Here is a 49,634-nt window from a genome sequence, read left to right on the forward strand (position 1 = left end):
GGTTAGTGCAAGTTTGTCCAACTTCTTAACATGGCGGATACCATGGGGATATGCCTTGGTGTAACCGGGTTCCAGAATGAGATCAGCAGGCTGCGATACATCACTATAGTTAGATGTTGAGGCGTTTCTGAAAATCATCATAGGATTCTCTCAGCAGACTGGGATCTATGATCTGTACTTGCTCATCTCCAAGATTTCACACTAATCCGCGATGAGTGCAAAAATTTTGTATATGAATTCTAAAAATATTATTTTAAGGTATACCTTTCAAAAAGGACAGATACTTTATGCAGATAAATACAAAACAAGACCATACCGCCGTGGTTGTTGTGGATATCCAGGCAGATTTTACCCAGGCCATGCAAGGCGGCCTGGCCGTTGAAGGCGCTGACCGGGAATACCTTGATGCGGCAGAAACCCAAACCCGCCGGCTCAAGGCACTTGGCTACCCGGTATATGCCACCCAGGACTGGCACCCGGCTAACCATATTTCCTTTTTTTCCAACCACGACAACGCCAGACCCTATGATGTCATTGAAATTGAGGGGCGCCAACAGGTATTATGGCCTCCCCATTGTACCCAGGAGAGCCCCAATGCCCGGATTTTGATGGATGAATCCCTTTTTACGGCCATTGTGAAAAAAGGCATGGATCCGACCTTTGACTCCTATTCCGGTTTTTTTGATGACGGAAAAAAAGAGACCGGCCTGGCTGATATCCTTAAAGACGCAGACATAAAAAAGCTTATCATTTACGGACTGGCAACGGATTATTGCGTCAGGGCCACGGTCATGGATGCTATAATGCTCGGGTTTGACGTGATCTTGATCAAAGACCTGTGCCGGGGCGTTGCCCCGGAAACCACGGCAGCGGCGTTGGAAGAGATGAAAGCAGCCGGTGTCGATATTTACTGAAGACCGTTTGACCGGGAAAATCATAGATAAAGTCCCGGTCAGTCCGGTTATATTTTTTCCAAAAAGCTGCTCTCCGTGTTTGGACGGCCGTTAGAGGCGCGTATGCTCAAAAAGCTGGCCAGATGCAAGGCGCAGATGAGTGACTATTCGTTCAAACACCCGCTATTTGAAACTGCGCTCAAACAGATCCTGCATGGCAACCGCAGCATCGTTGGTGAGGTTCCGGGTGCCTGTCCCTGCAAAGGTTTTATGGTGAATCATGGGGGTGGCCATCTGCCAGTCATTATTCACCCAGGAAAACCAGGCTTTCCTGTCCTGCTCATAAACATATATCGGGCGGTTGAACAGTTTGCCCAACTCCACACCCCATCCGGTGCCGCCCTTAACGGTTTTGTCCGGCAGGATCCACCCCACGGTAAAAATCTGGTATCCATTATTGACCATATGAAAAATAGACTGAATAACTTTTCTGATTCTATTGCCTTTTGAAAAGGATCTGCCCAGACGGGTCGAGACAATATCCATTGAGATATTTCCCTTTTCAAGCTCCTCCTGGTTCAGCAGCCGCATGCCTGAATCCCTGTCAAGAATATTTCCTTCAAAGGAAAAATTAACTTCCTTGACGCCGTATTTTTCTGCAAGTTTTCCAAATTCGGCTTCAGCGCCTCTGTGCCCGCCACTGTAGAGTGTAAATTGAGACGGATCATTATTCATGGTTGTTACTCCTCACATTAAATGTTCACCAAATTAAAAAACCCAGGTTAGATTTTAATTGAATGCTGTTTCGATAAATCAAGATGTTATCTTATAAAAATCGGGTAAGATAAGCAAGCTGGAACCTGCGTCAAGGCAGGGATTAAAAAAATATAAACAAATGGCACGTCTTATTTGACTGTATTCACTTGGACGGCAGACACGAATGGGCGCTAATCTAAAACCTAGGTTACAAACCAGGACGGTCATGATAAACTAAAGCGTTTTAATTTAAAAAAATTTTTCCACCTTAATAAAATAAAGAGGTCGTTTCTGTGAAATCAAAAGCCCTTGAAGTCAATCTTTCAGATACCCGGGCAGACGTCACCATTGATGAACGGTATCTTCTGCTTCTTGACTTTTTTAAAGGATATGTAGGCATTGTCAACCGCCTGGAAACTTTTTTAAAGGAATTATCCCATCCATACCGGAACTGGGCCTTCATTGTCAGCGAGTCCCGGCATTTTTCCCTTCACTATTTTCATTTGTATACCAGCGAGCCCGATGGACCAAAGGTTCTTGATCTGCTCTGTGATATTTTCAGCTCGGCATTTGAATCTGTATCTGATTCTGAAATCAAATCCAGTGCTGCAGACAATCTCATGCAGGTTCTGCATTATATCGCCAAATCCGGGGCACAAGGACTTCATGTGTTCAATCATACAATGACCCATGAACTTGAACGGATTGCGGCCCTTCAGGACCCTGATTTTTTCTTTTTTGTCTGCTCCTATTATCAGCCCGACGTCCTGGTCAAGCTGATGACGGAAAAAGATGCGCTTCCGGACGACCCCAGTTTACGAATGGCCTTAAATAAATTTTTAATTCGCTTTTTTGACGTCTCTTTTGCATTCTGGCTCTGCCAGGACGATCCCGTGGCCTGGATGAAAAACAATATCGATGAGTGGCGGGGCGGGCCGGATATCCTCATGCTTTTAGACCAGGTGTCCCGGGAGCGGATTCAAGAACAGCAACAGGCCCTGGCGCAGATAAAAGCCCTGGCGCCCGGTGACATGACAGCCTTATCCGCCTTAATGGAACTGACCGGACACAGGGACCATGTCAAACGATTCAGGGACATACCCCGGCAGATCCTTGCCCTGGCTCCGGAAAAGACCTATGGAAAATATGTTAAACTGACGTTTCTCTTTTATATTATTCATGCACCAGGGCTTTCCATCATACACAGGGAAGCGTTGGGCGATATTCACCGCACCCTGATCACCCTGATCGGAGAACGAAAGGATTATAAAAAGGACATGGTCATTGTTGACCAGACCTTTGCCCTGCTCAAAGAGCACAAAGGGCGGTATCCGGAAACCGTTCTGGAATGCATCCATAAAATCGGGGATGCCGTATACAATACCGACGAAATCGAGCTGATCAACCATTTCATTGACCGGTCCGTGGACCATGGGTTTCAATTCCCGGATATCTCGGGAACCGGAGAAGACTGGCAGATCAAATGCAATGTGGCCCACGTGAAAAATATCCGGGTATTTCTCACCCTGGTGGCCAGGCACCCGAAAAAATCCAAACGCCTGCTGTCCGCTTTGATCACCTCCCTGGCCGTGGGCGGCGTGTTTATCCGGGATACGGACCTGTTTCCCCGGGACATTACCACATTCTTAAATGCCGACATCGCACCGGTGTATAATCTGGTTAAACAACTGGCCCGGCTGCTGCCCACCTTTTTCAATGAAATCGGCGCAGAAGGGGATCTTCGGGATATTTCCACCCGCCTGGATGAATCGGTTTTCCGCAGGGACCGGCTGGTCCATTTCCTGCGCAAACAATGCCATGTGGAAAGCTCATCGAGAATCGTGGACTTTATCCGGGAAGTGATCATGTTCTGGAAAACCCTGGATAAAACACCGCTTAAGCCCTATCTGCCGCCGTCCATCTATGATGATATCCCAACCAGCGGAAAATACATTGACGGTCCCCATGCCGTTTTCCGCACCCTGGCCCTGAACAAGCTGGAAACACCGGCTGATTTTTTTGCCGTCCCCAAAGCCGACATTGAGGCCATCATTGACAAGGCAGAAGAGGTAACAGACCTGGACAGGGAACGGGTAAAACTGATGATCCGGTTCCACGCCCTGCTCAATGAAAAATACGGCATTGAAAACCTGGACCTTGCAAGCTATGTCAACACCCATATTTCCCAGGGTCTGCCTGATCCCAGGAATATCCTCCATGCCCTGGGTGAAACGGATCTGGAAAGCCGGATCGGCGGACTTCTGGCCTATATGGCGGAGCTGAAAAACATTATCCTGTCCAAGGAAAAATTTGCTGTAAACGAATCCATTTACCATAAGCGTCACATTGCCGTTGACATCCCGTCCATGTACGGGTCATACAGCGAGGCCAAATTTGATGCCCTGGGCATGACCCTGAGACTTGAAAGCATTATCAATGTCCTGTTTGAGGATCTGATCAACAGCATTGATTTGAGATTGATCACCAAACCGACCTTTGTGAAGATCTTTTCCGTTCTTAATCTTTTCCGCCAGGCCCTGGCCCTGGACGGCATTGTATCCAACAAGCTGGATACCCAGCTGGTATTCTTAAAATACGCCATCAACATCACCACCTGCTCCTTTACCCAGTACCTGGACATTTTCAAGGGGTTTACCCGGGCGGTTGCCGATGCGGTAAATGACCATTTCAACAACCTGCACTCCCGGAACCTGATCAACCTGGACAACCGCATCGGCCGGGAAAATATACTTGAAAAATACCTGCCCGAAGGGTTTGGTTCAGCGGCCAATACCCCCAACACACCGGCAGCCGCTAAAATGGCAAAAAAACTGGACCAGCGGGTGGCGGATATTTTTTTCCGGGACCGGATTGCCACATCCCTTGGGCTCCAGCAGCTGGATGTATTTTTAAACCGGATTTTAAACACCCTGTTCCGCCAGTCCGAACGGCTGACCCAGGATGAACTGTCAGCCCTTCTCAACTACGACCCAAAGGCAGCGGTCTGCCCCATTGATGCCGGGGAGCTGTTCAGCAAAAACATTATTTACCTGGGCAACAAGGGGTTGAACCTGATAGAACTGAAGCGCCTGGGGATTAAGGTGCCGGACGGGTTCATCATCACAACCGAGGTGTTCAAATGTCTGGATCTCATTGACAACTACATCCCGGCATCGGTGAATTTCCAGCAGTTGGTGGCCCATATGCTTGCCCAGCTTGAAGAGGCTGAGGGTAAGAAATTCGGGGATCCGGAAAATCCGTTGCTGCTGTCCGTTCGTTCGGGGTCGTCCATTTCCCAGCCCGGAATGCTGGATTCATTTTTAAACGTAGGCATTAATGAACAAATTGCCGAAAGTCTTGGGGAAAAATCGGGAAACCCCTGGTTTGCATGGGACTCATACCGCAGATTTATCCAGGCCTATGGCATGGTGTACGGCATCCAGAGAGACCGGTTTGATGCCATCATCCGAAGCCACAAGGAAAAGGCCGCCATCCGGTTCAAACGGTACTTTACAGGGGACCAGATGCACGAGGTGGCCCTGGCGTACAAGCAGCTTTTGCTGGACCAGGGCATAGAACTAGTGGAATCCCCCATGGACCAGTTATTTTTGTCCATTAAAAAGGTGTTTTCATCCTGGAACTCCAAACGGGCCGAAAATTACCGGAAAATCATGGGGATTTCCGATGACTGGGGCACGGCTGCGACGGTTCAGTCCATGGTATTCGGCAACCGGTCCAGGGAATCCGGGTCCGGGGTGGTGTTCACCCACAGCCCCAAACTGCCCGGAGACGCCATCCGGCTCTGGGGGGATTTTACCATTGGCAACCAGGGGGAAGATGTGGTATCCGGTCTGGTGAAAACCCTGCCCATATCCGAACTGCAAAGGGAGATGGAAGGCAGGGACGTCAAGATCAGCCTGGAAGCGCAGTTTCCCATTGTTTATGAAAAATTGAAAACCATTGTCCAGAAGTTGATTTACGAGGAAGGGTGGAATCCCCAGGAAATGGAATTTACCTTCCAGGGACAAACAGTTGAAGATGTGTTTATTCTCCAGGCCCGGGACCTGTCTTTACGGGACAGGAAAAAAGTCAAGCGGTTTGATGCCGCACCGGACAGGCTTGAAAAAATCCGGTTAGGCCAGGGAATCGGCGTGTCCGGCGGCGCCATGAGCGGCAGAATCGTATTCTCCCTGAAAGAGATCGACGGCTTCAGGCGGCAGGATCCGGATACCAGCCTGATTTTGCTTCGCAATGACACCGTGCCCGATGATATCCTGGAAATTGATGCGGCAGACGGCATTTTAACAGCCAGGGGGGGACTGACTTCCCATGCCGCCGTGGTGGCATACAATCTTGAGAAAACCTGTGTGGTGGGGTGTAAAAATCTGGTCTGCAACGAAGAGGCAGGCTTTTGCGAACTCAATGGCGTGAAAATGAATACAGGGGATTTCATCAGTCTGGACGGCCATAAGGGCATTGTCTACCAGGGGCAGATGAAAATCAGTAACCATTTAACCTCAATCTAATAACAAGGCAAAGGAAATATGAGCACAGACGCATCAAAGATCCTGGGCATTAACGGACTTGGCCGAATTGGAAAACTGACGTTATGGCACCATGCCGGCAGAAAATTTTTTGATGAAATCGTCATCAATGTGGGCAGAGAAGTCGGTACCTCTATGGATGATCTCATCCATTATATTGAACGGGATTCCACCTACGGCCGCCTGGAGGCGTTTTTACACGGCTTCAGGGGAGAACCTGTTATCACGGATGTTGATCCCGGTTCCGGCACCCTTATGGTGAATGGGGTGAAAATAAAGATACTTTTCACAGACCGCAACCCCAAAGATATCGCATGGGCGGATAATCATGTGGAGCTGGTGGTGGATACCACGGGCCAGTTTCTTGACCCCAATCTCGAATCAGACGCGCCAAAGGGCTCCATTCGGGGACACCTGGAGGCCGGTGCCAGGAAAGTCATTGCCTCTGCACCCTTTAAACTGAAACAAGGCGCCATGATTCCCGATGATGCGGTGACCACGGTCATGGGCATAAACGATAAAGACTATGATCCTGTCCGCCACTGTCTGATTTCCAATGCATCCTGCACCACGACCTGTCTTTCCCACATGGTTAAGCCGTTGCTGGATGCCTTTGGCCTGGATCGTGTGCTGTCTGCATCCATGGCCACGATTCATGCGGCCACAGGCTCACAGGAGGTGCTGGACCGGTTGCCCAAAACCGGGAAAACCGATTTGAGAAAAAACCGGTCCATCATGAATAATATCATCCTGACCACCACGGGTGCGGCCAAGGCATTGCAACAGGTTATCCCGGAAATGGCCAGTATCGGTTTCATTGCCGAATCCGTGCGCATTCCCACTGCCACCGGATCTTTGATTATTCTGGTCATCAACCTGCAGGAAGAACTGGACAAGCCGCCGGTCAGAAGGGACCTGATCAACCAGATCTATAAAGACACGGCCCAGAAACAGTCTGACGGTTATCTGATCTTCACGGACAAACAGAATGTCTCCTCGGATATCATTGGCACCCCCAGGGCCGCAGCGGTAATTGAGGGCCATGAAACCCATACCCGCACGGCGTCTATTTCCATTAACCTGAAACATATGCAGGGCATTGACAAGGACATGCTGGAAAATATCAAGGACCGTGTCGGTTCCATCCAGGTCACCCAGGCGGTCATTTACGGGTGGTATGACAATGAAATGGCGTCTTATGTGAACATGCTGGGGGACAGAACCGTGACCATCGCCGAGTCCATGGAATAAGAGGGTTTGGTTTGGGGTATCTAAAAACGCCCTATTCGCTTAATTTTTTATTTTACCATGAAGGACATGAAGATCATGAAGAATATACTTCATGCTCTTCATGGTTTAAATCTGCGCTGTTTCAGCGGGGCACCTTGAAAACCTTTTCCAGAATATTTTCCATGGGGCAGAATCCGGTAAATGCCGACTGGACAAGATTTATCCCCACAAAGGCTGTAAACAGAAGCCAATAGGGCGAAACCAGCCAGGCCAGAATCAAGGTGATAAGAATCATACTGCCGGCAATGGCGCGGATATAATGTTCCATTTTCATAAGAAATTCTCCTTTACCGATAATCTTTATAATTGATATTGTATCGACCAGCCTTATATGAAAATTTTCTGACTGTGATATTGATCAGTTTGGCAGCCTTGTTAATATTTCCCCGGGAATTTTTCAGGGCATCCATAAGAATTTCCTTTTCAAGGCTTGCCACGGCATCTTCAAGGGACAGGGGAAGGGTCTTGGACTTGGTACCGGTCTGAAGGGTTGCCGGCAGATGGTAGGAGTGAATGGCGCCTTCATTGCACAGAATGACGGCCCGTTCAAGGCAGTTTTCAAGCTCCCGGACATTGCCCGGCCAATGGTATTCCATCATCATGTCAATGGCCGGTGTGGTGATGCGTTTGATCTCCTTGCCGTGCTCCTTTCTGTATTTTTCCAGAAAATGATCAGCCAGAAGAATAATGTCTGTTTTGCGCATGCGAAGGCTGGGGATGTAAATGGGAAAGACATTGAGCCGGAAATAGAGGTCATCCCTGAATTTGCCCTGCTGGACCATCTCCTCCAGGTTGGAGTTGGTGGCGGCCACGATCCTGACATCTACTTTTATGGGCTTGTATCCGCCCACCCGTTCAAATTCCTTTTCCTGAAGCACCCGCAAAAGCTTTACCTGGGCACTTAAGTCCATGTTGCCGATTTCGTCCAGAAAAATGGTGCCTGTATTGGCGACCTCAAATTTACCTTTTTTGGTAAAGGAGGCCCCGGTAAAGGCCCCTTTCTCATGACCGAACAGCTCGCTTTCAATAAGATTCTCGGGAATGGCCGCGCAGTTGATCTTGATAAAGGGATTCTGGTTGCGTTCGGAATTGTAATGAATGGAATTGGCCACCAGCTCCTTGCCCGTGCCGCTTTCACCGCGGATCAATACCGTTGCCGAAGAAGAGGATACCTGGGAGATCATCTGGAGCACTTCACGCATTTTGTTGGAATTACCAATGATATTGGAAAAACTGTATTTATTTTCCAGCTCCGATTTCAGGCGCAGGTTCTCGGTTTTCAGCTGCTCTTTTTCCACCCGGACGGTTTCAATGTTGATGACGTGATGGGCAACCATGGTTGCCACCACGGTGAGCAGCTTTTCACCATTTTCAAGGGAGCGTTTGCCTTCATAGGGCCGGTCCGCACTGATGGCACCCACCACCCGGTTCTCTTTTTTTATGGGTACGCAGATAAAGGAGTAGTCCTGGCCCTGGGTGATATTCCTGGAATGGGTTTTATCCAGAAACAAAGGCTCTTCACTGATTCTTGGCACCACGGCAGGTTTACCGTTCTGGATCACTTTACCGATAATGCCTTCCCCGGGCAGGTATTTGATCTGCCGGGTTGTGTCTTCGGAAATGCCGTGGGCTATTTCAATGCGGATTTCTCCGGTCTCGGTATTTGTTAGAAATATGATTCCCCTTACAAGGTTCAGTGATTCAGATAAGACACTTAAAACCTTAAACAGGGATTTTTTCATGTCCATGTGCTGGTTTAATGCTTGGCTGATCTCGTATAATAGAGAAGTTTCTTCAATGGACTTCATAAAGGGATTTTCCACATCAGTAGTTTTGCATTTATTTTCATCGTAATCATTATTTGCAGAAAGCTGCTGTCCCTGCCGTAATTAAAATTGCTTAATGGAAATACAGTTTTATAGCATAAAAATCAAATTAAAAAATACAATTTTGAATTTTTTAATGCGGCTTTGAATCCTGATCGTTTTCAGCTTTTCATAAACGATTCCACAGTGAAACGGCACCTGTTAAGGTCCATTTCCAGCTTTTTAGAAAAAATTGATTTAAGGTCAATATCATACATCTCGAAATATTCTTCGCGGATGGGGTATATCTGTTTGCCCTTGCCGTGATAACCGTAGGCCATGCAGATAAGGTCTGCCAGACAGATGATAAAACTGGGCAGACGATAATCCATGGGAATTTTCTCGGGGAGAAAGAACTGGGGATGATGATGGTAATAGATTGCATTAACAATGGTATCCGACAGGTTGCAGTCTTGTGCGACATAACTGCTTAAAATCGCATGGTTGAACCCATATGCCTCATCCTCTTCAATACAGGAAGATATCTGACCTGCTGTCGGTCTTTTTTTTTTAAGCAACGGCAGATAATTTTTGCCGACATCATGCAACAGCCCGATTGTACCCAGTACCTGTTCATAACGATGGAAAACGTTCTGCCCAAGATAGGCAGCGCAGGTTGACACCAAGGCTGAATGCATCCACAGATCATTGTACACTTTTAATTGGGCTTCATCCTGGGCGTTGGGCAAAAATTTTTTTAAATCATAGGCCATGACCATTTTTTTAAACTCATGATATCCCATCACCAGAATGGCTGTGCCCACGCAATTCACCTTTGACGGCAGATTGAAACGCCCCGAGTTGACGGTTTTTAAAACATGTGAAGAAAAAACCGGGGCTGTGGCCACCACCGCAGCTATCTGCTCGGCTTTGGTACCAGGGGTCTCAAGAAGTTTCAGGGGCTTAAAGGCTGCAGATGTTACCGGCGTCATTGTTTTGACCGTTTGGCGGAGTGTGTGCGACAGTCCGGGTGCCAGATTTTTTCCATCTATAAGAGAGATGCTGTTATCCAAATAGGTGTATTCAAATTCAGGACCTTCATAATCGTCCGAAGGTCGAGCCCCGGGTTTTGAATCAGTGGACGAGGCTGTCCCGGGGAAAGGATCAATTTCATCTTCCCCCTGGGAGCCGCTGTTTCTATTAATAAGAAAAGCGATTATAAGCAGGAACAGGGCACCGACTATACTTAAGATCGTAATCATGATATTCCTTTTTGTGTTAAGAGAATAAAAACGCAAAGCCATCCTGAAGGATTAAAGAAGATCCTTAAGGTTAAGCAAAAATATTAATTTTTTCAACTAAATACTTATGACCGACATAAAGAACATGCTTGTGCTTGGCGGCTGCAGGAGCGGTAAAAGCCGTTTTGCCAAGCAGGCCGCAGATAATCTGGCCATGGACAATAAAATCTATCTGGCCACCTCTGTGTCCTTGGACAGGGAAATGAAAGAGCGGGTTAAACGCCACCAGGATGATCGCGGACCGGACTGGGAAACAATTGAAGAACCCGTACTCATCCATGAAATCATTGACCGGACCTGTACCCAGGCAAAGGTGATTCTGGTGGACTGCCTGACCCTCTGGACTTCCAACCTTTTGTTCCAGGGAAAGGATGAGGCCGGTATCATGGCGGCGGTGGACCTGCTTGCGGGCGCTTTAGACCGGTCTGCCTGCTCTGTTATCCTGGTTTCCAATGAAGTGGGGTATGGGATTGTTCCTGAAAACAGCCTTGCGCGGCGGTTCAGGGACATGGCAGGGCTTGTTAACCAGCGGGTGGCCCGGTCCGTTGACAAGGTTGTTGTGAGCATGGCCGGTATCCCAATCCAAATCAAACCTGACCAAATAAAATCCGGCCGGATCGTGTCCGGGTCCGGGTCCGGCATTGGCCAGGATTTTGGAAACGGAGAATTTAAATGACCCGGTCGGAGAATCCTGGATTTTTTGCAGACTTACGGGCCTGTATGGCCTTTATTACCATTCTGCCCACGGGAAAGAACCTGGTATATTCTCCTTTGGGCATGATCCGCTTTTTTCCTGTGGTGGGGCTGATCATCGGTGCCCTTCTGGTCATCACCGATTTTTTTGCATCCATGGTCTGGGCAGCACCTGCCGCAGCCCTTGTTGATCTCATTTTTCTGGTGGCCGTGACCGGTGCATTCCACCTGGACGGCCTTGGCGATACCGCAGACGGGATCTTCAGCCACCAGGGCCGGGAGCGGGCCCTGGAAATCATGAAAGACTCCAGAACCGGCATGATGGGCCTGGTTGCCGTTGTACTGGGACTGGCTGCAAAACTTGCCGGGATCTGGTCGGTGAAAACCCATTGTTCTCCGGTTCAGGCCATGGTCATATTTTTCCTGGTGCCCGCTTTTTCCAGGGCCGCCATGATATTTGGCATAAAATACCTCAATTACGGCAGAAAAGGCAAAGGCACGGGCAAGGATTTGTTCGACCGTCCCCTTAATTCAAAAGATTTTTACCTGTGTCTGATCCCCCTGGGTTTTTCTCTGTTTATGGGGTCTAGGGGCCTGATATTGATTTCAGGATTTGCTTTTGGATGTTTTGCTATTTTAACATTTTATAAACAGAAAATGAACTGCATCACAGGAGATATGCTTGGTGCCATGGCTGAAGTGATGGAAGCCTGGCTGTTCATGGCAGCCGGCATGAATGTCGGCTGTTAAAAAATTATGTCAAGCAGTAATGGATTTCAGGGATGATTCAGGGACATGGCGGAAATAAGCAGCATCTTGCAGACCGTATGGGATGCAGGCTTGAAGATATCATTGACATGAGTTCCAACCTCAATCCCCTGGGGCCGCCTGAACGCATCCACACATTTATCCGGGAAAACATCCATCTGATCCATGCCCTTCCCGAACCTGATGCAGCCGGCATGTCAAGGGGATTTGCAGCCTATCACGGCATTGATCCCGGCTGTGTGATTGCCGGCAATGGCACCACCTTTTTCATTTATACCCTGCCCCTGGCCCTGGGGTCAAAAAAAGCATTGATCCTGGGGCCTGCCTACGCTGACTACGAAGATGCCTGTGCAGCGCTCAATGTAAAGACATCTCACTGTCTGGCCCTTGCCGAAAATAATTTTATTCCGGATCTGGATCAGTTATCTGCCGGCGCCGGGCAGGCTGATCTGGTGTTTATCTGCAACCCCAATAATCCCACAGGCACCCTGATTGACAAACAGGATCTGGAAAGGTTGATCCGGTGCCACACAAATACCTGCTTTGTGGTGGATGAATCCTATCTGCCCTTTGTACCGGATGCAGAAGACTTTTCCCTTATAAAGCTAGCGCACCTGCCCAACCTTGTGGTACTCTCCTCCATGTCCAAAATTTTCAGGATTGCGGGGCTTCGTACAGGCTTTTTAAGCGGGGCCAAAGCATTGATCCGGAAACTCATGGCCCATTATCAGCCCTGGAGCGTCAATGCCCTGGCCCAGGCAGTGATCACGGATATTTACAACCATCCTGAAGAGATTTTGCCCTTTTTCCGGCAGACCCGGGAATTCATTGTTAAAGCGCGCCGGGCTTTTGTCCATGCCCTGGCTGAAACGGACGGCATCCGGCTTTTTGATACCCCGGTCTATTTTGTGTTGGCCCGGCTGGACCGGATCTTAGCGTCACAACTGTGCCGCCGGGTGGGAGAGGACAGATTCCTGATCCGGGACTGCGCCAATTTTAAAGGGCTGTCCCACCGGTTTGTCCGGTTTTCCCTGAAAACAAATGAAATCAACCTGGCCCTGGCCCAAAGCATCAAAACAACGCTGGCCCGGGAACAGGATTAACCATGCTTTTTGATGTGACCTGGCAAATTTTAGCTGCCGCCTTTATCCTGGATATCCTGGCCGGAGATCCGGAATGGCTGCCCCATCCCATTATCTGGATGGGCCGGGCCATTTCGTTTTTTGAACCTGTATTCAGAAAACGGATTGAAAACCCATTGCGGGCAGGTCTTTTCTTTGCCCTTTGCCTGATTGCCACAGCCTTTGGCCTGACCTGGGCCGTTGTTCTCACAGCCGCCCTGATTCATCCGGTTGGGGGTGCCATTGTTCAGGTTGTACTGATTTTTTACAGTTTTTCCACCAAAAGCCTGTACAGGGCTGCCATGGATGTATTTAAACCCCTGGCCCTGGGCGATCTGGCCCTGGCCAGAATCAAGGTGGGGTATATTGTGGGACGCCAAACCAAAGACCTGGATAAGGCAGGCGTCACCCGGGCGGCCTGTGAAACCGTGGCGGAAAATTTCGTGGACGGATTTCTGTCCCCCTTGTGTTTTGCCCTGGTGCTCGGGGCTCCCGGCGCCATGATGTACAAGATGATCAACACCCTGGATTCCATGGTGGGGTATAAAAACGGCACCTATATTCTGTTCGGCAGGGCTGGGGCCCGCATTGACGATGTGGCCAACTATATTCCGGCCCGGCTCTCCATCCTAATGATTACGCCGGCAGCAGCAGCGCTTTCCCTTTCCCGGGGCAGGCGGGCATTTTTCACAGCGCTGACCCAGGGCCGCAATCACAAAAGCCCCAATGCAGGGTTTCCCGAGGCAGCCTTTGCAGGCGCACTTGGTGTGCGATTTGGCGGCCCCAACATCTACCATGGCAAGCTTGTGGACAAACCCTATATCGGCGTCACGTTCAATGATCCCAGACCTGCTCACATTGAAAAGGCCTGTGAGTTAATGATGCTGTCAGCCCTTGTTTCCGTGGTACTGGGCTGTGTGTTGGCCCGGGGTTTTGTTTTAATATGATCAAACGACCTTTCAGGCTGGGCACGACCTCCTTTATCTATCCGGATCATATCATCCCCAATGTCAAAAAAATCGGCGCTTTTTTTGACGAAATTGAACTTCTGGTGTTTGAAAGTAAACCCGAAGAGGTGCTCCCGTCCAAATCAGATGTAAAGGAACTGACCTGCCTGGCCCGGGACCTGGACCTGACCTATAATGTCCACCTGCCCACGGATATCAGCTTATGTGCACCGGATTGCCAGGTGCGCCAGCACGCCGCTGACACCCTGAAACGTGTAATCGAGCGCTTTTACCCCGGGCCTGTCACAAGCTTCACCCTTCATCTGGAGATGGATAAGCCCACGCCGTCGGAGGAGGGCACTCAGGCCTGGCAAAAGCATGCGCGACAGGGGCTTGAATTGCTGGTTCCGGCCCTGGAAGACCCGGCAAAGGTTGGTGTGGAAACCCTGTGGTACCCCCCGGATCTTTTAAAAAATATAGTCAATGACTTGGGTCTGTCCGTCTGTGCCGACCTGGGTCACCATATCAAATACGGGCATGACATAGCCCGCACCGTTGAACTGTTCGGCCCTAAAATCCGCCTGATTCACCTCCACGGTGTGGATGCTCGCCTTGAACCGCCCGGCAAATATCCAGAAGACCATATCGGCCTTGATAAAACAGCACCCGGCGAGCTTAAAAAAATCATGGACCCCTTAAAACACTATACGGGAACCGTGTGTCTGGAGGTGTTTAAACTTGCCGATCTGCAAGGGTCTCTGGCTGCACTGGCCAAAATTTTTAACGGGATCCCCTGTATATAAATTCCTAAGTTGTTTAATAAAATCAATCCGGTAAAACACAACCATGCGCCATGATTCAGCTTTACTCAACGCTTTGATTCTGGTATTTTTGTCACAATATATAAACCCTTTGATCCAATTAACTCTTCTGTGAATAAATTAGTCCCCACCCAAAGAAAGGTAATGTCAGGATACGATAATGCGGCTTAGGTTCAAATTTATTTCCGTAATTTTTTTCCTGCTTTTATACAGTATTCCAGACCCTTGCCATTCCCATGATACCGATACCGGTCACTTTCTTAAATCACTGACCCAGGAAGAGCAGCAATGGCTTAAAGCCCATCCGGTGATCAGACTCGGGATGGCGTCCGACCGTCCCCCCTTTGATTTTATCGATGGCCAGGGACAATCCCAGGGAATGATTGCCGACTATGTTGAATTGATTGCAAGCCGTCTTCAGGTGAGCCTTAAACGTATGGAAAAAGAAGACGGTTCCCGGCTTTCATGGGCACAAATACTCAAAGCTGCACAAAACAGGCAAATAGATTGTGTGGCCGGCCTGGTGAAGACAACGGAAAGGGCAAGCTACCTTGATTTTACCCGGCCCTATCTTGATTTCCCTTATGTTCTGGTGGTTGACCGAAATAATGACATATCCAAAAAAGTCTCCGATTTTAACGGCCAGAAAGTTGCTGTGGTGGATGCTTACTCCATCAGCAAACAACTGCGTATGCAATACCCGGAACTGATCTATGTTCCTGTGGAAAACCCGCTGGAGGGACTGCAGGCCGTTGCCTTTGGCAGGGCTGCCGGCTACGTGGTTAATGCGGCCTACGCAAGTTACCATATAAAAAAACACAACTTAAACCAGCTGAAGATTGCGGCGGCTCTGGATGATATAAATACTCAGCTTCGTATGGGTGTGCGAAAAGACTGGCCATTGCTTGCCGGTATCCTGGATAAAGCCCTTGCCTCTTTGACACCCCGGGAAACAAGTGCCATCCGCAACCGATGGATCTCCCTTGATTATGAAAAGAAGATGGCCTGGCGCAAAGTTCTGACGGTTGCAGTCCCTGCTGTCCTCATTTTACTGATCATCATTGGGATGGTGTTAATCGTCAACAGGAGATTGAAAAAAGAGATTGTCAAACGGCAAAAGACTGAAAAACTATTATTAAAAAGCGAAGCACGCCTCCACTTTGCCCTGAACGCGGCCAACGCCTATTATTGGCAGATCGACATGCAGTCCCGGCAAATCAAGTATTGTTCATTACAGCTTTTTGTTTCCGCAGGTTATTCAGAACAGGAAGCTCCCCATACCCTGGATCACTATTTTTCTTTTGTTCACCCGGATGATCTTGCATTGCTTGATAACGCATTTCAGCGCTTATTGGCAGGTGAAACAACCTTAAAAAAAGATTACCGGCTGCGCCGTAAACAATCCGGGTGGATATGGATCCATTCCGTGGGACAGGTCGTGGAACGGAATGCCCAGGGGCAGGTATCCAAAATCGCTGGCCTGACCACGGATATTACAGAACGGTACAGCAACATCACTGAACGCCAGGAACTCTTTGAACAGATCAAAGTGTCCCGGGAGCAGCTGCGAATTATATCGGAGCACACCCACGACTGGCAGTCCTGGCGGAACCTTGACGGCAAACTGCTCTGGGTGAACCAGGCTGTTGAAAGGGTAACAGGCTACACAGTAGCCGAGTGTATGGAGATGGATGACTATCCCTTTCAAATATATGATAAACGGGACTTAGGTGTTTATAGAAATCTTACAGACGCGGCCCTTAAAGGGGAAGGCCATCAGGAGGCACAGATCCGTGTCCGCCGCAAGGACGGCAGTCAGGTATGGGTTTCTTGCGCCTATGAACCGGTCCTGGACAAAAACGGCCAGATCATAGGACTTGCCGGCGCGGCCAAGGATATTACAAAACAAATAAAAGCGGAACAGGGACTTCGACTCTTATCCAAAGTTTTTGAAGACAGCTCGGACCCGATTCTGATCACGGATCTTTCCGGAAACATCATGGATCTGAATGAAGCCACCATTGAGGCTTACGGATATTCCAGGGAAGAGCTTCTGGGTAAATACATCGGGATATTTGCCTCGGAAGAAGCTGATATCAAGGACAGCGGCCTTTACCAGCGCTGTATCAATGGAGAAGTATTAAAAAATATCGAGGGCAGCCGGATCAGAAAGGACGGGACTGTCCTTCCCCATCTGTTTACCTATTCCCTGTTAAAGGATGACAAAGGCAAACATTTAGCCATCGCATCCATTGCCAAGGATATTACCTGGATCAAGGAGGCGGAAAAGGAACTTGAAAACTACCGGGATCACCTGGAAGACCTGGTAAAAGAGCGGACCCTTGAGCTGGAAGAGGCAAGACAGGTGGCTGAAGAAGCCACAAAGGCCAAAAGTGATTTTCTGGCCAACATGAGCCATGAAATCCGCACCCCGCTCAATGCCATCATCGGCTTTGCCCACCTGGCCCTTCAGACAGCGCTGGATTCACGCCAGCATGATTATCTCCACAAAATTCAAAACGGGTCAAAGGCCCTTTTAGGCGTTATCAACGACATCCTTGATTTCAGCAAAATTGAGGCCGGTAAACTCAGCATGGAGGCCATTGAATTTTTTCTGGAAGATGTTCTGGATACCGTTACCAATCTTGTAGGAATCAAGGCCCAGGAAAAGGGCCTTGAGGTGATATATAACATTGATCCCGACATTCCCCGCAGTCTTATAGGGGATCCCACCCGGCTGGGCCAGATTCTTCTCAACCTGACCAATAATGCGGTGAAGTTTACAAAAAAGGGGGAGATTGTTTTGGGGTGTGCATTGCTTGAAGACGATGCAGATGAGGCCCGGCTTGAATTTTACGTCCAGGACACCGGCATCGGGCTGACCCAAGCCCAGCAGGACAAATTATTTCAGCCCTTTTCCCAGGCAGATTCCACCACCACCCGCAAATTCGGGGGCACAGGCCTGGGGCTGTTTATCTGCAAATCCCTGGTGGAAATGATGAACGGCCATATCCGGGTGGAAAGCGAGTATGGCCAGGGCACCACCTTTATTTTCACCGTCCGTTTAAAACGTATTGGCTCACAGACGATTGCATCACGCTTTGCCGCCGCCGACATCCTGAAGAAAAAAGTCCTGGTGGTGGACGATAATCACATCTCCCGCACGGTGCTGGAAAAAATGCTCAAGGCCATGTCCTTCACGGTTATCCAGGCTGACAGTGCAGAAACCGGCCTGGAGGCGCTGGACATGGCCCGCAAACAGGGTGCCCCCTTTGACCTGGTTCTCATGGACTGGCAGATGCCGGGAATGGATGGATTGCAAGCCTCTGAAAAGATAAAAACCGATTTGGAAGGAAAGATTCCTTCGGTTATCATGGTTTCGGCCTATGCCCGGGAGGAACTGGTGGACAAGGCCAGCCGTCTGGGACTTGACGGCTATCTGGTCAAACCGGTTTCTCCGTCTTTATTGTCCGATGCAATCATGACGGTACTGGGAGAAAAAATGCATCCACGCATTTTTGCGCAGCACAAAGAGCAGCTTCCCGGTGTGACGGAAATCCAGGGCGCAAAACTTCTGGTCGCCGAGGACAACGAGGTGAACCAGCAGGTGGCCAGGGGAATTCTGGAAAACAAGGGTTTTGTTGTGAACCTGGCAAATAACGGTGTTTTGGCACTAGCTCCCGTGCAGAAAACAGGATATGACGCTGTGCTCATGGATATCAACATGCCGGAAATGGACGGTTACACCGCCAGCCGTGAAATCAGAAAACTGCCGGGGTTTAAGGATCTGCCCATTATCGCCATGACAGCCAATGCCATGACCGGTGACAGGGAAAAAGCCCTGGCCGCGGGAATGAATGATCATGTGGCCAAACCCATTGATGTCAAGGAGCTGCTCAATGCCTTGAAAACATGGATAAAGCCTGCAAAAGAAAAATCTGGCCGGGAAAAGGAAACCCCGCTCAAGAAAGAAGTTGGCAATGGGGCACCATCTGACAATTTGGGTCCTCTGCCGGGGATTAACATCCAGGAGGGGTTATATCGTCTGGCAGGGGACACGCGTTTGTACCGGAATCTTTTAAAAAAATTTGCCGGAAGTCAGGCAGATACGGCAGATAAAATCCAGCAGGCCCTGATCACCAAGGATATGGAAACAGCGCAAAAACTTGCCCATACGGTTAAAGGCGTTTCAGGCAATATCAGCGCAACCCTTGTTTTTGAATCCGCAACACGTCTGTACGATGCACTCAAAAACGCAGACATTCAGACGGTTATGGCCCTGCTGCCTGATTTTTCTGCCTGTCTTTCAGACGTTATTCAGGGAATCAATAGCCTTGACACAGGCACGGAAGAACTAAAACAACCACAGGATGGCCCTGCCCCGGCCCCTGGGGAACTCAGACTGCAGCTTATGACGCTTCAAAAAATGCTCGGCGGGAACGATACCCAAGCTCTCGACATCGCCAGGCAGATCCGGGATCACATTCCGGACGATGCCAGGGAAAGCCTGGTTGATCAGCTTGCCCGGGAGATTGGCGAATACGATTTTGATCAAGCCCAGAATACCCTTCAAAATCTTTGCCGGGAAATGGGGCTTGACGAAATGGGACTTGACGAAATGGGACTTGACATAGATGGCGTCGAACCATGATGTTTTTGTATAACCGGGACTTGGCCACGCCCGTCCCGGGTATACAATAGAAAGATCCTTTCCCGGACTGTTTTTACCCGGTAAACTTAATCAGTTCCTCGCAAAAGGCGTCGATCTTCTGGACCATGGCCTGTTCATCCTTGGTGGTAGGTGCGCCCTGCCATTCGTAAAAACCGAACAGATCCCAGCCGGACTTTTCAATTTTGGATTCAAAATCCCGCTGGGCTCCCCCGACCCATCCATAGGAGCCGTATCTGAAAACCTTTTTGTTGGTCACCTTTTTTACAAGCAGTTCGTCAATCACATGGGACATGGGCGGAAAGACCTTATACTCGTAAGTGGGCATGCCGAAAATAAGCCCGGCGGACTTCCAGGCACTGGCCAGGATATAGCCGATGTCATCGCCCGGGGCCTGGTAAACATGCACCGGAATCTTGTGTTTTCTTATGGTCTCAACCACAAGGTTCAGCATGGATTTTGTACTGCCGTACATGCTGGACCACACCAGGGTAACCTCCCGTTCTCCCGGCCCCTTGCTGTACTCTGCATAGCGTTTGTAATGGTCGATGATCACGCCGGGGTTCTCCCGCCAGATAATTCCGTGGGAGGGACAGATGATCTTGATATCCAGTCCGGACAGTTTGGTAAGCCCCTTGAGTACAAAGCTAGAAAATGAGGAGACAATATTGGCGTAATAGCGCAGCGCCTCGTTTTCAAAAAAAGCATGTTTTTCTTCGGAGAGCTGGTCGTCAAAAATGGTGTCGTCCGCCACTTTGCCGTAGGAACCAAACGCATCGCAAGCAAACAGAATTTTTCTTTTTGTTTCATAGGTCATCATGGTTTCGGGCCAATGGATGTTGGGCGTTTCAAAAAACTGGAGTTCATAGTCCCCAACTTCCAGGGTCATGCCGTCCGTGATGGCCACGGCCCGGTCCGCCGGGACCCCGGCAAAGGCTTCGAGCAGGGGAACCGCCTTTGGGGTACAGTAAATCACGCCCTTGGTATTTTTTTTACAAAAATCCCGCAGCCAGCTGGCGTGATCCGGCTCCATGTGGTTCACCACGATGATATCAATGTCCTCAACAGCCAGGGAGAGCCCTTCCATCTGTTCGGCAATAGCCCTGGGAAAGCCCATGATGTCCTGGGTCAGATCAATGAGTACGTTCTTTTCACCCTTGATCAGATACGCGTTTATGGAGATGCCGTGGGGAATAGGCCAGATCCCCTCAAAAAGGTAATTCTCATCTTCGATGTTAACCGCAAGGCGGTAGATATCGTCTACTATTTTTTGAAATTTCATCCTGCAATTCTCCTTGTACCAATTTGTTTTTAAAAATGTATTTAAAGATGCCATGTTCAATTTTTAAAATCAATCTTCAAACGCGAAAGTTCACGCCTATCCTTGCCGCCGGCAAGCATCAGGTAATGGGCGCCTTCTTTTTCCCTGCCCCGTTTCATGCACCCGTTGGCAAAAATCCGGCACTTTTCTTTAAATACGTTTAAAGCAGCCTGTTCCTGATCCGAAGACAGGACATTGGACTCAAGCAAATTCAGGATGGACTGAATTCGGTATTTATCCTGGGAGTGGGAGGCGGACAGTTGATCCCCATGCCCTCCGGTTTTAACCGTTAAGGGGGTATCAATCAGATATACAGGCGTGTCATGGGAAATACGCAGCCACAGGTCGTAGTCCTCGCACACCGGAAACGCCTCATTAAACATCCCCTTGTGCTCAAAGAGTTGTTTTCTCATCATCACAGCCGACGGGCTGACCAGACAGAGCTTTAAAGAAGGCTCAAAAATCATGCCCCCCGGTTTTTTATGTTTTTTCCTTGGATTAACCCGTTTGCCCTTCCTGATCCAGACTTCTTCGGTCTGGCAGATCATTGCCCCGGGATTGGATTGAAAAAAAGCCACCTGGCAGGAAAGTTTGTTCTTTTCCCAGGCATCATCGGAATCCAGCAGGGCAATGAAGCTGCCGTGGCTTTCTTGAATCCCACGGTTGCGGGCCGCACTCACCCCTTTGTTTTCCTGAACCAGGACCCGGATTTTATCTCCATACCCTGCCAGCAGGTCCCGGGTTTGGTCGGTTGATCCGTCATCCACCACAATGACTTCCCTGCTCCGGTAGTCCTGGGCAAGGGCTGAATCAACTGCTCTTTTCAGGGTCCAGGCCCGGTTGTATGTGGGAATAATTACACTGACCGTATCTTGCTTTTGTACTATCATGATCGGAAATGGTAACCCATCAGAAGACTATAAACAAGAGACGGAAGACATATGTTAAGGATCTCAGCGGAGCAGCGCTCACCAGTCCAAGTTGATGCGGTTGTTAACTGATGTTTTTCTACTTTCATAACCACTGTCACCAAAAATCTTAGCGCGGGTGTATTGGGTGATGCCGTGGGTTACGGTAAAGGTACCATACGCTATTAAGGAACGTTATCGGTTTCAAACAAACAATTAAACCGGAAGTTATTTCTATCTTGGTACTTATTTCGTCCATAGGGAATGCCCAGCTTATCCATACGGCTGCGCAGCGTACTGGGATGAATGTTTAAAATGGCTGCGGCGCCGTCCTTACCCTGGATTCTGCCGCCGGTGTTTTTCATCACAGAAAAAATATGCTGTTTGATGGCTTCATCAAGGGTCAGATGTTCGCTGGTATTCCCGGAATCCTGACGTGTTGCGTTGTCCTCCGGCAGTTCTCCGACAAGGTCTGAGAATTGAAGCGGCTGCCATTCTTCCTGGCTCAGGTGCCGGATCAGGGCACGTTCCACCATATTCTCCAGTTCACGGACATTGCCGGGCCACTCATAGGCCGTGAGTTGTTCCATGGTGCCCAGGGCAATGACCGGGTGCTTGGATAGATTATAGGTTTTGAGCTTTCTGTTGATAAAATGGTGGACCAGTTCCGGAATGTCTGACTTTCTTTCGCGCAGGGCCGGGATATGGATGGGAAAGACATTTAAACGAAACCATAGATCCTGCCGGAATTGCCCGTCTTTAACCATCTGGGCCAGATTGCGGTGGGTGGCGGTAATAATTCTGACATCAACGGAAATAGGCGTGGACCCGCCAACCCGTTCAAAGCATCCGTCCTGCAGCACCCTGAGAAGCCTAACCTGGGCTGCTGGTGCCAGTTCTCCAACTTCATCAAGGAACAGAGTGCCCTTATGTGCCCGCTCAAACCGCCCCCGTTTACCCTGCATTGCCCCGGTAAACGCTCCTTTCTCATGCCCGAACAGTTCGCTGTCCAAAAGGCTTTCCGTAAATGCCCCGCAGTTGACCTTGATGAACGGCCCGTTTCGACGGGCAGAGGCATAGTGGATGGCATTGGCAATCACCTCCTTGCCCACGCCGGTTTCCCCGGTCAGCATCACGTTGGCATCCATGGGCGCAACCTGCCAGACAATCTCCATAACATCCCGAAGACCGAACCTCGCGCCCACGATTTCATCACCGGAGATATGATGAAGTTCCCGGCGCAGGTACTGGTTGTCATCGGCCAGAAGGTCTTTGAGGCGCATCAATTCCCTGTGTTTTAAAACATTTGCCAGAGCCACGGCAAAGGGATCATGCAGCAGGGCGGCAAGGCGGGCATGCTCGGCATTGAATTCATCCGAACTGTTGGAAAAAAGCAAAACAGCTCCAAGCAGTTCTCCGTCAAGTTTTAGGGACAGCACAATTTCCGAACACCGGGACAGTTTTAAAAAATATTCCAGTTCACAGACAATCGGGTTATTTTCCTGCTGCCCATGCAGATAAACCCTGCCGGTATCTGTATGGGTTTCCAGAAAAGTCAGGCTTTCCGGGGAAAGGAACAGAGCCTGATCCCTGGACTCTTTGGGCAGGTTGTCTGTTAAAGACAGGATCCGGATTGCGCCTTTGTCCCCTTCATAGGTGCACAGCATCATGCTGCTCAAGGGAAGAAACTGTTTCAGGAACAGGCTGCATTCACGGATCATGCGGTTATCATCCAGACTGCCGCAGATTTTCATGGTGGCCTGGTGGAAAAAGGTCATATCATCCATGGTTGATTCTCCAAAACGTTAGATAGCGTATATTTTGACACCAAATACCATATTTCGCAGCTACAAACACGATATTTTGAAGTTATAATATCAGATCAATTTATTACAACATAAATTCAATATGTTAAACAAGTGGCATGTATTTTGATGATATGATTCTGATGAATATAGATAGTGCCTGAACGCAAACCTGTGTTTGGGCAAAATTAGAAGTGAAAATGCGGAACAGACCATGAACTGGAGTGTAAACCAGTTGTAAAAGTTAAAACCGGGAGAAGTCAAATGGAAATTGGTATTCGCGCAAAATCTGCTTTTTTTATTCTTGTTTTCGTTCAGATGTTGAACCTTCCCGCAGCATGGGCCGGCAACAGGTTTATCGACTACCAGGGGTTTTCGGTTTTCCACGGCCGGAGCGAGGGGACCGGTATCGGACCTGATACTGTTGACGCATATGAATGGACTACGCTCAACTATACACTGGGAAAAAATCTGACCACCTGGACCGCTCTTGAAACCCTGCTCGGGGCCGGTTACCTGGAAACCGAGCATTACGGGGATACCGAGACCCTGGAGCTCAGGGTGCTTGCCGACTTTCATTATAAATTCCTCTTTTTTAAATTCGGGGGAGGACTCGCCCATCTTTTCGACGATGATAATCTTCCCGGTCTCGGAGAGACCGGGATTCACGGTATTATCTCCGGATCCGCGGGGTTCCGCTTCCGGTTCCACCGGGAGAAAAAGCCCCCTGTTGCGATCTCCCTGGGATACGGGGTCGAGCATATTTCCGCACCGTTCAAGCACGCGGATGACGGGGATGACGGCTGGAATACAGGCGGCGTACTCTTTACCCTTTCCTGTCCTCTCTAACGGGGAATTTTTCCCTAAGGCGTTCATCGTAATCAATTTTAAGAGCTACCTGTCAACCGTTGACAGTCGGGTTGAATGAATGAAAAAAGAGAGCCGGTTCCGGATATTGGCATCACTGTTTCCTGCATCCATGTCCAGGGCCAGAAAATTCAAATCCGGAAAGAGATCTATAAATTTTTTTGACACCCCTTTGGCCACAATGTGGTTGGCAATACACCCGAACGGTTGGAGAGAGATGATGTTCCGTATTCCGGCCTCGGCCATATTCACCACCTCCCCCGGCAGCAGCCAGCCTTCTCCGGCCTGGTTTGACAGATTGACAACTCTCTGGGCAAAGGCGGCAAGTTCAAAGGCTGTCGGAATGGGCTCCAGGCTGTGCCTGAAACCGGACAGACATTTATTGGCCCGGCGAATCTTGGCATCGACAAACCGCTGTACAAACGGTATAACCTGCCGGCCCATGCGGCTGCAGGATTGAATGTGGTGGGAATGGTTAAAGGGTATATTGACAAAGGTCTGAAGGAAAAAGGTGAGCAGTGCAGGGATGGTGACCTGGATACCTTCCCTCATCAGTTGTTCGGCAATATTGCCGCCGGCAAACGGATTATATTTCACATAAATTTCACCCACCAGGCCTGCTCGGGGAAAGACGTCGCTGCAGGTTCTGATCTGGTTGAAATCATGAACCGCCTTTCCCAGTACGTCATGGCTGTCTTTGACCCTCCATGGGCCGATGTTGCTCCGGGCACGCTCAAGATGCCTTTTCAGGACTTCAAGGGAGTCTCCCATAGTCTTTTCCCTGACCGCTGTTGCATGGTACATGCGGATAAGCTGATCAACCACCAGCAGACCGGAGAGTATCAGACTGATGACTTTGGGCCTGTTGATGGAAAAACCCGGCTGGTCGTTTGCACTCTGCCGGCTGAACGAGGCTGACACCACCGGAACATTGTCATGCCCTGCCTGTAAAAGAGCCTTTTTCAAAAGTGAGGTGTAGTTGGTCGCCCGGCACTGCCCTCCGGTTTCAGTGAGGGCCACAGCCGTTGTTCCCGAATTGTATCTTCCGCTGTTCAACCCCTTGATAATATCCCCGATGGTCACGATGGCCGGATAGCACATGTCATTATTGACGTATTTAAGGCCAAGCTTGACCGAATCTTGATCAGGAGGCGGAAGGGTTTCCACTTCATAACCCATGGAGGAAAAGGCCGACTGCGCAAAGAAAGAATAGATCGGTGAAAAATCCGGGATCAGGATTTTGCGGTGCCTGTCCTCTTTCTTGAAGGCAGGCAGTTTGCTGCGGCCATAACGGGAAACCGGAAGGATTGTATTTGAACGGGTTTCAGTCAGGGAGCGGATACGCAGCTTTGCAGACCCGATGCTGGTCACTTCGTCTATTTTCAGCACAACAGGCACCTTGCCATAGGTTTTGAGTATGACCTTCACCTCGTCTATGACAACGGCATCCGGACCGCAGCCAAACGAGTTGAACTGCATGAATTCCGCACCTGGTTCCTGACCGGCCCAATGAGCGGCCCGGTAAAGCCGGTTGGAATATTCCCACTGGTCGGCAACCTCAAGGGGTTCGGGCAAATCAACCCCCTCAAGCGGCAGTGCATCCTCGGTCAGGACATGGATGCCCATGCGGCTGATCAGGTCGGGGATGGCGTGATGAATCGCGGGGTCCGTGTGATAAGGCCGTCCGGCAAGGACCACGATCCGTTCCCTGTTGGCCCGGGCCTTTTCAATGGTGCTTCTGCCGGCCTGCTGCAAGTCCTCTTTAAAACGCGCCATGGCCTGAAGGGCTTTGTCAAATGCATGATTGAATCCTGAAATGTCCGAACAGAGCCCAAGGGCATATTGACGGCAGGCTTTTTTCAGCAGTCTGGTGTCACTGAAATTGATGATGGGGCTGTCCAGGGGAATGCCGTAACGCCCCGGGTTTACGGAACTGCTGATGATATCGGGATATCCTGTCACCACAGGGCAATTAAAGCAGTTGGCCTCGTCGTTGAACCGGGGTGTTTCAAACACCACATGGGGAAAAAAGATGCGGTCTACCTTCCGTGAAATAAGGTCAAATATATGAGCGTGAACCCGTTTTGCAGGATAACAGATGTTGTCCGACATGATGGTGGCGGCACTGCCCATGCCAGAATCACCGTCACGGGGGCAGGATGGGATCACCTTAAACCCGAGTTCGCTGAAAAAGACGGCCCAGAACGGGTAACTCTCAAAAAAATTCAAGGCCATGGGGATTCCCACGGTTGATGCGTTACTGTCCACCGGGAATGGGGCCGGATTTTGCAGCAGTTTGCGCCTTGTGCTGAAAATATTGTCCCCCGGACGGACGGCCTGGCCGGTGTTGGAGAACCTTTGTTCACAGCGGTTTCCGGTATAGTAGCAGCAGCCATTGGGAAAGCGTATCATCTGCACCTTGCAATGGTTTTCGCATCCCTTGCAGAGGATCTGCCTTTTTTGTATATCAAGGTCCGAATCCAAGTTCTGCAACAGTTCCAGGGCCTTTTTATCCCCGGTTTTTTCTGCGTTTTGCCGGGCACTGATCGCGGCACCGTATGCCCCCATATACTCGGAGATATCGGGCCGGACCACGCGTTTTCCCAGCAATTTCTCAAAGGCCCTTAAGACACCGGGATTTTTAAAAGTTCCTCCCTGGACCACGATTCTGTCCCCCAGTTCCTCTGCATCCGATATTCTCAACACCTTGTGTAAACAGTTCATGATGACCGAATACGAAAGCCCCGCCGCAAGATCAGCCACATTGCTTCCCTGACGCAGGGCCTGTTTAACGCTGGAATTCATGAACACGGTACACCGGCTGCCTAAATCAACCGGATGGGCCGAGGTGCATGCAAGCTCTCCGAACCGGGCCGGGGAATATCCCAAAGAATCGGCAAACGTTTCTATGAAAGAGCCGCAGCCGGATGAACAGGCTTCGTTGATTTCAATATTTTTTATCACCCTGTCTTCGACAAAAATCGCTTTCATATCCTGCCCGCCGATATCAAGGATAAAGGTGACCATCGGGTCAAAGGCCCTTGCCCCGTAATAATGGGCCAGGGTTTCGACAATACCCAGGTCAATGTTCAATGCAGCCCGGATCAGTTCTTCCCCGTATCCGGTTACAGCACACGCCCTGATCCTTACCCGGATGCCCGCTTCTTCAACGGCCTGCTTCAGGGCATTTAATCCTTTGATTACGCTTTTCACCGGATTGCCCCGGTTATTGTCATAATGCCGGAACAGGACTGCGTCTTCGGCATCAGTTGCAACAACCTTGGTGGTTGTTGATCCTGCGTCAATCCCGATAAAGACATCTTTTCCGGCTGCCGACTGCAGAGGAGCCGCAGGTGTTGAATGCTGCGCCTTGTCCTGCTCCCACAAGGCCCGTTCCCCACGGTCAGAAAACAGAACCTCATGCTTGGAACAGCTTGTAATCTCAGCCCATTTTTCCCATAGTTCCCGGGAAAATGCATGAAGCCGGATGATTCTACATGCGTTAGTATCCAGTGTCAAAGCACTTCCATAGGCAGGATAGACCCTGGCCATATCCGGAAGAAGGGTATCTTCTTCCCCCATGGACAGGATCTTTAAAAAGGAGTGCCTCAGTGATCGGTAATAGTAGAGGGGGCCGCCGATGAAAATTACCGGCGGATTCATATCATGGCCCCGGGCAAGTGAGTTGACAGCCTGAACAGCCACGGCCTGAAATATGGAAAAGGCGATCTCGGATTTGGATACCCCCGTGTTGATGAGGTTTTGGATATCCGTTTTTGCAAAAACACCGCACCGGGAAGCAATGGGGTGGCAATGCCCGGCTTTTTGCGCCAGTTCATCCAGTTCCCGGATGCTTACATTCAGCAGGCTGGCCATCTGATCAATGAAGGCACCGGTGCCCCCGGCGCAGTTGCCGTTCATGCGCATATCCGGCCGGCAGTTGCGGCTGAAAAAGATCATCTTGCTGTCCTCACCGCCAATATCAATGACCATTCTGCATTTTGGATGCCGGACCATGACAGCCTTTGACGCCGCAACCACCTCCTGCACAAAAGGTACACCTGTTCGTTCCGCCATGCCCATTCCGGCGGAACCCGTAAAAACAGGGGAAACCTGAATATCTCCAACACGCTGTTGAAGGGTGTCCAGCATATCCTGTATTGTCCCTGGGATATCCCCTTTGTGACGCTGGTAATCGGTGTTTGTTGCAAAGCCTTTTGGGTTTACCAATACCAATTTAGCCGTTGTGGAGCCGATATCCAGACCAAGACGAAATATTTCGGTAGTATAATCAATAAGCTTCTTAGACATTGCCTGCTCTCCCGTCAATTACCATACAGGGTTTGTGGTCCGATCCAACCATTATGTTCAACGATTACGTTAACTCATGGCCAAAAAAATATAACACCGTCAATCTGTTGCTTCAGCACTATCTTTTCAACAGGCCGTGCAGCACCAGATCAACAATGGTGTTTTCCCTTTCTTTGAGAAACGCTTTTTCATCCTGAACGTTCAGGTTAAGTATGATTTCAGCAATTGGGCCGGCCAGAAAATAGATAATATTCATCCCGAAGATACTGATAAACACCTGTTTAAAATCAAGGTCCCGGAAAATTCCTTTTCCCACACCTGCTGTAAAGACTTTTTCAAGCAGTGTATGTTCATGAATATTTTCTGATGCAAAGGCATTCAGGTATGCTTTCCGAATGTATTCCGGACGGTTGTTCAGTACATCAATATATAATTTTGCCCATTCCTTTTTTTTTGAAAACGCGGAAAAATGGACCCGAATAAATTTTTCAAGGGTCTGTTCGGGATTGTCGACCGGGGAATCTTCACTATGTATACCCAGATCAACTTCAGAGTAAATCTGTCCGACAATCATATTAAGGGCTTCCTGAAACAAATTTTTCTTGTTTGAGTAATAGTAATAGACCATTGCCTTATTGATCCCGGCTTCTGCGCCGATGTTTTCGATACGAGCACCGTGAAACCCTTTTTCTGCAAAGATTTGAACCGCTGCATTCAGTATTCTGGCTTTACTTTCCAATGTGCGCTCCTTTATGTCTTAACCATTCCGTTTAACGAAACCGTTAAAATGTTTATCTCTATTTGTCAATATAAAATTCTTGGCGTAAAGACATGGAAGAAGATCATATCATCATGGTTGATTCTCCAAAATTTTATATATCGTATTTTTAACCCCAAACACCATATCTCACAGTTATAAACACGATATTCCGCGTTTAAGGCACAGGCCCCAGAATTATGTAGACCCTGGTCAGGTATTTTTTGCATAAAGTGACCATGGAAATGAACCTTGGCCATACCCCGGAAAACAGCGCTTGATTTTTGATGTCCTACCGTTAACTGCTACACTTTTTTCATATGTTATTGTTTTGGCATGATTATGGCAAATATGCAGACGGATCTGAACTGCCATGCACTCCATGAGGGACATGGCGGAGCAGACATTAGTAATATTTTATTTTTTTAAAAGGAGAAAAAAATGAAAAAACAAATTATGGGCCTGCTGTTCGCTATGATGTTTTTGTGCGCAGGAACAGCCATGGCTTCGGAGTGGAACTTTTATGGATCTGCCCGGGTGGGAATGTTCTGGGAAGACAGCGATCTGAAAGACGAAACAAACCTGACTGAGGATCTGCAAGACGATTCGAGGATCGGCGCCAAGGTAAAGGTCAGCGATGAACTGAGTGGCCATTTTGAATACGGTGCTGCCGATGGAAACGCCGACGTCCGTAAGCTTTACGGCACCTGGGATTTTGGTACAGGCAAATTAACTGTCGGCAAGGATTACACCCCCTTGTACCTGCCTGTGTCCAACCAGGCGTGGAACGATAACAAAGGCCTGGCCGGATATGGCGAAGTTGACCCCGGACGTCATGCCCAGGTCAGACTGCAGTTTGGCGGATTCCAGGTTGCTGCCATCTCTACGAATTCAGAGTATTACGACGGCACCGATATTGTGGATGACGATATCCAGGTGGTGATCCCCAGAATCGAAGTGTCCTACGGCATTGATATAGGCAGCAATGCAACCGTTGATATTGCTGGCGGTTACGCGACGTTTGAATACAATGATGACGAAGATATTGATTCCTATGTCATCGTGGCCAGAGGCACCTGGGCGGCTGCCGGTTTTAACCTGGGCATTGAGGCTTTCTACGGACAGAACGCCGGCAACCTGATGGAGTGCAACACCACCGGACATGATGATGGCAGAGGCTATGCCAAAGTGAATACGGGCACAGGCGAGGTTGAAGATGTGGACAACTATGGCGGAGAAATCGTGGCCGGATACACCTTCAATGATATGTTCGCTGTTGAAGCCGGATTTGGTTACATGCAGGGCGAATATGATGATGCCGACAGCGAAGACGAGGTCTTTGCCTACTATCTGCAAGCACCCATTACGCTGGCATCGGGCGTCACCATTACACCGGAAGTCGGTTACATTGACTACGAGGAAAGCGGCCAGGATGAGATTACCTATATTGGTACCAAATTCCAGATTAACTTCTAAACGTCAACCATAGTAATAAGGCGCGTCTTTTCGTTTTTTTCAGCCCACCTATAGCACCTATTTCATGGTCTTCCCAATTGACGCGCTTGCAAGGCGTACCGGCAACTGCCTGACGGTACGCCTTTATTTTTTTCTCTTTTGGTCAATGCCATGGTCATATCATCCATGGTTGATTCTCCAAAACGCTATATAGCGTATATTTTGACACCAAATACCATATTCCGCACCTATAAACACGATATTTTGAGTTTATAATATCAGATCAATTTATTACCACGTAAATTCAATATGTTAAACAAATGGCATGTATTTTGAGAATATGATTCTGCTGAATATAGATAGTTCCTGAACGCAAACCTGTGTTTGGGCAAAAAAGGTACAAGTCAACCTAAAGAAGAATGCCATATGCCCGACCATCAACCGGCTGGAAAAAATATTTTATCGTTGGTGGGCCGAAGCATACTTAAAACTAAGGAGTCACAGGGATGAAATCGGTTCTAACGAATAAAGAGAGGAAGAACGACCCCGAAAAAGCAGTTCAACCAAAAGAGCAAACCTTACAATGGGTTGAAATCATCACCGCCCGGATGAGGGCGCAGGTGTTTGAATTTCCGGACCAGGAACGGTTTTTTGCGGACATCCGGGCCAGTGTGGATGCCCTCAAGCCAAAGTCTGTGATCATCATGATCTATCATAACAGCCTTGTGGAGAACGACTGGTCCATTCATCTGCACTGGCGAACCGGATGTCAGCCACCGGGGAAAACGGAGCTTGGCATCAAACTGGTCAATATTGTCAGGTCCATGGCTTTAGTGGATCACACCGTATGGTGTGGAGTGCAATAGTCGAACCAATACATGAATGAAGTCCTATTTGGGGACATTTTTTATATTGAACTTAGGAGAAAAAGAACATCAAGCCGTTATCACCATTTGTCCAGACCGCGGCTATCCTGGCCGTTGCGAGTTGTCTGCTCGCGGTCGGCTGCAAAACTGAAAATCAAGCCCAGGCCGTGGATCATCTTCCCGAAAAGACCCCAGTTGTCGTGACGCTGGTGACCCAGGTCTCTGCCACCCGGATTATTTCTGTGAAAAGAACAAGAAGATGCCAGGCTCTGTACTGAGCTCCGAAAAATGTATAGTTGTGGTCCATGAGGATAAATCCTGCAATGGACTCAGAGCCAAGAAACTGTGTCAACGAAAATGCACGTCCGGGTCTGTGCGGGGGGTGCTGGGTAACCGGCGTTCCTGCTGTGAGAGCCTTGACAAAACCTTCGCGATGTACAACTATAATGTATACATCAAAATGGAGGTAGAGAATGATACGAACCCAAATATATTTGACAGATCAGCAACGAGCTGAATTGGCCACACTTGCAGAAATCCAAGGAAAAAAACAAAGCGAACTTATCCGAGAGGCAATTGATATTTTAATTGAGCAGGCAAGCCATGACCGGCGAAAAAAGATATTATGTGAAACTGCTGGGATTTGGAAAAATCGGTCCGATCTTCCCGATTTTAAAAAAATGCGTTCTGAGTGGGATAGGGAATAATAATGTCACAATTGTTCCTTCCTGATACAGATGTCCTTATTGATTTTTTACGAGGCTATCAGCAATCTGTTGACTTTATTAATATTAATTCCTCTCAAATAATTTTGTCCACGATTGTAATCGCTGAGCTTTATGCAGGGGTAAGGGGAAAACAAGAATTAACGATTTTGAATAATTTTGTTTCCCTCTTTGAAGCCATTCCAATGACTTCAGAAATTGCTAAGATTGGTGGACTCTATAAACGTGATTTTGGTAAATCGCATGGCGTAGGATTGGCAGATGCGATCATAGCCGCTACTTGTCATTCAAAAAATGCCCAGCTGAAAACATTAAGTGTCAAACATTATCCGATGATTGAAAATTTAGAACCGGCCTATACAAAAAATTAGGGTAATCGGGATAGAACTCCCCATCACTATCGCAAAGAAGATGGCGTTTTCTCAATATCAGAATTAAAGGAAGTGTTAAGAATATAGGGAAAGATGAACCGAACAAAACGCTGGTCGTGTCCAGATAAATCCGAAGACTCAAAGATAAGGGATAGAATATGAAACCAAAATGGAGAGTCCTCTTTTGCGATGGTATGGAACACGCTTGTCCGGTTACGGATTTTATCAATTCCCGTCCGGAGAAGCATCAGGTGAAGCTGCTACGGCTGCTCGGACTGTTGGAAGAGCATGGTCCAACCCTGCCAAGACCCTATGCTGATGTGCTTCATGATGGAGTCCACGAACTTCGTTTTACCCTGTCTCAGGATCGAATCCGAGTACTCTATTTTTTTTGTTATCAGAAATTTATCGTATTGTATGAGGTATTTTTCAAAAATACCCGTAGAGTTCCTGAAAAATATATTGATCAGGTCATAGCCTACCGGGATGATTTTTTATCCCGGGTATCTGAAAAAAAACTGGAGAAAATCAGCCGTGCTGTTTTTTAAAGAATTGGTGGCGGAAAAATTCAAAGATAAGCCTTTTTTATCCCTCTATAATGAGGAGTGCCACATTTGTACAGCAACCATGAAAGTGGTGGCCCAGATGGCTCAGAACGAAGACGCCAGGGATAATATACTGGCTTTACTGGGTATTGATCCGGTAGATTTCGAGGCACTTGAGGCTGGAGATCACTGCCGGCCGTTGCAGGTTGCCCGGCTTCTCAATCATTTTGGAATGGATGAATCCGAGGTGACTGCACACTGTCCAAGATATTCCAGGGAACTGAGTAACACTTAAAAAAAAGCGGGTTGACTATTTTTTAGACAAATGAACGCCCTTTTAACCGTCCACATATTAGGCAAATCACTCCTGATCCACAGCGATCATTAATGACTACACTCCTCACCATTTTTCAGCATATACACCAGGGACCAGCCAGGCTCGGGAACGATCCGGCTGTCATGGGCATACACGTGAAGCCGGTTGGTTTTGTCCACGGCAAATAACAGCAGGGCCTTGGGGCCGTGTTTCTGCGTGAACTGCGCCAGGGTGAATTTTTCCGTCAGCTTGGTGGTGACAATCTGTCCACCCCGGGCCAGATCGGTGGCCAGGGCAGGATATGAAGCTGTTTTGCCGAACAGGATTTTTCCATGGTTCTGGATGGACATTCGGTCTGCAGTCGACCGGTTGTTTTCCGACCGGGAAGGCAGAATATAAATTTCATCCGCCCCTAATTCCAGGCGATAATGAATGGCTGCCGCCACATTGACCGCTTCATGGGGAAACAGGGCAAGCACTCCCCGGACACCCACCAGCTGAATATGCCGGTCCGCATGTTCTGATACGGGATTGCCGAAATATGTGGACAGCCCCTCGTTTTTGGCCCTCATCACCTGATCCCACCCGGTATCGGCCAGTTGAACCTGAAACCCCAGACCCATCAAGGTTTTGCCAATGGCACGCGCCAGCTGATTGGCCCCGATGATTACAAAGCCGTTGGGGATGGGTTCACCCACTTTAAGCCACAGGGCAATGGGGCGTGCTGTAATGCTTTGCACGATGACCGTGGAAATAATAATAAAAAAGGTCAGGGGCACCAGCACCCCGGCATCCGTGTAGCCTTTCTTCTGGAGCTGGGTGGCGAACAAGGCTGAAATAGCTGCCGCCACGATTCCGCGCGGGGCAATCCAGGCCAGCATGTGCCGTTCCGGCCAGGTCAGGCTGGAGCCGATACTGGACACCATGATGTTCATGGGTCGGGCCAGAAACTGAATGGCGATGAATAAAAAACTCATCCCCCAGCCCAGGGCAATCAGCTCATCAATATCAAGGCGGGCGGCCAGCATAATAAAAAGGACAGAAATCAGCAGAATACTGATGTGCTCCTTGAAATCAAGAATATCCCCGATGGGCACATCCTTCATATTGGCCAGCCAGATGCCCATGACGGTGACCGTTACCAGGCCCGATTCATGCTGCAGATGATTGGAAAACACAAACGCACCCAAAACCAGGGAGAAGGCAAACAGGTTGTGCATGAACTCGGGAATCCAGTGTTTGCGGATGACCATACCAAACCCGTAGCCGCATACCGCGCCAATAGCCACCCCCGTGGCCACCAGCCGGACAAACACCAGTATGGTATGGCCCATGGCCTGCTGGGCCGATCCCGATATGATGAATTCATAGGCCAGAACCGCCATGGCCGCACCGATGGGATCCACAATGATGCCTTCCCACCTCAGGATATTGGCGATGTTGTGGTTGGGCCGGACCGTGCGCAACATGGGCACAATCACGGTGGGGCCGCTCACGGATGTGATGGCCCCCAGAAGTATGCTGATCTGCCAGGACAGCCCCAGCCCCAGCCGGGCGGCCAGGGCCGTGATGATCCAGGTTACCAGCATGCCGAAGGACACCATGTTCCGGACCACGATGTGAAGCCCCCGGATCTCCGAAAAATTCAAGGTCAGGCTGCCCTCAAACAGAATCAGGGCCACGGACATGGACACAAAGGGAAAAAAAAGATCTCCCATCATTGCTTCGGGGTTCAAAAGTCCCAGCACGGGACCGGCCAGGATGCCGGTGATCAGAAGAAAAACAATTCCCGGAATTTTTATCCGCCAGGCCAGCCACTGACAAGCGGTGGCTGCGACCAGTATCCCCGCAACCTGTATGAGCGTGTATTCATTCATCTGTTTTCAGCTGTCATCTCAGTTGCTCCTATAAACACCTGGAAATCCATATGGTTTGCAGCCCAATATAACCCACCAGGTTTTCATTGACAAGGTTAAAGCCGGTGGCCTAAACTGACCCTGTTGTGCAGAATTCCCGGAACTTACGCCCGAAAAGACAGCTCAAAAAGTCAAAACACCTGTTTCAAAACTTAAAAAAGGAGGGTGGAATGGACAGAAGAAAATTTTTAAAACTTTCAGCCGGTGCGGGGACCCTTGTACTGTTGCAAATGGCCGGTGTCAGCTGTACAGACCCTGGAGCGGGACCGATAAAACTACCGTCTTTGCCCTATAAAGTCGATGCCCTTGAACCGTATATTTCTGAAAAAACAATTCGTTTTCACTACGGGAAGCACCACTCCGGGTATGTAAAAAAACTGAACCGGATGATCCAAGGAACCGCCTACGCCGGCCTGGCCATTGAGGCAATTATTCAGAAAACCCGCGATAACACCGATGAAGCCGGTATTTTCAATAATGCGGCCCAGGTCTTCAACCACACCTTCTATTGGAACAGCATGAAACCGGGCGGCGGCAGTGCGCCTGCCGGCATCATTGCCGAAAAAATCAACGCGGACTTCGGCAGTTATGACGCATTCAAAAAAGCCTTTGCATCCGCAGCGCTCTCCCAGTTCGGCAGCGGATGGGCATGGCTGGTCAAAGACGGTGATGCGCTGAAAATTATCAAAACAGCAAACGCCGATACACCGGTTACCCGGGGGCTGATTCCGATCCTTACCGTTGATGTATGGGAACATGCATATTATCTGGATTATCAGAACCGGAGGGCGGATTATATCAACGCCTATCTGAAAAATCTGGTCAACTGGGAGTTTGCGGAAACCAATCTGGCCGGATAATAGAAAGCAGACAGCTTATCTGACATTTGAACGCCCCGGGTTGTAAGGGTCCTCTTCATTACTTTAATTAGTCATCAATAACATTTTTATACACTCATAATATTAACTAATCCTGAACTGGCCATATCTTTTGATATAAAAAGATGATGTTGCCATCATCGGGACGAAACCGTAGGCCTGGGCAACCAGAGCTGAAGCGGTCGAAAAAAAAGTATATTAACCCTATGTTTAAAGGAAAATTAATATTCGGCAGTTGCTCCTGAAATGAGGATGAAGTTATTACCCCAGAATTTGGGACGTGCGGGTAAATTAAAGGGGAAAGGTAGCTTTTCCCCTCTCTTTTTTCGTCAGGGTCAGCAGCAGTGATGTGACAAAAATTCAGGCGACAGGCCTTCCCCTTCAGGCCAAAAAATACCTCCGAGTTCGTCCACGGCGACCTGCCTGAAATAACCTGGATATCGTAGTCTCCATAACAAGTCCTTTTTTTGTATCAGTTCATCCAGCCAAATTTGTGATTTTTTATTATCTTCCCAAATCAATTCAAGGCTGAAATTATCCAAGGGGCGGACTTGAACTACTTTTTTCCATGGGGTGTTAATTGGCGAGTTCATTCCACGTCTCCATTAAGTCTTCATGGTTGGCTAATATCCATCCCTTGATTTTCGATTCCTGTTTGGGCGGCATCATCCCGGCGAGGAGGGTACCGTTTTCAATAGAAAAAGACGCGGCATAATCACCGTAAACACCGTGGCAATGGGGCTCGCCATGATCACCTAAGTACATATAAATTGATATTCCAAAAAAAAACGCGATTCTGGGCATATTCTGTTCTATCCTCTTTTGCGAGCATTCAATTTCATCTAACAATATATCCTGCCAAGACATTTTATCAAAACGAAAAATTGTAATTGAGGATGATCGGGGTCAGCGACTATCGGCCGCATTCGGGAAGAAGAAAATACCGGTTGCTGCTTTCCTTGACTGCCACCCGGGGGATGGGCTTGATAAATTGCTGGCGAAGGCTGTAAGTATATGCCCCCTGGGCTGGAATCATGAGGATGTCATCCTCCCGGATGGCTGAACCGAAATAGGCATATCCCCAGACATCGTGGGGGGTGCACAGGGAGCCCAGAATATGGCATTTTTTTTCGGACAAGCCGGGCCGGGTTAAATTAAGCACCGGGCAGTAATCGGTTTCATACCGTTCCCAGCCGACAGCGTTGCCCCCGGCATCGGTGATGACCAGATCCTTATCCTTGCAATCCACCACCTGGATGAGTAAGTGCATGGCTTCATTGCAGATCCAGCGGCCAGGCTCGAAACAAATCCGGCACCGGACCAAAGGCAGGATGTGGTCTTTAATGGCACTTGACAGGTGTTTGGCAAACAGATCAATGGAGACGCCCGGGTCAATAATATAGTTCTGGGGCAGATCCGATAAAAGCCACTCCCCATGGGCAGGCCAGTAGCCCCCGCCAATATCAATGAATTTGACCGCATCCAGGAACGGCTTTGGCATGGTGGAAAGAATATCTCCCAGCTTTCTGATAAACGCTGTCTGTCTGTCCGGGTTAAGATTCCAGGAGGAGTGGAATTGAAGTCCCTGGAAATCCAGCCTGTTAAGAGACTTGATCTCTTTGAACGCGAATAACAAATTTTCCGGCAACACCCCGAATTTACGCCACAGGCCTTCGGGGTTATTGTTCAACCGCAGTCCTACGGGCATGCGGGTCCGCTTTTCTTCAAGCACTGATGCCAGCCGTTTTGCCTCTCCGATGCTGTCCAGAAGAATCACCACCCGGTCCGGATACTGGGCCGCAAGTGCCAGTTCCTGAATAGTTTTTCCCGGACCGCTGAAAATAATGGATGACGCACCCAGTTCCAGGGCCACTGACAGTTCCACACCGCTGGATACATCAAGCCCGAATCCGTGTTTAAGCAGATGCCCGGAAAGATGAGGCAGGGTGTTGCTTTTCATGGCGTAAAAAAATGCGGTTTCCGGCAGGCGGTGGCTGAATGCCGCCCGGAACTGGGCCGCTTTTCTTGCCAGGACATCGGTTTCCAGAACATACAGGGGAGACCCGAACGCCTTGGCCATATCCAGGTACACCCCCTTGTTTTTTAAGTAAGGGTTTATAAACTCAATTACTTTTCCCCTGGGCAGAAGGGAACCTGGGCCTGTCATCTGTGTATTGGCTGTGGGCATGCATATTCCATTTCAATGTCGATACGCTTGGCGAGCAAAAGGCACTCTGTCTCGAAAAATCTGCGCCTGTGCGGTTCTATGATCATGTGCCCTAAAAGCCATGAATCATAGTCTTGGGGCGGCATGACCACCTTGTGCCCCGGGGTGTGGATCAGGTGTATTTTTTTTACCCGTTTGTCGTTTTCCACGGCAGCTGTGTTGACTCGTTTTAATACACCGTTTTTGCGGGCATGGATACGGAATGCCACCAGAGGGGCGTATGGCCCCTTTTTTTCATTTTTCCAGGCAACGCCTTCCGCCGCATCCAGAGTCAGCCCTATTATGTCGATGTTGCCCGCTTCCTTGAGCAGAAAGGGCAGGCAGTCTCCGCCGGGCCGCGGGGTCATCTCTATGAGTACGGGTTTTCTGTTTCGCAGGATAAAATCCACCATGCACACTCCGATTTCTATACCCAACGCCCTGGCTGCTCTGTAGAACAGGTCTGAAAGTATTTCATTGGAAGGCGTTTTTGCATCATCATCGTTTTCCGGGCAGATCGCATACCCGGAAATAGTGCCGAATGGCCGGCTGTCCACCTTTATTTTCCGGGTTTTGCGCAGGATAACGGCCCGGTCTTTTTCCATGAGAAAATCACAGGAAAATTCAGGACCGGCCACCCACTCCTCGGCCAGCATCCGGAATGTGCCGGCATCCGTAGGTTTAAACAATGGATTGCCGGTCCGTGCAGCAAGCCCGTCTGCCACCGCATTGAACGCGGTATCGCACTCTCTTCGGGTCACGCATTTAAATACAAGCTCGCTGCCGGAACCGCAAAAGGGTTTGAGTACAATGCCTGCCGGTAACTGATCCAGGAAGTTCAGTACCTCAATTTCGGTGTTGACCGGGCAGGTTTCGGGACAAGGGATCTGGCATTGTTTCCACAATTGTTTTGAAATAAATTTATCCCTGCTGTTCCTGACCGCCCCAAGATCGGGGTAGGCCAGACCCATCTTTTTTGCCAGAATGGATGTAATCTCCATGGATTCGCAGTCAAAACAGGCAATGCCGGAAAGGGTAACCCCGAAGTTTTTTTTGTGGTGGTTTAATGCATGAATTGCCATATCAATATCGCAGATAGGGCATAAAATTTCCTCTCCTGCTCCCGGACAGGACTCAGTTGCATTCTGACGAACCTTTGGTTCTGTCAGAAAAAGTGCATGTCCGGGACGGACCTTTCTGATCCATTCAATGTAGTCAGACGTGGTGCCCACCACCAGCACCTGTTTTTTTTTAAGCTCAGACAGCTTTTCGCCCATAATGGCTCCCATGGAAAACAGCCGTGTCCAGCTGGGTGTGAATCTCATATGACGGTCTGGGGCTTAAGCGAAACCGTTCTTTCCAGTTAAAACTGCCGCACAGAAAATCCACGGCTTCCATCCGGTAGAAGCAGGCCCATTCCAGGTGGTGCAGGTTGATCACTTTGGCGATACCAAAAAAATCCGGGTGGGTTCCCCCGGCCACAACCGTGTAGGTATTGTTGAAAACAGCGCCCATGTCCACGGCGGCAATTTTTCCTTCCACGATGGCTGTGGTGACCCTGAGCATGCCCATATCTTGCAGATACCCTGCAAACCGTTCAAAGGACCGGTAAAACCTCGCATCGCTGAAGTAGGAATCCGATGTAAATGCTGCCATGTTCAAACGGAACATATCGGCCAGATCCGGCAGGTGATTGTACCGCCAGGTGAGCTGCAGCGCCTCAATTTTTTTTACATCTGCCTTGAGTTTTTTTCTGCTTTTCCCTGGCAATGACAGCCAGAAATTATCCATGGAAAAATCATAAATCCGGGGGTAAAACAGGTATCCGGTTTCGTCGGGGCAGACCTGGTCTATGTTGTCAAGCAGCGGGTTGGTGCGCAGATACCTTAAATTCAAGGGACCGGAAACTGAATTGCACAATGCTTTGAAAACTTCCGGGGATTCGGCTATGATCCGGTTCTGCTCCAGCCAGGTTTTACCTTTCCAGGTCTCGCCCGGGAAGAATACGTATTCGCCGGTCTCTTCAACCAGACTTAACGGAAGAAACCCCACAATCCGGCCCTTGTCTTCAATAAGATGGAATCTTAAAGGTCTTTTGAATGCGGCGTTAAAACATTGTCTGACTGCCCAAAGATCAAATATATCCTGGACCGGCCAGTATTTTTCCCAGGCCTGCCGGCAACGTTCCGGATCTTCAATAATAACGGCTTTCATCGTTATCCACCTAATGCCGGTAAGTGACGTTGAGCCGGGAAGTCTTCCCACCGAAATAGTTCTGGGCAAATTCCCGGACTACCTCAGGGTCGTAGACCTTGCATGAAAACACATCCAGATAAGTAACATTACTCTGATTGGCAAAGTGGGCGGATATCAATGAGGTTTCAATGAGTTGGACCATTGAAAATCCGGCGACCTTTTCGTCCTCACCAAAATGAACCACCTGGGTCTCGCCAAAGCGTTTCATTTCAATCAGGTCGCACAGTTCCACAACAAAGCGCTTGATCAGTTCAGCATCCCTGATTTTTGCAGGGTCGCAGTCATAGATGTCAATGGCGGACGCAATGCCCCACACGTCAGGGGCGGTGTCAATTTTGATTACTTTTGCAGCGGTCATGTTTTTTCTCCTTTAAAGTTAAGGTGCGGCCTACCATTTGTCTTTGTTATCAGCCGGGCGTTTTGATTTTTTGTTCATTTTTTTCCGTCGTTTCTGATCTTCCTGCTTATCTTCCCAGTCATACTCTTCGTCGTAACTTTCTTTGAATCTTGGGCTCTTGTCTTTGTTCTGACTGAACTTTTCCCTGGTCATGACTTCCTTTCCTCTTTGGTTTTGGACCGGCTATTTTTGCCGGGTGGGTTGGATTCAATTCCAGCATGCCTATAGCAACCTGTGTGCCGGATTTGTCAAAAAAATAAATTCATATAAATTCAAGATGTTATCATATTTGCGGTACCCTGCATTCTGATTTTTTCGGAATATATTTACTTAAATGTTAAAATAGCGATAAATATGAACTAAATTGGTAATTTTTAGCCGATTTTTAATAGGATTGTCCATGATATTCTTAAATCAGAACAAAATAATAAACAATACATCTATAACATTACCATTGTGTTGTGTCGAGATTTTAAACTGATTTAAAAGTATGTTGCTTGTTCTTTGAAATTCTTATAAACTTTGACACCCTATGGAAAATAGTAATATTTTACCGGAAATGGAATGCACTTTCTATGTTGATTCGACTGGCATGTGCCATTAAAGAGACAAAAATACGCACTGAGCTTGCGAACAGACTGGCGGAACAGGATGTTCAGCTTCAGTTTTTTAAACCCAGTACCCTTTCCTGGCAGGCCCTTGCCAGAAGCTGCGCCGACGTGTTTATTGTCAGCAGTCCGGCAATTCCCAAACCTGTTGAATCAAGTATTTCTCTGCTCAATGAACTGCCCGAAGCGCCCATGACCATCGTGCTGCATAATCGGGAGTCCTCGGAAGAGCATGCCAATCTTCTGGCTTCTGGTGTTGATGTGGTGCTTTATTCCGGTATTCCAATGGACAGCCTTTTAGAAGCCCTGGAATCCACGCTGGAATCACGTCGTCAGTTCTATTATGCGGAACGGTTTGACCGGCGGGGACGTTTTCTGCCCCGGCTTAACGATTTTACCTCTAACAGCCGGGATATGCAGGTATTTCTGGATGAAACCCGGCAGGTGGTGTCCAGCGACGCCACCATACTGCTGCTTGGGGAGACAGGCGTGGGCAAGGAGCATCTGTCCAAGGCCATTCATGCGGACAGCCACAGATCCACAGGCCCTTTTATTGCCATCAACATGGCAGCCATTCCCGAACAGCTGATGGAAAGCGAGCTGTTCGGGCATGAGCAGGGGGCCTTTACCGGGGCGGTGCGCTCCCGGCGTGGCGCGTTTGAGCTTGCCCATGGCGGCACTATTTTTCTGGATGAAATCGGTGACATGCCTCTGCAGATGCAGACTAAACTGCTCCGGGTGCTGCAGGAACTCGAATTTACGCCGGTGGGCGGTGAAAAACCATTATGGGTGGACGTCCGGGTGATCGCGGCCACCAACAAGGATCTTGAAGATGAGGTTGAAAAAGGTAATTTCCGAAAGGATCTTTATTACCGACTCGGGGTGATTTCATTAACGCTTCCCCCCTTGAGAAAACGTAAAGAGGATATCCCCTCACTGGCCAACCATTTTCTGACCATGAACCAGCAGAAATTCGGCAGAAATCTCAAACGCTTTTCCCCTCCGGCCATGGAGGCTATGTGCAACTACCACTGGCCGGGCAATATCCGGGAACTGATGAACGTTATTGAACGGGCTGTCCTGCTGTGCAAGTCAGATATGATCACCCTGGAAGAACTGCCGTCGGTTTTACATAATGCCAAGCCTGTCCAGATGGGCGGTATTGCATCAGCACTTTCCCTGCCCCGGGAATGGGAAACCATGACCCTGCCCCAGGTCCGGGATGCTGTGTATGACCAAGTGGAAGCTTTGTATCTGGCCATGGTGCTGAAGAAAACCTGTGGCAAAATCGGAGAAGCCGCAAAAATTGCAGGCATTCATCCCAGGGGCCTGTATGCCAAAATGAAAAAACTGGGGCTGGATAAAGCTGGGTTTAAAGCCAAAGGATAGCGGACTTTTAAAATCTGAATCAGGATATAAGGGCCTCCATGCGCTCCTGCGCTTCCTTGCACGCTATACATTTGGAGGTCACAGGACGGACTTCAAGCCGTTTGAGGGATATCTCTTCACCACAGATGTCACAGTATCCATAGGTACCCTCCTCTATTCTTTTAAGCGCGTCTTTGATTTTTTTGATCAGCTTGCTTTTCCGGCTGTGCAGGTGCAAGCTCATGGTGCGGTTGATATCGGCTGCAGTGGAATCAATAAGTTCTGTATCCCTGCTGCGTTCCAGCATGAGTTCTGACACGGCAGAGTCGGCCTGGTCTAGCAGCTCTCTCATGGAGGTGTTCAGTATTTTTGTAAAACGGTCCAGATCTTCATCTGTGATATGGGGTCTGTCAATTACTTCGGTGGTCATCTTTTTACTCCCAAACGTAGGTAAAGCCGCTTAATATGTGGATCTGGGGGTGAAAAGTGCCCGAATAGTCTTTAATGCCGCAACCGCTGTCACCCGGCAGCAGTCAAAGCAGTGTATACGGGCATCTGAATGCAACTGTATAGCAATAACAGTGCCAGGAGTATCTACAGCCTATAATCTTGAGCGCACCAAAGCATTAACGCCCGCCAGGACATCTCAATTCCGATTTTGACAGGTTTGGCTTTGTCTTTGGACATGCCACGTCCGTTTCCATTTTTCCTGATAGTGTTTTTATTGTTTATGCGCCTCCCAAGGCAAGCAAAAAAAGACAGCGGTTGTGCTGCCTGCACCGCCGCTGTCAAAGGGTAAATCTTTATTGTTTTAATATATTGGGTACTGAAAGAGATCCTAATGGAAGTACCGTTATTTTGGCATCTTTACCTTTTTCTTCAAGTGCTTTTTCCAAAGCCGCCTCTACGCTCTCAAAAGGTTTAATGTGTACGGCTTTTATCTCGTCTTCCGGCAGTTCTGTAACCCCCCAGGTCTGTGCCCAGGTATTTATTTCAGCCATTTTACCGGCTTTATGATAGCCTAACTTATATTCGAGTTTTATCTTTTCAAGAACCTCGTGCGGTGTGCTACAGGAAGCCATCAGATCAAAGAAAGTTTTCCCGCCTATTCCCATTCTGCATTGGGATACGAATATTAATATGCCGCCTTCTTTAAGCGCAAGCTTACCATTATCTATCGCTTTTTGAGACTGATAAAGGTCTATATCCATTGGATAAGGCGCCACGGAAATTACAATCTCAGCTTTTTCTTCTATGTCAACACAGAATACTTTTTTGGCACTGTCTATTGCCGCATAAAAGGCGCCTACAAGATCTCCACATGTGGTTTCATATACATTATGGTCTTTATCTAAAATAGTCATAATGGAAAACACTTGAATATCTTTTAATACATTCATGGCATCCATCATATCTTCGTGTACGGGGTTGCCATCTAATGCAAGGGCTTTTGCACTTTTATTCAGAGCTAATTTATGGTTTTGTGTTATGGTCTCATAAGATGCTACGCCAGGTAAGAAGCCTTTTCTGCCACCCGTGTATCCGGCAAAATAGTGAGGTTCTACAGAACCGATAACTACCGTTTTTTTAGCTTCTGCTACAATTTTATTAAGGTACATCTCTGTACCGTTTGTAGATTTACCTAAATATACCATCTCATCATTTTTGGCATCATGTGCCCATATTCTGTCTTTGGCTTTCAGGTCCTGGTAAATCTCTTTGCCAAAAATGTATTCATATTCTTCATCATTCGGGGCTCTATGAGCACCTGTAGCGATAATGAAATAGATATCTTTATCTTTTATATCATCATAAATTACGCGAAGTACTTTTGCTGTAGGAGTAGGCCGAGTTCCGTCATTTACAATAAAGACGACTCTTTCATCACCGGTCATAAACTCTGCAAAATTAGCATTTTCCAAATTTTTTGAAAATTCAGAAGCAAACTCTCTTTTTTCTACGTCATTTGGAAAATATACACCTTGCAAGTTGTTATCATTAATTTCAACTTCAATTTTTTCCTTGCCATATGGTATCAATACTTTTGCCATTATTTTCTCCTTCCTGGAGTTGTTATTAACAATTGGGTTTCGTGTTTCGTCTATGACCTGTTTGCCTCGCTTTTAACCCAACATCTTTTAGTTTAAGTTTTTTGTTCATAAATAGGGGTTACGTTTACGGCGGATAAAAATTGAAATCTTCGGCATATATTAAATATTCCGGGGATTAAGATTCTTATCCGCCGCAGATTCCAAGAAGAGCAGCAGCTCATAATTGGACGAAAAGACCATCTATGTGTGGACTTGGGTTTAGCGTATTGGGCCCATTTGATTTAACTTTTCCATAAAGGTATCAATTTCTGCCTGGAACAACTGTTTGTCGCCTCTAGGAATCTGAACCAGATGGATTCGTTCGGGATTAATATCAAGGGATTCAAGGGTTTGCTTCATTTTTGTCACCCGTTTCAAGGCTGCTACATTACCGTCATGGGTACATTCCCCGTCAGGACAAACGCCCACCAGAACGCCCCATGCCTGGTTAAGGAACGGGGTCAATAAAAGATTTTTATCAAGACGGCCGCCACACAAGTTCACCAGGATTTCATACTCCTTGTCATGGGTTTCCGATTCCGGCAGTCTGGAATTCTGAATGTCAGGATGGTATGACCAGTTACATGCAAACACAATGGCCTTGGCAGAGGTATGGGATTGGAGGAACTCAGTTGCTCTCCTGTCCATTTCAGCCGTGTCGGTACCAAATGATAATGGAATGGTTATCGCTTCAATGGGACAGATTTCAACACAGATGCCGCAGGACTTGCATTTTACCGGATCCACGACAATACCCTCACCGTCAACAAATTCCCGGGCATCATGGGGACAGGCCCTGACGCACTGCAGGCACCTGGCACAGGAACGGGCCGTGATTGATGTGGTACCCGGACCCTTGTATCCCAATTCAACCAGATCTCTTCTGAGATCCAGCATAATATCCGTTATTTTGACCCCGGACGAACAGGCTGCTTCGCACCGTTTGCAGAAGAAACAACTAAAGGATTTTTCCGCAATTTCCGGTGTCAATTCCACCTCGCCGGTCAAAAGTCCGTGGGCTAAAATGTTTTTACCCCTAGGTGCATCGGATTCCCACCGGGTGAATTTAAACATGGGGCAGTGCTCGTAACAGTATCCGCACCGGATGCACTTGGCCAGCATGCCTTCCCATTTTTCTAGATTTTTAAATTTTATTTTTTCTGTCTGCATAACAATAGTCCCTGTGATCCTTTATCAGCTGTTGACAGCATATCTAAGGTTAGTAGCCTTGACCCAGTTATCCGGAGCCTGCATCAGTTTGCCTGGATTGAGAATGTTATTGGGGTCCAGAGCCGCTTTGATGGCAGCCATCATTTTCAAGGAATCTCTTTTCTCTGTCTTAAAGGCTAAGGCCTTGGAAATGCCGATACCGTGTTCAGCAGAAGTAGTGCCGTTGATGGAATTTACATATTCATAGATCTCGGCAATGGCTCTCTGGGCACCCTCCCATTGCTTTCCCTTGCTGGTATCCATCATGATTTTGGTGTGCATGCACCCGGATCCGCAATGTCCATAAGCTGTCATAATGATGCCATTTTTTTCAGCGGCTTCATGGATTTTGGCGGCCATATCCGCCATCTTGGAGTAGGGTACTGCCATATCGTCCGCCAGGGATGTAGAAGCCATACTGGTGTCAAATTGTGACAGGGCAGGGAATAATTTCTTACGGCCCATGAAGATTTGTTCCCGCTCTTTGGCATCAAAGCTGTACCAGATGTCTGCGCCGTTGTTCTTTGCGCAGATATCTTTCATTTTTTGAACTTCATAATCCACGGCTTCCTTAACTTTTCCGTCAGCTTCAAAAAGCAGGGAAGCGGCAACTTCCTTAAGGCCTAAGCCCATGGTTTTATTTACCGCCTTGATTGCAACGTCATCCACTAACTCAAGCATAGAGGGGATGGTACCAGAGGCCATGATGTCAGCGATGGCATTGCCGGCATCCCTGAGACTGTCAAAATTGGCAACGCCCAGGCATCTGAATTCGGGGATGGGTACAAAACCGATGATTGCTTCGACCACAACACCCAGAGTGCCTTCCGCACCTACGATGAGTTTGTGAAGCTGGTAACCGGACGCTTCCACCCGGGTATGGGCACCTAAAGTTACCAGGTCGCCATTGGCCAGAACCACTTTCAAGCCCATTACCGCATCCCGGGTGGCACCGTATTTTACAGAACGAACTCCCGAAGCATTGTTGCCGATCTCACCGCCGATGGTGGCAATACGTGAAGAGGCAGGTGTCGGGGGATAAAAAACCCCGTAAGGTTTAAGCGCGGCGTTGAGATCATCATCCACCACCCCCGGTTCCACCCGGCAGTAAACATCGGGCATGTTGATTTCAAGTATCCGGTTCATGTTTTTCATGTCCAGAAGAATGCCGCCCATGGACGACACGGTCTGTCCGCACATGCCCGAGCCGCCGCCCCTGGGGACAACCGGTATTTTTGCCTCATTGGCATAGGCCATTACTTTTTGAACCTGACCGGTATTGTCAGGTCTGACAACAACCCATGGTGCGGCATGGTAAACAGATGCGTCTGCGCCATAAATATACAGGTCAAGCGGATCTGTCTTTATGTTTTTTTCCCCGACTATTTCCCTAAGTCTGGGAAGATCGACCGTATTCATTTGATATCCTTTCCTGATGAAATTATTAAAACCAGTGGGTCTAAAAAGTCTCTATTCCAGTTAATTCGCTAATATTTTCACAACTGTTTTAAAAATTCAATCCCCTTTACCTTTACGGTATTAATAAGTGTTTGCTTTTCTAAAAAGTTGAATTATAAACTCAATTTTTTTGTATTGACAGATATGTGCTAACCTCCTTTTTTTATAAAAGTTTTTTAACGTTCGGGGATATGCCATCGCCTGTATCGCTAAATCCCCGCCTTGGGATACTACCGTGACTGTAGAAAAAAATGCAAGTCTTATCCGCGCAACCATGGTGACCAGGGCCTGCCTGATATTCTGAATTGAATAATTTGAAGAGGAAGCGGCCAAGCTTAAAATTGCAGTAGCTGACCCCTTATCCGGTATGAGTCTCCGGGCATTTATTGAAAAGGTGGCCGGCAGAAGTCCCGCTACCAATACGTTTGCAGATGCGGCTGCTATCAGGGACAGGGCAGCTGAAAACTGTCAAAAGATCATGGATATTCTTGAAAAAAGATCTGCCTGAATCTCGTACCACCCGATGCCGTCCAAAGGTTCATCTTGGCCGGGCCGGCACCAGCATATCTTCATTGATTCTAAAAAAACCGTTAAAGTGCTCCAGCCAGTATGCGTGGTAAACGATATTATCGCTGTTGAAGATTGTGACCTCCCCCCTTTTTTCTGACGTATAGATAAAATACATCCGGCCATCGGGATCCACCTGGTAGACCATGGCGGCAAGATCATTATCCAGCACAATCAGGTCTCCGTTTTGAATATCATCTGCTTCAATACTGTGGGTGTTGGCCAGTAAAAGGTCCATGGGCATAAAGGCCTTGTATATCAGCCCGGCCCGGGATGCCGCCCCGGTGTAAATGGAGTAAAACAGCCAGGAATTATCCGTGCTTCCTGTCTGTTCAGGGCGTCCGCCGAATATAAAAGGCAGACCAATGAACTGTTCCGCAATTGATGGGATAAACTGACAGAAAAGTACGGCAGGCGCTGAGTCCACTGGTGTTTGGGCGTCCTCTGCCTCCATGACAAAAAAATGGCTGGCCAGGACCGGAACAGCCCAGATCAAAACCAGTATCAGATATATGGTGGATCTTTTCATTTTTCTTTTCTGCCCAACCGGAGGGAAATTTATATCCCGACAGTCTTAAAATCTGTCGGGGATCTCTGCCTACATTACCTGTTTTTGAAACCTTTCGTCAAGAAAGAAAGTAGGGTGACGGTCAACATTCTTGCAAAGTTTTTAGAATGATTTTTCAATTAGGCACGAATCCTGCTTTTTTAAATTTGTGCACAACCCTACAAAAAGTCAGAAAGGATGAAAAATGACTTGTATTGATGAGATTCAAACCCTTAGAAACCAGGTGATTCCAAATGGTCATGCCTCCGGTACCACCTG

The 49,634-nt window shown here is 48.5% G+C and carries 42 protein-coding genes; 19 read left to right on the plus strand and 23 right to left on the minus strand.

Annotation, left to right across the window (positions count from 1 at the left end; translation table 11 throughout):
- The first annotated feature begins 287 nt into the window (after positions 1 to 287).
- Positions 288 to 914 carry a bifunctional nicotinamidase/pyrazinamidase gene (gene pncA, locus AB7U36_RS00855; protein WP_428157909.1) on the plus strand — a complete coding sequence of 209 codons (627 nt, stop codon included), beginning with the start codon at positions 288 to 290 and terminating at the stop codon, positions 912 to 914.
- A gap of 162 nt (positions 915 to 1,076) precedes the next feature.
- Here pncA and AB7U36_RS00860 read toward each other — a convergent pair whose 3' ends face one another.
- Entirely contained in the window at positions 1,077 to 1,628 is a 552-nt protein-coding gene (locus AB7U36_RS00860; protein ID WP_428157910.1) for a hypothetical protein, read from the minus strand.
- Between the two features lie 314 nt (positions 1,629 to 1,942).
- Between AB7U36_RS00860 and AB7U36_RS00865 the strand changes: the two genes are divergently transcribed.
- Complete coding sequence (locus AB7U36_RS00865) at positions 1,943 to 6,175, plus strand: PEP/pyruvate-binding domain-containing protein (RefSeq protein WP_428157911.1); 4,233 nt, start codon at positions 1,943 to 1,945, stop codon at positions 6,173 to 6,175.
- Between the two features lie 18 nt (positions 6,176 to 6,193).
- On the plus strand, positions 6,194 to 7,444 hold the full coding sequence (locus AB7U36_RS00870) for a type I glyceraldehyde-3-phosphate dehydrogenase (protein ID WP_428157912.1): 1,251 nt from the start codon (positions 6,194 to 6,196) through the stop codon (positions 7,442 to 7,444).
- Between the two features lie 121 nt (positions 7,445 to 7,565).
- Here the strand turns inward: AB7U36_RS00870 and AB7U36_RS00875 are convergent, their stop codons facing one another.
- The 3 genes from AB7U36_RS00875 to AB7U36_RS00885 all read right to left on the minus strand — a co-directional run bounded on the left by AB7U36_RS00875 (position 7,566) and on the right by AB7U36_RS00885 (position 10,550).
- Entirely contained in the window at positions 7,566 to 7,757 is a 192-nt protein-coding gene (locus tag AB7U36_RS00875) for a YgaP family membrane protein (RefSeq protein ID WP_428157913.1), read from the minus strand.
- Between the two features lie 13 nt (positions 7,758 to 7,770).
- The gene (locus AB7U36_RS00880) at positions 7,771 to 9,291 is read right to left on the minus strand and encodes a sigma-54 interaction domain-containing protein (RefSeq protein ID WP_428157914.1); all 1,521 of its coding nucleotides are present in this window, start codon (positions 9,289 to 9,291) and stop codon (positions 7,771 to 7,773) included.
- A gap of 179 nt (positions 9,292 to 9,470) precedes the next feature.
- A complete protein-coding gene (locus AB7U36_RS00885; RefSeq protein WP_428157915.1) occupies positions 9,471 to 10,550 on the minus strand; it encodes an HDOD domain-containing protein in 1,080 nt (359 codons plus the stop codon).
- A gap of 106 nt (positions 10,551 to 10,656) precedes the next feature.
- Between AB7U36_RS00885 and cobU the strand changes: the two genes are divergently transcribed.
- The 6 genes from cobU to AB7U36_RS00915 all read left to right on the plus strand — a co-directional run bounded on the left by cobU (position 10,657) and on the right by AB7U36_RS00915 (position 19,590).
- The gene (gene cobU, locus AB7U36_RS00890) at positions 10,657 to 11,265 is read left to right on the plus strand and encodes a bifunctional adenosylcobinamide kinase/adenosylcobinamide-phosphate guanylyltransferase (protein ID WP_428157916.1); all 609 of its coding nucleotides are present in this window, start codon (positions 10,657 to 10,659) and stop codon (positions 11,263 to 11,265) included.
- Positions 11,262 to 12,032, plus strand: coding sequence for an adenosylcobinamide-GDP ribazoletransferase (locus tag AB7U36_RS00895; RefSeq protein WP_428157917.1), 771 nt, complete (start codon positions 11,262 to 11,264; stop codon positions 12,030 to 12,032). The genes cobU and AB7U36_RS00895 overlap by 4 nt, the downstream gene beginning before the upstream one ends.
- Before the next feature lie 32 nt (positions 12,033 to 12,064).
- Entirely contained in the window at positions 12,065 to 13,153 is a 1,089-nt protein-coding gene (locus AB7U36_RS00900) for a threonine-phosphate decarboxylase (RefSeq protein ID WP_428157918.1), read from the plus strand.
- A 2-nt stretch (positions 13,154 to 13,155) separates the two neighbouring features.
- Entirely contained in the window at positions 13,156 to 14,118 is a 963-nt protein-coding gene (cbiB, locus tag AB7U36_RS00905) for an adenosylcobinamide-phosphate synthase CbiB (RefSeq protein WP_428157919.1), read from the plus strand.
- Entirely contained in the window at positions 14,115 to 14,921 is an 807-nt protein-coding gene (gene cbiR / locus AB7U36_RS00910) for a cobamide remodeling phosphodiesterase CbiR (RefSeq protein WP_428157920.1), read from the plus strand. The genes cbiB and cbiR overlap by 4 nt, the downstream gene beginning before the upstream one ends.
- Before the next feature lie 178 nt (positions 14,922 to 15,099).
- Positions 15,100 to 19,590, plus strand: coding sequence for a response regulator (locus AB7U36_RS00915; RefSeq protein ID WP_428157921.1), 4,491 nt, complete (start codon positions 15,100 to 15,102; stop codon positions 19,588 to 19,590).
- A 73-nt stretch (positions 19,591 to 19,663) separates the two neighbouring features.
- Here AB7U36_RS00915 and AB7U36_RS00920 read toward each other — a convergent pair whose 3' ends face one another.
- From AB7U36_RS00920 to AB7U36_RS00930, 3 genes are all read right to left on the minus strand, one after another.
- Positions 19,664 to 20,890, minus strand: coding sequence for an FprA family A-type flavoprotein (locus AB7U36_RS00920; RefSeq protein ID WP_428157922.1), 1,227 nt, complete (start codon positions 20,888 to 20,890; stop codon positions 19,664 to 19,666).
- Positions 20,891 to 20,946: 56 nt separating this feature from the next.
- A complete protein-coding gene (locus tag AB7U36_RS00925) occupies positions 20,947 to 21,819 on the minus strand; it encodes a glycosyltransferase family 2 protein (RefSeq protein ID WP_428157923.1) in 873 nt (290 codons plus the stop codon).
- Between the two features lie 203 nt (positions 21,820 to 22,022).
- On the minus strand, positions 22,023 to 23,624 hold the full coding sequence (locus AB7U36_RS00930) for a sigma-54 interaction domain-containing protein (protein ID WP_428157924.1): 1,602 nt from the start codon (positions 23,622 to 23,624) through the stop codon (positions 22,023 to 22,025).
- A 282-nt stretch (positions 23,625 to 23,906) separates the two neighbouring features.
- Between AB7U36_RS00930 and AB7U36_RS00935 the strand changes: the two genes are divergently transcribed.
- Positions 23,907 to 24,491, plus strand: a complete 585-nt coding sequence (locus AB7U36_RS00935) for a hypothetical protein (RefSeq protein ID WP_428157925.1) — start codon at positions 23,907 to 23,909, stop codon at positions 24,489 to 24,491.
- Positions 24,492 to 24,536: 45 nt separating this feature from the next.
- Here AB7U36_RS00935 and AB7U36_RS00940 read toward each other — a convergent pair whose 3' ends face one another.
- Both AB7U36_RS00940 and AB7U36_RS00945 read right to left on the minus strand, forming a co-directional pair.
- A complete protein-coding gene (locus tag AB7U36_RS00940; protein ID WP_428157926.1) occupies positions 24,537 to 28,820 on the minus strand; it encodes an acyl-CoA dehydratase activase in 4,284 nt (1,427 codons plus the stop codon).
- Between the two features lie 118 nt (positions 28,821 to 28,938).
- On the minus strand, positions 28,939 to 29,559 hold the full coding sequence (locus AB7U36_RS00945; protein WP_428157927.1) for a TetR/AcrR family transcriptional regulator: 621 nt from the start codon (positions 29,557 to 29,559) through the stop codon (positions 28,939 to 28,941).
- A 459-nt stretch (positions 29,560 to 30,018) separates the two neighbouring features.
- On the opposite strand from AB7U36_RS00945, the gene AB7U36_RS00950 reads away from it, so the two are divergent.
- Together AB7U36_RS00950 and AB7U36_RS00955 are read left to right on the plus strand one after the other, a co-directional pair.
- Positions 30,019 to 31,053, plus strand: a complete 1,035-nt coding sequence (locus AB7U36_RS00950; protein WP_428157928.1) for a hypothetical protein — start codon at positions 30,019 to 30,021, stop codon at positions 31,051 to 31,053.
- Positions 31,054 to 31,538: 485 nt separating this feature from the next.
- Positions 31,539 to 31,898, plus strand: a complete 360-nt coding sequence (locus AB7U36_RS00955; RefSeq protein WP_428157929.1) for a hypothetical protein — start codon at positions 31,539 to 31,541, stop codon at positions 31,896 to 31,898.
- Between the two features lie 172 nt (positions 31,899 to 32,070).
- Here AB7U36_RS00955 and AB7U36_RS00960 read toward each other — a convergent pair whose 3' ends face one another.
- Positions 32,071 to 32,250, minus strand: coding sequence for a hypothetical protein (locus AB7U36_RS00960; RefSeq protein ID WP_428157930.1), 180 nt, complete (start codon positions 32,248 to 32,250; stop codon positions 32,071 to 32,073).
- Positions 32,251 to 32,371: 121 nt separating this feature from the next.
- Between AB7U36_RS00960 and AB7U36_RS00965 the strand changes: the two genes are divergently transcribed.
- The 4 genes from AB7U36_RS00965 (at position 32,372) to AB7U36_RS00980 (ending at position 33,834) form a co-directional block, all read left to right on the plus strand.
- Positions 32,372 to 32,605 carry a CopG family transcriptional regulator gene (locus AB7U36_RS00965; RefSeq protein WP_428157931.1) on the plus strand — a complete coding sequence of 78 codons (234 nt, stop codon included), beginning with the start codon at positions 32,372 to 32,374 and terminating at the stop codon, positions 32,603 to 32,605.
- Positions 32,606 to 32,607: 2 nt separating this feature from the next.
- Positions 32,608 to 32,994, plus strand: a complete 387-nt coding sequence (locus AB7U36_RS00970) for a type II toxin-antitoxin system VapC family toxin (protein ID WP_428157932.1) — start codon at positions 32,608 to 32,610, stop codon at positions 32,992 to 32,994.
- 194 nt (positions 32,995 to 33,188) lie between these two features.
- The gene (locus AB7U36_RS00975) at positions 33,189 to 33,542 is read left to right on the plus strand and encodes a type II toxin-antitoxin system RelE/ParE family toxin (protein ID WP_428157933.1); all 354 of its coding nucleotides are present in this window, start codon (positions 33,189 to 33,191) and stop codon (positions 33,540 to 33,542) included.
- On the plus strand, positions 33,529 to 33,834 hold the full coding sequence (locus tag AB7U36_RS00980) for a hypothetical protein (protein ID WP_428157934.1): 306 nt from the start codon (positions 33,529 to 33,531) through the stop codon (positions 33,832 to 33,834). Before AB7U36_RS00975 ends, AB7U36_RS00980 begins: the two co-directional genes overlap by 14 nt.
- A gap of 89 nt (positions 33,835 to 33,923) precedes the next feature.
- Here AB7U36_RS00980 and AB7U36_RS00985 read toward each other — a convergent pair whose 3' ends face one another.
- Positions 33,924 to 35,732 carry a cation:proton antiporter gene (locus tag AB7U36_RS00985; protein WP_428157935.1) on the minus strand — a complete coding sequence of 603 codons (1,809 nt, stop codon included), beginning with the start codon at positions 35,730 to 35,732 and terminating at the stop codon, positions 33,924 to 33,926.
- Positions 35,733 to 35,941: 209 nt separating this feature from the next.
- Between AB7U36_RS00985 and AB7U36_RS00990 the strand changes: the two genes are divergently transcribed.
- On the plus strand, positions 35,942 to 36,631 hold the full coding sequence (locus AB7U36_RS00990; protein WP_428157936.1) for a superoxide dismutase: 690 nt from the start codon (positions 35,942 to 35,944) through the stop codon (positions 36,629 to 36,631).
- A 353-nt stretch (positions 36,632 to 36,984) separates the two neighbouring features.
- On the opposite strand, the gene AB7U36_RS00995 is transcribed toward AB7U36_RS00990, so the two are convergent.
- The 7 genes from AB7U36_RS00995 to AB7U36_RS01025 all read right to left on the minus strand — a co-directional run bounded on the left by AB7U36_RS00995 (position 36,985) and on the right by AB7U36_RS01025 (position 41,661).
- Positions 36,985 to 37,242, minus strand: a complete 258-nt coding sequence (locus AB7U36_RS00995) for a DUF2442 domain-containing protein (RefSeq protein WP_428157937.1) — start codon at positions 37,240 to 37,242, stop codon at positions 36,985 to 36,987.
- On the minus strand, positions 37,226 to 37,453 hold the full coding sequence (locus AB7U36_RS01000) for a DUF4160 domain-containing protein (protein WP_428157938.1): 228 nt from the start codon (positions 37,451 to 37,453) through the stop codon (positions 37,226 to 37,228). The genes AB7U36_RS00995 and AB7U36_RS01000 overlap by 17 nt, the downstream gene beginning before the upstream one ends.
- Positions 37,454 to 37,562: 109 nt before the next feature.
- Complete coding sequence (locus AB7U36_RS01005; protein WP_428157939.1) at positions 37,563 to 38,837, minus strand: diaminopimelate decarboxylase family protein; 1,275 nt, start codon at positions 38,835 to 38,837, stop codon at positions 37,563 to 37,565.
- Complete coding sequence (locus AB7U36_RS01010; protein ID WP_428157940.1) at positions 38,813 to 40,180, minus strand: ATP-grasp domain-containing protein; 1,368 nt, start codon at positions 40,178 to 40,180, stop codon at positions 38,813 to 38,815. The genes AB7U36_RS01005 and AB7U36_RS01010 overlap by 25 nt, the downstream gene beginning before the upstream one ends.
- The gene (locus AB7U36_RS01015) at positions 40,113 to 41,069 is read right to left on the minus strand and encodes a GNAT family N-acetyltransferase (RefSeq protein ID WP_428157941.1); all 957 of its coding nucleotides are present in this window, start codon (positions 41,067 to 41,069) and stop codon (positions 40,113 to 40,115) included. Before AB7U36_RS01015 ends, AB7U36_RS01010 begins: the two co-directional genes overlap by 68 nt.
- A 10-nt stretch (positions 41,070 to 41,079) precedes the next feature.
- Complete coding sequence (speD, locus tag AB7U36_RS01020; RefSeq protein WP_428157942.1) at positions 41,080 to 41,469, minus strand: S-adenosylmethionine decarboxylase; 390 nt, start codon at positions 41,467 to 41,469, stop codon at positions 41,080 to 41,082.
- Between the two features lie 30 nt (positions 41,470 to 41,499).
- Complete coding sequence (locus tag AB7U36_RS01025; RefSeq protein WP_428157943.1) at positions 41,500 to 41,661, minus strand: hypothetical protein; 162 nt, start codon at positions 41,659 to 41,661, stop codon at positions 41,500 to 41,502.
- Positions 41,662 to 42,083: 422 nt separating this feature from the next.
- On the opposite strand from AB7U36_RS01025, the gene AB7U36_RS01030 reads away from it, so the two are divergent.
- Positions 42,084 to 43,505 (plus strand): sigma-54 interaction domain-containing protein, encoded by a 1,422-nt coding sequence (locus AB7U36_RS01030; RefSeq protein ID WP_428157944.1) that lies wholly within the window; start codon positions 42,084 to 42,086, stop codon positions 43,503 to 43,505.
- A 19-nt stretch (positions 43,506 to 43,524) separates the two neighbouring features.
- On the opposite strand, the gene AB7U36_RS01035 is transcribed toward AB7U36_RS01030, so the two are convergent.
- The 4 genes from AB7U36_RS01035 to AB7U36_RS01050 form a co-directional block, all read right to left on the minus strand.
- Positions 43,525 to 43,914 (minus strand): TraR/DksA family transcriptional regulator, encoded by a 390-nt coding sequence (locus AB7U36_RS01035; RefSeq protein ID WP_428157945.1) that lies wholly within the window; start codon positions 43,912 to 43,914, stop codon positions 43,525 to 43,527.
- Between the two features lie 373 nt (positions 43,915 to 44,287).
- Entirely contained in the window at positions 44,288 to 45,535 is a 1,248-nt protein-coding gene (gene larA, locus AB7U36_RS01040; protein ID WP_428157946.1) for a nickel-dependent lactate racemase, read from the minus strand.
- A gap of 258 nt (positions 45,536 to 45,793) precedes the next feature.
- Positions 45,794 to 46,744 carry a hydrogenase iron-sulfur subunit gene (locus AB7U36_RS01045; RefSeq protein WP_428157947.1) on the minus strand — a complete coding sequence of 317 codons (951 nt, stop codon included), beginning with the start codon at positions 46,742 to 46,744 and terminating at the stop codon, positions 45,794 to 45,796.
- Between the two features lie 24 nt (positions 46,745 to 46,768).
- Positions 46,769 to 48,202: an FAD-binding oxidoreductase gene (locus AB7U36_RS01050; RefSeq protein WP_428157948.1), complete on the minus strand. Its 1,434-nt coding sequence runs from the start codon at positions 48,200 to 48,202 to the stop codon at positions 46,769 to 46,771.
- A 406-nt stretch (positions 48,203 to 48,608) separates the two neighbouring features.
- On the opposite strand from AB7U36_RS01050, the gene AB7U36_RS01055 reads away from it, so the two are divergent.
- On the plus strand, positions 48,609 to 48,749 hold the full coding sequence (locus AB7U36_RS01055) for a hypothetical protein (RefSeq protein WP_428157949.1): 141 nt from the start codon (positions 48,609 to 48,611) through the stop codon (positions 48,747 to 48,749).
- A gap of 30 nt (positions 48,750 to 48,779) precedes the next feature.
- Here AB7U36_RS01055 and AB7U36_RS01060 read toward each other — a convergent pair whose 3' ends face one another.
- The gene (locus tag AB7U36_RS01060; RefSeq protein WP_428157950.1) at positions 48,780 to 49,337 is read right to left on the minus strand and encodes a peptidoglycan endopeptidase; all 558 of its coding nucleotides are present in this window, start codon (positions 49,335 to 49,337) and stop codon (positions 48,780 to 48,782) included.
- Between the last annotated feature and the right edge of the window lie 297 nt (positions 49,338 to 49,634).

The organism is Desulfobacter sp., assembly GCF_050177295.1.

What these genes read in the sequence shown, in the direction of transcription:
- pncA (WP_428157909.1), top strand. Translation starts at nt 288, where the DNA reads ATGCAGATAAATACAAAACAAGACCATACCGCCGTGGTTGTTGTGGAT.
- AB7U36_RS00860 (WP_428157910.1), bottom strand. Translation starts at nt 1,628, where the DNA reads ATGAATAATGATCCGTCTCAATTTACACTCTACAGTGGCGGGCACAGA.
- AB7U36_RS00870 (WP_428157912.1), top strand. Translation starts at nt 6,194, where the DNA reads ATGAGCACAGACGCATCAAAGATCCTGGGCATTAACGGACTTGGCCGA.
- AB7U36_RS00875 (WP_428157913.1), bottom strand. Translation starts at nt 7,757, where the DNA reads ATGAAAATGGAACATTATATCCGCGCCATTGCCGGCAGTATGATTCTT.
- AB7U36_RS00880 (WP_428157914.1), bottom strand. Translation starts at nt 9,291, where the DNA reads ATGAAGTCCATTGAAGAAACTTCTCTATTATACGAGATCAGCCAAGCA.
- AB7U36_RS00885 (WP_428157915.1), bottom strand. Translation starts at nt 10,550, where the DNA reads ATGATTACGATCTTAAGTATAGTCGGTGCCCTGTTCCTGCTTATAATC.
- cobU (WP_428157916.1), top strand. Translation starts at nt 10,657, where the DNA reads ATGACCGACATAAAGAACATGCTTGTGCTTGGCGGCTGCAGGAGCGGT.
- AB7U36_RS00895 (WP_428157917.1), top strand. Translation starts at nt 11,262, where the DNA reads ATGACCCGGTCGGAGAATCCTGGATTTTTTGCAGACTTACGGGCCTGT.
- AB7U36_RS00900 (WP_428157918.1), top strand. Translation starts at nt 12,065, where the DNA reads ATGATTCAGGGACATGGCGGAAATAAGCAGCATCTTGCAGACCGTATG.
- cbiB (WP_428157919.1), top strand. Translation starts at nt 13,156, where the DNA reads ATGCTTTTTGATGTGACCTGGCAAATTTTAGCTGCCGCCTTTATCCTG.
- cbiR (WP_428157920.1), top strand. Translation starts at nt 14,115, where the DNA reads ATGATCAAACGACCTTTCAGGCTGGGCACGACCTCCTTTATCTATCCG.
- AB7U36_RS00915 (WP_428157921.1), top strand. Translation starts at nt 15,100, where the DNA reads ATGCGGCTTAGGTTCAAATTTATTTCCGTAATTTTTTTCCTGCTTTTA.
- AB7U36_RS00920 (WP_428157922.1), bottom strand. Translation starts at nt 20,890, where the DNA reads ATGAAATTTCAAAAAATAGTAGACGATATCTACCGCCTTGCGGTTAAC.
- AB7U36_RS00925 (WP_428157923.1), bottom strand. Translation starts at nt 21,819, where the DNA reads ATGATAGTACAAAAGCAAGATACGGTCAGTGTAATTATTCCCACATAC.
- AB7U36_RS00930 (WP_428157924.1), bottom strand. Translation starts at nt 23,624, where the DNA reads ATGGATGATATGACCTTTTTCCACCAGGCCACCATGAAAATCTGCGGC.
- AB7U36_RS00935 (WP_428157925.1), top strand. Translation starts at nt 23,907, where the DNA reads ATGGAAATTGGTATTCGCGCAAAATCTGCTTTTTTTATTCTTGTTTTC.
- AB7U36_RS00940 (WP_428157926.1), bottom strand. Translation starts at nt 28,820, where the DNA reads ATGTCTAAGAAGCTTATTGATTATACTACCGAAATATTTCGTCTTGGT.
- AB7U36_RS00950 (WP_428157928.1), top strand. Translation starts at nt 30,019, where the DNA reads ATGAAAAAACAAATTATGGGCCTGCTGTTCGCTATGATGTTTTTGTGC.
- AB7U36_RS00955 (WP_428157929.1), top strand. Translation starts at nt 31,539, where the DNA reads ATGAAATCGGTTCTAACGAATAAAGAGAGGAAGAACGACCCCGAAAAA.
- AB7U36_RS00965 (WP_428157931.1), top strand. Translation starts at nt 32,372, where the DNA reads ATGATACGAACCCAAATATATTTGACAGATCAGCAACGAGCTGAATTG.
- AB7U36_RS00970 (WP_428157932.1), top strand. Translation starts at nt 32,608, where the DNA reads ATGTCACAATTGTTCCTTCCTGATACAGATGTCCTTATTGATTTTTTA.
- AB7U36_RS00975 (WP_428157933.1), top strand. Translation starts at nt 33,189, where the DNA reads ATGGAACACGCTTGTCCGGTTACGGATTTTATCAATTCCCGTCCGGAG.
- AB7U36_RS00985 (WP_428157935.1), bottom strand. Translation starts at nt 35,732, where the DNA reads ATGAATGAATACACGCTCATACAGGTTGCGGGGATACTGGTCGCAGCC.
- AB7U36_RS00990 (WP_428157936.1), top strand. Translation starts at nt 35,942, where the DNA reads ATGGACAGAAGAAAATTTTTAAAACTTTCAGCCGGTGCGGGGACCCTT.
- AB7U36_RS00995 (WP_428157937.1), bottom strand. Translation starts at nt 37,242, where the DNA reads ATGAACTCGCCAATTAACACCCCATGGAAAAAAGTAGTTCAAGTCCGC.
- AB7U36_RS01000 (WP_428157938.1), bottom strand. Translation starts at nt 37,453, where the DNA reads ATGCCCAGAATCGCGTTTTTTTTTGGAATATCAATTTATATGTACTTA.
- AB7U36_RS01005 (WP_428157939.1), bottom strand. Translation starts at nt 38,837, where the DNA reads ATGCCCACAGCCAATACACAGATGACAGGCCCAGGTTCCCTTCTGCCC.
- AB7U36_RS01010 (WP_428157940.1), bottom strand. Translation starts at nt 40,180, where the DNA reads ATGAGATTCACACCCAGCTGGACACGGCTGTTTTCCATGGGAGCCATT.
- AB7U36_RS01015 (WP_428157941.1), bottom strand. Translation starts at nt 41,069, where the DNA reads ATGAAAGCCGTTATTATTGAAGATCCGGAACGTTGCCGGCAGGCCTGG.
- speD (WP_428157942.1), bottom strand. Translation starts at nt 41,469, where the DNA reads ATGACCGCTGCAAAAGTAATCAAAATTGACACCGCCCCTGACGTGTGG.
- AB7U36_RS01025 (WP_428157943.1), bottom strand. Translation starts at nt 41,661, where the DNA reads ATGACCAGGGAAAAGTTCAGTCAGAACAAAGACAAGAGCCCAAGATTC.
- AB7U36_RS01030 (WP_428157944.1), top strand. Translation starts at nt 42,084, where the DNA reads ATGTTGATTCGACTGGCATGTGCCATTAAAGAGACAAAAATACGCACT.
- AB7U36_RS01035 (WP_428157945.1), bottom strand. Translation starts at nt 43,914, where the DNA reads ATGACCACCGAAGTAATTGACAGACCCCATATCACAGATGAAGATCTG.
- larA (WP_428157946.1), bottom strand. Translation starts at nt 45,535, where the DNA reads ATGGCAAAAGTATTGATACCATATGGCAAGGAAAAAATTGAAGTTGAA.
- AB7U36_RS01045 (WP_428157947.1), bottom strand. Translation starts at nt 46,744, where the DNA reads ATGCAGACAGAAAAAATAAAATTTAAAAATCTAGAAAAATGGGAAGGC.
- AB7U36_RS01050 (WP_428157948.1), bottom strand. Translation starts at nt 48,202, where the DNA reads ATGAATACGGTCGATCTTCCCAGACTTAGGGAAATAGTCGGGGAAAAA.
- AB7U36_RS01055 (WP_428157949.1), top strand. Translation starts at nt 48,609, where the DNA reads ATGAGTCTCCGGGCATTTATTGAAAAGGTGGCCGGCAGAAGTCCCGCT.
- AB7U36_RS01060 (WP_428157950.1), bottom strand. Translation starts at nt 49,337, where the DNA reads ATGAAAAGATCCACCATATATCTGATACTGGTTTTGATCTGGGCTGTT.